The sequence below is a fragment of the Streptomyces pinistramenti genome (assembly GCF_020564935.1).
GTDB lineage: Bacteria > Actinomycetota > Actinomycetes > Streptomycetales > Streptomycetaceae > Streptomyces > Streptomyces pinistramenti.
The window spans coordinates 115,343-172,219 of record NZ_JAJCXB010000003.1 but is presented as its reverse complement, the minus strand read 5'-3'; the positions used below and the strand labels follow the sequence as shown (position 1 = coordinate 172,219).

Annotated in this window: 51 protein-coding genes (2 of these 51 only partly in view); 29 read left to right on the top strand and 22 right to left on the bottom strand. The window is 72.2% G+C overall.

Features of this window, described 5'->3' with window-relative positions; genetic code table 11:
• Positions 1–99: the beginning of an HIT family protein gene (locus LIU39_RS03715; RefSeq protein WP_227044500.1), read on the bottom strand. It extends 366 nt beyond the left edge of the window; only the first 99 of its 465 coding nucleotides appear in the window; the start codon lies at positions 97–99; the stop codon falls past the left edge of the window.
• A 229-nt stretch (positions 100–328) separates the two neighbouring features.
• Here LIU39_RS03715 and LIU39_RS03710 point away from each other — a divergent pair, with 229 nt between their 5' ends.
• The 8 genes from LIU39_RS03710 (at position 329) to LIU39_RS03675 (ending at position 8,165) form a co-directional block, all read left to right on the top strand.
• Positions 329–1,639 carry an MFS transporter gene (locus LIU39_RS03710; RefSeq protein ID WP_227044498.1) on the top strand — a complete coding sequence of 437 codons (1,311 nt, stop codon included), beginning with the start codon at positions 329–331 and terminating at the stop codon, positions 1,637–1,639.
• Between the two features lie 37 nt (positions 1,640–1,676).
• Positions 1,677–2,687 carry a diiron oxygenase gene (locus LIU39_RS03705; protein ID WP_227044497.1) on the top strand — a complete coding sequence of 337 codons (1,011 nt, stop codon included), beginning with the start codon at positions 1,677–1,679 and terminating at the stop codon, positions 2,685–2,687.
• Between the two features lie 35 nt (positions 2,688–2,722).
• Positions 2,723–3,250, top strand: coding sequence for a dCTP deaminase (gene dcd, locus LIU39_RS03700; RefSeq protein WP_227044494.1), 528 nt, complete (start codon positions 2,723–2,725; stop codon positions 3,248–3,250).
• Positions 3,247–3,771, top strand: a complete 525-nt coding sequence (locus tag LIU39_RS03695) for a dCTP deaminase (RefSeq protein ID WP_227044491.1) — start codon at positions 3,247–3,249, stop codon at positions 3,769–3,771. The genes dcd and LIU39_RS03695 overlap by 4 nt, the downstream gene beginning before the upstream one ends.
• The gene (locus LIU39_RS03690) at positions 3,768–4,874 is read left to right on the top strand and encodes a glycosyltransferase family 4 protein (RefSeq protein ID WP_227044489.1); all 1,107 of its coding nucleotides are present in this window, start codon (positions 3,768–3,770) and stop codon (positions 4,872–4,874) included. The genes LIU39_RS03695 and LIU39_RS03690 overlap by 4 nt, the downstream gene beginning before the upstream one ends.
• Positions 4,875–4,975: 101 nt before the next feature.
• Positions 4,976–5,782, top strand: coding sequence for an HAD family hydrolase (locus tag LIU39_RS03685; protein ID WP_227044487.1), 807 nt, complete (start codon positions 4,976–4,978; stop codon positions 5,780–5,782).
• 49 nt (positions 5,783–5,831) lie between these two features.
• Positions 5,832–7,304, top strand: a complete 1,473-nt coding sequence (locus tag LIU39_RS03680) for a glycoside hydrolase family 3 N-terminal domain-containing protein (RefSeq protein WP_227044484.1) — start codon at positions 5,832–5,834, stop codon at positions 7,302–7,304.
• A 327-nt stretch (positions 7,305–7,631) separates the two neighbouring features.
• Positions 7,632–8,165 carry a GNAT family N-acetyltransferase gene (locus LIU39_RS03675; RefSeq protein WP_227044482.1) on the top strand — a complete coding sequence of 178 codons (534 nt, stop codon included), beginning with the start codon at positions 7,632–7,634 and terminating at the stop codon, positions 8,163–8,165.
• A gap of 14 nt (positions 8,166–8,179) precedes the next feature.
• On the opposite strand, the gene LIU39_RS03670 is transcribed toward LIU39_RS03675, so the two are convergent.
• The 10 genes from LIU39_RS03670 to LIU39_RS03625 form a co-directional block, all read right to left on the bottom strand.
• The gene (locus LIU39_RS03670) at positions 8,180–8,872 is read right to left on the bottom strand and encodes a substrate-binding domain-containing protein (protein WP_227044480.1); all 693 of its coding nucleotides are present in this window, start codon (positions 8,870–8,872) and stop codon (positions 8,180–8,182) included.
• 44 nt (positions 8,873–8,916) lie between these two features.
• Positions 8,917–9,552 (bottom strand): 3-oxo-tetronate 4-phosphate decarboxylase, encoded by a 636-nt coding sequence (gene otnC, locus LIU39_RS03665; RefSeq protein WP_227044478.1) that lies wholly within the window; start codon positions 9,550–9,552, stop codon positions 8,917–8,919.
• Positions 9,549–10,850, bottom strand: coding sequence for a 3-oxo-tetronate kinase (otnK, locus tag LIU39_RS03660; RefSeq protein ID WP_227044476.1), 1,302 nt, complete (start codon positions 10,848–10,850; stop codon positions 9,549–9,551). The genes otnC and otnK overlap by 4 nt, the downstream gene beginning before the upstream one ends.
• Complete coding sequence (locus LIU39_RS03655) at positions 10,847–11,524, bottom strand: aspartate/glutamate racemase family protein (protein WP_227044474.1); 678 nt, start codon at positions 11,522–11,524, stop codon at positions 10,847–10,849. Before LIU39_RS03655 ends, otnK begins: the two co-directional genes overlap by 4 nt.
• The gene (locus LIU39_RS03650) at positions 11,521–12,357 is read right to left on the bottom strand and encodes a hydroxypyruvate isomerase family protein (RefSeq protein WP_227044472.1); all 837 of its coding nucleotides are present in this window, start codon (positions 12,355–12,357) and stop codon (positions 11,521–11,523) included. Before LIU39_RS03650 ends, LIU39_RS03655 begins: the two co-directional genes overlap by 4 nt.
• Positions 12,354–13,748, bottom strand: a complete 1,395-nt coding sequence (locus LIU39_RS03645; RefSeq protein ID WP_227044469.1) for a GntT/GntP/DsdX family permease — start codon at positions 13,746–13,748, stop codon at positions 12,354–12,356. The genes LIU39_RS03650 and LIU39_RS03645 overlap by 4 nt, the downstream gene beginning before the upstream one ends.
• Before the next feature lie 96 nt (positions 13,749–13,844).
• Positions 13,845–16,709, bottom strand: a complete 2,865-nt coding sequence (locus LIU39_RS03640; protein WP_227044467.1) for an FAD-binding and (Fe-S)-binding domain-containing protein — start codon at positions 16,707–16,709, stop codon at positions 13,845–13,847.
• Entirely contained in the window at positions 16,706–17,734 is a 1,029-nt protein-coding gene (locus LIU39_RS03635; RefSeq protein ID WP_227044464.1) for a zinc-binding dehydrogenase, read from the bottom strand. Before LIU39_RS03635 ends, LIU39_RS03640 begins: the two co-directional genes overlap by 4 nt.
• 310 nt (positions 17,735–18,044) lie before the next feature.
• Positions 18,045–18,755 (bottom strand): FadR/GntR family transcriptional regulator, encoded by a 711-nt coding sequence (locus LIU39_RS03630; RefSeq protein ID WP_227044463.1) that lies wholly within the window; start codon positions 18,753–18,755, stop codon positions 18,045–18,047.
• Positions 18,756–18,861: 106 nt separating this feature from the next.
• Positions 18,862–20,238: an alkaline phosphatase gene (locus tag LIU39_RS03625; RefSeq protein ID WP_227044779.1), complete on the bottom strand. Its 1,377-nt coding sequence runs from the start codon at positions 20,236–20,238 to the stop codon at positions 18,862–18,864.
• A 212-nt stretch (positions 20,239–20,450) separates the two neighbouring features.
• On the opposite strand from LIU39_RS03625, the gene LIU39_RS03620 reads away from it, so the two are divergent.
• Both LIU39_RS03620 and LIU39_RS03615 read left to right on the top strand, forming a co-directional pair.
• A complete protein-coding gene (locus LIU39_RS03620) occupies positions 20,451–23,204 on the top strand; it encodes an AfsR/SARP family transcriptional regulator (protein WP_227044461.1) in 2,754 nt (917 codons plus the stop codon).
• A 148-nt stretch (positions 23,205–23,352) separates the two neighbouring features.
• Positions 23,353–24,012 (top strand): DUF4232 domain-containing protein, encoded by a 660-nt coding sequence (locus tag LIU39_RS03615; RefSeq protein ID WP_227044458.1) that lies wholly within the window; start codon positions 23,353–23,355, stop codon positions 24,010–24,012.
• Between the two features lie 199 nt (positions 24,013–24,211).
• Here LIU39_RS03615 and LIU39_RS03610 read toward each other — a convergent pair whose 3' ends face one another.
• The 3 genes from LIU39_RS03610 to LIU39_RS03600 form a co-directional block, all read right to left on the bottom strand.
• Complete coding sequence (locus tag LIU39_RS03610) at positions 24,212–24,442, bottom strand: DUF6296 family protein (protein WP_227044456.1); 231 nt, start codon at positions 24,440–24,442, stop codon at positions 24,212–24,214.
• A 124-nt stretch (positions 24,443–24,566) separates the two neighbouring features.
• Entirely contained in the window at positions 24,567–25,994 is a 1,428-nt protein-coding gene (locus tag LIU39_RS03605) for a hypothetical protein (RefSeq protein ID WP_227044453.1), read from the bottom strand.
• 116 nt (positions 25,995–26,110) lie between these two features.
• Positions 26,111–26,716, bottom strand: coding sequence for a TetR/AcrR family transcriptional regulator (locus LIU39_RS03600; protein ID WP_227044451.1), 606 nt, complete (start codon positions 26,714–26,716; stop codon positions 26,111–26,113).
• Between the two features lie 114 nt (positions 26,717–26,830).
• Between LIU39_RS03600 and LIU39_RS03595 the strand changes: the two genes are divergently transcribed.
• From LIU39_RS03595 to LIU39_RS03585, 3 genes are all read left to right on the top strand, one after another.
• Positions 26,831–28,021: a cytochrome P450 gene (locus LIU39_RS03595; protein ID WP_227044448.1), complete on the top strand. Its 1,191-nt coding sequence runs from the start codon at positions 26,831–26,833 to the stop codon at positions 28,019–28,021.
• 7 nt (positions 28,022–28,028) lie between these two features.
• Positions 28,029–28,247, top strand: coding sequence for a ferredoxin (locus LIU39_RS03590; RefSeq protein ID WP_227044446.1), 219 nt, complete (start codon positions 28,029–28,031; stop codon positions 28,245–28,247).
• Positions 28,248–28,608: 361 nt separating this feature from the next.
• Positions 28,609–30,063 carry a prealbumin-like fold domain-containing protein gene (locus LIU39_RS03585; RefSeq protein ID WP_227044445.1) on the top strand — a complete coding sequence of 485 codons (1,455 nt, stop codon included), beginning with the start codon at positions 28,609–28,611 and terminating at the stop codon, positions 30,061–30,063.
• 94 nt (positions 30,064–30,157) lie between these two features.
• On the opposite strand, the gene LIU39_RS03580 is transcribed toward LIU39_RS03585, so the two are convergent.
• From LIU39_RS03580 to LIU39_RS03570, 3 genes are all read right to left on the bottom strand, one after another.
• Positions 30,158–30,730, bottom strand: coding sequence for a TetR/AcrR family transcriptional regulator (locus tag LIU39_RS03580; protein ID WP_227044443.1), 573 nt, complete (start codon positions 30,728–30,730; stop codon positions 30,158–30,160).
• 101 nt (positions 30,731–30,831) lie between these two features.
• Positions 30,832–32,232 carry an amidase gene (locus tag LIU39_RS03575; RefSeq protein ID WP_227044441.1) on the bottom strand — a complete coding sequence of 467 codons (1,401 nt, stop codon included), beginning with the start codon at positions 32,230–32,232 and terminating at the stop codon, positions 30,832–30,834.
• Positions 32,219–32,428 (bottom strand): hypothetical protein, encoded by a 210-nt coding sequence (locus tag LIU39_RS03570; RefSeq protein WP_227044439.1) that lies wholly within the window; start codon positions 32,426–32,428, stop codon positions 32,219–32,221. The genes LIU39_RS03575 and LIU39_RS03570 overlap by 14 nt, the downstream gene beginning before the upstream one ends.
• A 147-nt stretch (positions 32,429–32,575) precedes the next feature.
• Here LIU39_RS03570 and LIU39_RS03565 point away from each other — a divergent pair, with 147 nt between their 5' ends.
• The 3 genes from LIU39_RS03565 to LIU39_RS03555 all read left to right on the top strand — a co-directional run bounded on the left by LIU39_RS03565 (position 32,576) and on the right by LIU39_RS03555 (position 35,977).
• Positions 32,576–33,514: an MBL fold metallo-hydrolase gene (locus tag LIU39_RS03565; RefSeq protein ID WP_227044437.1), complete on the top strand. Its 939-nt coding sequence runs from the start codon at positions 32,576–32,578 to the stop codon at positions 33,512–33,514.
• 475 nt (positions 33,515–33,989) lie between these two features.
• Positions 33,990–34,253: a hypothetical protein gene (locus LIU39_RS03560; protein ID WP_227044435.1), complete on the top strand. Its 264-nt coding sequence runs from the start codon at positions 33,990–33,992 to the stop codon at positions 34,251–34,253.
• 935 nt (positions 34,254–35,188) lie between these two features.
• Positions 35,189–35,977, top strand: a complete 789-nt coding sequence (locus LIU39_RS03555) for an SAM-dependent methyltransferase (protein WP_227044777.1) — start codon at positions 35,189–35,191, stop codon at positions 35,975–35,977.
• 22 nt (positions 35,978–35,999) lie between these two features.
• Here LIU39_RS03555 and LIU39_RS03550 read toward each other — a convergent pair whose 3' ends face one another.
• Together LIU39_RS03550 and LIU39_RS03545 are read right to left on the bottom strand one after the other, a co-directional pair.
• A complete protein-coding gene (locus LIU39_RS03550) occupies positions 36,000–36,938 on the bottom strand; it encodes a helix-turn-helix domain-containing protein (protein ID WP_227044433.1) in 939 nt (312 codons plus the stop codon).
• Between the two features lie 85 nt (positions 36,939–37,023).
• On the bottom strand, positions 37,024–37,260 hold the full coding sequence (locus LIU39_RS03545; protein WP_227044774.1) for a DUF397 domain-containing protein: 237 nt from the start codon (positions 37,258–37,260) through the stop codon (positions 37,024–37,026).
• Between the two features lie 502 nt (positions 37,261–37,762).
• Between LIU39_RS03545 and LIU39_RS03540 the strand changes: the two genes are divergently transcribed.
• The gene (locus LIU39_RS03540; protein ID WP_227044431.1) at positions 37,763–37,972 is read left to right on the top strand and encodes a hypothetical protein; all 210 of its coding nucleotides are present in this window, start codon (positions 37,763–37,765) and stop codon (positions 37,970–37,972) included.
• Entirely contained in the window at positions 37,959–39,356 is a 1,398-nt protein-coding gene (locus tag LIU39_RS03535) for an amidase (protein WP_227044429.1), read from the top strand. Before LIU39_RS03540 ends, LIU39_RS03535 begins: the two co-directional genes overlap by 14 nt.
• 66 nt (positions 39,357–39,422) lie before the next feature.
• On the opposite strand, the gene LIU39_RS03530 is transcribed toward LIU39_RS03535, so the two are convergent.
• Together LIU39_RS03530 and LIU39_RS03525 are read right to left on the bottom strand one after the other, a co-directional pair.
• On the bottom strand, positions 39,423–41,315 hold the full coding sequence (locus tag LIU39_RS03530) for a sensor histidine kinase (RefSeq protein ID WP_227044427.1): 1,893 nt from the start codon (positions 41,313–41,315) through the stop codon (positions 39,423–39,425).
• The gene (locus LIU39_RS03525) at positions 41,305–42,081 is read right to left on the bottom strand and encodes a response regulator transcription factor (RefSeq protein ID WP_227044426.1); all 777 of its coding nucleotides are present in this window, start codon (positions 42,079–42,081) and stop codon (positions 41,305–41,307) included. Before LIU39_RS03525 ends, LIU39_RS03530 begins: the two co-directional genes overlap by 11 nt.
• Positions 42,082–42,192: 111 nt before the next feature.
• On the opposite strand from LIU39_RS03525, the gene LIU39_RS03520 reads away from it, so the two are divergent.
• The 5 genes from LIU39_RS03520 to LIU39_RS03500 all read left to right on the top strand — a co-directional run bounded on the left by LIU39_RS03520 (position 42,193) and on the right by LIU39_RS03500 (position 46,609).
• On the top strand, positions 42,193–42,831 hold the full coding sequence (locus LIU39_RS03520) for a hypothetical protein (RefSeq protein WP_227044423.1): 639 nt from the start codon (positions 42,193–42,195) through the stop codon (positions 42,829–42,831).
• Entirely contained in the window at positions 42,818–43,948 is a 1,131-nt protein-coding gene (locus tag LIU39_RS03515) for an efflux RND transporter periplasmic adaptor subunit (protein ID WP_227044421.1), read from the top strand. The genes LIU39_RS03520 and LIU39_RS03515 overlap by 14 nt, the downstream gene beginning before the upstream one ends.
• Before the next feature lie 2 nt (positions 43,949–43,950).
• Complete coding sequence (locus LIU39_RS03510) at positions 43,951–44,706, top strand: ABC transporter ATP-binding protein (RefSeq protein WP_227044773.1); 756 nt, start codon at positions 43,951–43,953, stop codon at positions 44,704–44,706.
• Positions 44,703–45,947 (top strand): ABC transporter permease, encoded by a 1,245-nt coding sequence (locus tag LIU39_RS03505; protein ID WP_227044419.1) that lies wholly within the window; start codon positions 44,703–44,705, stop codon positions 45,945–45,947. Before LIU39_RS03510 ends, LIU39_RS03505 begins: the two co-directional genes overlap by 4 nt.
• Positions 45,948–46,393: 446 nt before the next feature.
• Positions 46,394–46,609, top strand: coding sequence for a hypothetical protein (locus LIU39_RS03500; protein ID WP_227044417.1), 216 nt, complete (start codon positions 46,394–46,396; stop codon positions 46,607–46,609).
• Between the two features lie 3 nt (positions 46,610–46,612).
• On the opposite strand, the gene LIU39_RS03495 is transcribed toward LIU39_RS03500, so the two are convergent.
• Positions 46,613–48,436, bottom strand: a complete 1,824-nt coding sequence (locus LIU39_RS03495) for a sulfatase family protein (RefSeq protein ID WP_227044415.1) — start codon at positions 48,434–48,436, stop codon at positions 46,613–46,615.
• A gap of 101 nt (positions 48,437–48,537) precedes the next feature.
• On the opposite strand from LIU39_RS03495, the gene LIU39_RS03490 reads away from it, so the two are divergent.
• From LIU39_RS03490 to LIU39_RS03465, 6 genes are all read left to right on the top strand, one after another.
• Positions 48,538–49,497 (top strand): formylglycine-generating enzyme family protein, encoded by a 960-nt coding sequence (locus LIU39_RS03490; RefSeq protein ID WP_372463799.1) that lies wholly within the window; start codon positions 48,538–48,540, stop codon positions 49,495–49,497.
• A 72-nt stretch (positions 49,498–49,569) separates the two neighbouring features.
• On the top strand, positions 49,570–50,136 hold the full coding sequence (locus LIU39_RS03485; RefSeq protein WP_227044412.1) for a PadR family transcriptional regulator: 567 nt from the start codon (positions 49,570–49,572) through the stop codon (positions 50,134–50,136).
• A gap of 110 nt (positions 50,137–50,246) precedes the next feature.
• Positions 50,247–51,827: a sulfatase family protein gene (locus LIU39_RS03480; protein WP_227044408.1), complete on the top strand. Its 1,581-nt coding sequence runs from the start codon at positions 50,247–50,249 to the stop codon at positions 51,825–51,827.
• Between the two features lie 182 nt (positions 51,828–52,009).
• Complete coding sequence (locus tag LIU39_RS03475; protein ID WP_227044406.1) at positions 52,010–53,245, top strand: MFS transporter; 1,236 nt, start codon at positions 52,010–52,012, stop codon at positions 53,243–53,245.
• Between the two features lie 46 nt (positions 53,246–53,291).
• A complete protein-coding gene (locus tag LIU39_RS03470) occupies positions 53,292–54,791 on the top strand; it encodes a sulfatase family protein (protein WP_227044405.1) in 1,500 nt (499 codons plus the stop codon).
• Positions 54,788–56,877, top strand: partial view of a beta-glucosidase H gene (locus tag LIU39_RS03465; protein WP_227044404.1) — the 5' portion only. The gene runs 373 nt beyond the window's last position; 2,090 of the gene's 2,463 nt are visible here — the first part of the coding sequence; it begins with the start codon at positions 54,788–54,790; its stop codon lies off the right edge, out of view. The genes LIU39_RS03470 and LIU39_RS03465 overlap by 4 nt, the downstream gene beginning before the upstream one ends.

Below are 56,877 nucleotides of genomic sequence, written 5' to 3'. Positions count from 1 at the left end.
CCGGCCGGCGAGGATGTCGCAGAACACACAGGTCACGGCGGTGTCTGCGATCCGGGGGGCGCCGGCCTGGCGGTGGTCGTCGGCGGCGGATCCGGTCATCGGGACTCCTTCGGATGGCGAGGGCGCCGGCAGCTCAACGGGCTTGTTGCTCCGGCGATATGACGTCGCGTCACATTGACTGCGGTGCGCACGGTTTCTACGAGACCGCCTGTCCCTCGCGTCATACGGGTTCACTCCCACCCCAACGGAAGTCCCTTGACACAACGGCGCGGCATCGCGGAACCTACCGTCAGTTAGTAACGTTTACTAACTGGCGGGGGTGCAGCAGATGGCCAGTGGACCTTCCCTGCGCACGACGGAAGGCCTTCACCCGGAGCAACGGCACCGGGAGGCGAAGCGGGCGAGGATCGCCACACTCGGCGTCTTCGGGCTCTGCGGGGTCGCACGTTCGCTCTGGAGCGCCTCCCTGCCGGGGGTCGACGAACGTCTCCAGCTCAGTGCCCACCAACTGGGCCTGGTGCTGCTGGTGGTCGGCATCGGCTCGATCGTCGCGATGCCCGCGGCCGGGCGCCTGTCCGACCGCTGGACCAGCCGGCGCCTGCTGCGCATCAGCGGACCACTCGCGGCCCTGACCGTCGTCGGTCCGGCGCTCGCCCCCGGATTCGGGCTGCTGCTGGTGACCGCGTTCCTGCTCGGCGCCGGTCTCGGCGTCCTGGACGTGGCCATGAACGCGCAGGCCATCGAGGTCGAACAGCGCTTCGGTCGGCCGATCCTGTCCTCCTTCCACGGATTGTGGAGCCTGGGCGGCGTGGCCGGCAGTGGCGTGATCGCCCTCGGCCTGCACCTGCACGGCAGCGGTCAGGCCCTGGTGGCCTGCGGCGCGCTGGTGGTCGCGGCGCTGTCCCTGCTGCCCGGCCGGGCGCTGCTGCGACCGGAGCGTACGGCCGCCGAGCAGCCGGCCGGGGGCCCGTCGGCAGCTGCCGAGGCCGAGCGGACGGCCGAGGCGGCCGAGCCCGCGCCGCTGCGCGCCGGCCTGATCCTGCTGCTCGGGCTCACCGCCATGGCCGCCTTTCTCAGCGAGGGGGCCGGCTACGACTGGGCGGCCCTGCACGCCCGTCAGGAGCTGGGGGCCGACGCGGCCACCGCCCCGCTGGCGTACACGGCCTTCGCCGCCGCGCTCACCGTCACCCGGCTGACCAGCGACGGGCTCCGCCGTCGCCTCGGTCCCGTGCGCGGCATCGCGTGGGCGGGAGCCATCTCCGTACTCGGCTACGCGCTGGTACTGCTGGCGCCCCACCTGTCCACCGGCCGACTGGGCTTCGCGTTCGTCGGCTGGGCGGTCGCGGGCGCGGGCCTGGCCACCGTGGTACCCGCGGTCTTCAGCAGCCTCGCCGCCAACGAGGGCTCGGTCGGCCGCGGCCTGGCCTGGGTCTCGACCCTCGCCTACGGCGGCAACCTCGCCGGACCTGCCGTCATCGGCCTGATCGCCGGGGCCACATCGCTCGGCTCCGCGATGCTGCTGCCGATGGCGATGGCCCTCACCGTCGCCCTGCTGGGACCGATCGCCCTTCGCGCGACCCTCGCGCCCCCGCCTTCCCGTCGCCCCCAGCCCGTCAACCCCACGCTTCCCACCCGCTGACAGACCGATACGTCCGCGTCCGAACGAGAGGCAACCGATGACCACGCACGCCCCGTTTACCGACACCCCGGACACCACTCCCGAGACCCTCGACTCCGAGCTGTTGGCCCAGCCGAGCGTCGGGCGCAGCACCCTGCGCCGGCTGGCCGACGCCTGGCCGCGCCGGGCGACGATCCGTACCGACATGGCTGCGGTCGCCGACCCGGGCGGCTACGACCCCGAACTGCTCGACTACCCGCTCGAACTGCTCCCGTTCGCCGAACACCCGCACTTTCTGGCCGCGTCCGATGAACAGCGTCGGCAGGTGAACACGATGGCGTGGATCTCGTACAACGAACGGGTCATCGCCGCCGAGGAGTTCGTCGCCAACCCGACCTTCACGAAGCTCGCCCACGGAGTGTTCCCCGGAGTCGACCGCTACGAGGTCAAGGAGGTCGTGCAGCAGTCCCACGTGGACGAGGTCTGGCACACCTATATGCACATGGTCGCCATGCAGCGCACCCGGGAGGCCCGTCGGCTCGCCGCCGAGCCCGACTACGGTCAGCCGGTCACCAACCGGCGCCTGTACGCGCTGACGGACGAGCACAGTGAGCGGTGGCAGAAGGACCTGCTCTACCTGCTGTGGACGGCGGTCGGCGAGATCAGCATCAACGGTTTCCTCGACCTGCTCGCCCGCGGCAAGGGGATCCAGCCCATGCACACCCTGATCGCCCGGCTCCACGCGCGCGACGAGGCCGCGCACGGGCCGGTGCTGGCGGAGCTGATGCGCGAGATCTTCCCGAAGCTCAACGCGGAACAGCGCGACTTCCTGGTCCGGATGATGCCCGACGCGATCACCGCGTTCGGCGCGGAGGACTGGGAACTGTGGCCGAGACTCCTGGAGTTCAGCGGGATCCGGCACGCCGAGGAGATCATCGAGGACGCCCGCAGGCTGCCCGGCAACGAGCTGATGATGAACGACTTCTCCACCGTGCACCGGCTGGTGAGGGAGTTGGAGATCGAGCACCGGGTCGACTACGACTTCGACGCGGCCCGAGCGCAGGGCTGAGCTGCGACCGCACCGACGAACACGGGGACGCACCCATGATTCTGACAGGACCGGAGATCACCGAGGCGGTGGCCGACGGCCGGATCGGCATCTCGCCGTTCAGTGCCGACCAGGTGAACCCGAACAGCTACAACGTCCGCCTGGGCGAGACGCTGCTCTGCTACACCGACCAGACCATCGACGCCTACCGGGCCAACCCGACCCGTTCCCTCCTGATTCCACGGGAGGGCTTCGTCCTCCAGCCCGGTCAGCTCTACCTGGGCCACACCGTGGAGCAGGTCGGCTCGGACAGTTACGTACCGCTGCTCTTCGGCCGCTCCTCGGTCGGCCGGCTCGGCCTCTTCGTGGAGATCACCGCACCGATCGGCGACATCGGCTTCCACGGGCAGTGGACACTGATGCTGTCGCCGGTCCGGCCGCTGCGGGTCTACGCCGAGATGAAGATCGGCCAGATCATGTTCTTCGCCGCTCTGGGCGAGGTCGAGCTCTACGAGGGCAAGTACCAGATGGCGGCAGGTCCGCAGGAGTCCCGGTACTGGCGCGACCGGGTGGGGGCGCCGTGATCCTGACCCGCGAGGCCATCACCGCCGCCGTCGCCTGCGGGGACATCGTGATCGAGCCCTTCGACCCGGCGCGGGTCTCCCCCAACGCCTACGACTGGTGCCTCGGCGACCGGATCCGCCGGTGCGTGGGGGAACTGGACGCCGCCCGGCCCACCGCGTACGAGGAGCTGACCATCCCCGCGTCGGGGATGCTGCTGGAACCGGGCGAGCTGTACCTGGGGGTCACCCGGGAACGGACCGGCTCCGAACGCTACGCCCAGCTCATCAACGGCGATCACACCGTCGGCGCGCTCGGTATCTGGGTGCATGTCTCCGCGCCGCTGGGCCACCAGGGACACGCCATCGCCTGGACGCTGGAGATCCAGGTCGTCCGGCCGGTCCGGGTCTACCCCGGCATGACCTTCGGGAAGATCGTCTTCCTGAGCGCCCTCGGCTCAAGCCTGAGTTACCAGCGCCAGGGGCGTAAATACACCCGTACCCAGGGGATCGACATCTCCCGGCTGTACCAGGAACTTTCATGACGACGATCACCGGACTCGACCTCCCCCTCGGCAGCCCTGGCGGCAGCGTCGAGCTGCTCTGGGACCTCTACCTCGGACCCGAACCACTCGTCCCCGCCGACACCTTCATGCTCACTGCGGATCCCCGGAAACCGGGCCCGGTCCTACCCCGCGACCCCGGACACGGACCGGAGCTGCTCGACGTGCCCGGCAAGCAGCTGAGCGGGCCGGCGTTCTGGACGTACGTGGACGATCTGACCGCGGCCATCCGCGAGCGGTTCGGCGGCGGCGACCACGAGGTGGTGCACCTCCAGCACCTCGCGTTCGGCGCCACCCCCGCCCTGCTGCGCGCCTTCCCCGAGCTGCCCCAGCTCGCCCTGGTGCACGGCACCGACCTGCTGTTCGCCGTCGACCACCCCACCCAGCGGGCGGTGCTGCGGGACGCGGCGGCGACCGCCGGCCGGATCGTCGTCCCGACCGGGGCGATGGCCGACCGGCTGCGTACCCTGACCCCCGTCGAGTCGAACCGCATCACCCGGATCCCCTGGGGCATCCCCGATCACCTCCTGACCGAGCCGCCGAAGCGCGTGCCACGGGAGACCGGACAGTTCCGGGTGCTCTACGCGGGGCGGCTCACCAGTGAGAAGGCGGCCGCGGAGCTGCTGGCACGGCTGGCCGCGATCGAGGGCGTGAGCCTCAGCGTGGCCGCGCCACCGGCCGAGTTCCGCGCACTGGCCCGGACCGCCGACCTGTCCGCGGTCCGCTACCTCGGCTGGCTCGACCGGACGCACCTGTGGCAGAGCTTCGCCGAGCACGATCTGCTGGTCGTCCCCTCCAGCCGGCTGGAGGCCTTCGGCCTGGTCGCCGTCGAGGCGCAGGCCTGCGGCCTCCCGGTGCTCTACCAGCCGGTCCCCGGGCTGGCCGAGGTGCTGAAGGGTTCGGCACAGGCCGCCGAGGGCGACGGCTCGGCACGCGCCTTCGCGTCCTGTGTGGCCCAGTTGGCCCGTACGCCCGAAGCCCTCGACGAGGTGCGAGCGGCCGGCTACCGCAACGCGGCCCGCTTCCCGCTCTCCCGAACGGCCCGCGAACTGCGGGAACTGTCCGATGAACTCCGCGCCGGCTGAGCCCGAACGCCGCCCGCGTCCGGCCACGCTGTCCCTGGACCCCGACAACCTCATCGCCTGACCATCACCTGACCATCGCTGACAGGAGAGAACACACCGCCATGAGCTCTGCTTCACCCCTGCTGGTCGCCACCGACCTCGACGGCACCATCGTCCGCAGCGACCGGACCATCTCGGCCCGTACGGTCGCCGCCTTCGAACGGATCGAGAAGGCCGGCGCGCAGTTCGTCCTCGTCACGGGACGGCCACCGCGGCTGATGGGCCCGATCGCCGAGGCATTCGGCCACCGCGGCACGGCGATCTGCTCCAACGGAGCCCTGAGCTACGACATGCACACGGAGGAGGTCGTCGCCGAACACGGCATCGCGGTGCCGACGTTGACCGAGGTGGCCGCCCTGCTGCGGGCGGCCGTCCCCGGTATCGGCCTCGCGGTGGAGTACGCCAAGGAGTTGGCCGGCGACGCCCGGTACGAGGCGGGCGACTGGGACTCCGACACCACGGTCCTCCGCCCCGACGACGCCGTCCTGTTCGGCCGGCCCGCGCCGAAGCTGGTCGGCCGGCACCCCGAGCTCACCGCCGACGAGCTGGTGGAGCTCGCGCACCCCGCGGTGGGTCATCTGGTCACCGTCTACCACTCCAACGGCGAGCGACTGGTGGAGGCGGTGGCGCAGGGCGTCAGCAAGGCCCTCGCGCTCGCGGAGCTGGCCGCCCGGCACGGGGTGGCGGCCTCGGAGACGGTGGCCTTCGGCGACATGCCCAACGACCTTCCCATGATGGCCTGGGCCGGCACCTCGTACGGCATGTCCAACGCCCACCCCGCGGTGCTGGCCGCCGTCGACCACGTCATCGGCGGTCACGACGAAGACGGTGTTGCCGCGGTCGTCGAAGAGCTCTTCCCACAGGACTGACCAGCCCTCCTCCACCGCACCGACCGCTTCGACAAGGGACACGACAGCCATGAGTGAACTCGACCGTCTGGTCAACACCTGCCTGCTCCCGGGGGTCACCGCCGGCACCGCGCCCGACTGGGCGCACACCGGTCTGGACGCAGGTCTGCCGGGCTTCGTACTGTTCCCCGGCGCGCCGGACGGCGACGCCGCGGCCGGCAGCACCGACGCGGTCCTGCACAGCGCCCGCGCCCTGCGCGCGACCGCCCCCGACGCCCTGATCGGCGTCGACGAGGAGGGCGGCGACGTCACCCGGCTGGAGTCCGACCACGGCAGCTCCTACCCGGGCAACCTGGCGCTGGGCGTCGCGGACGACCTCGGCACCACCGCGCGGGTCGCCGCCGCGCTGGCGGCCGACCTGCGCGCGGCCGGGGTCAACCTCAGCCTCGCGCCCTCCGTCGACGTCAACAGTGACCCGGACAACCCCGTCATCGGGGTCCGCTCCTTCGGCCAGGACCCCCGGCTGGTGGGCGCCCACAGCGCGGCCTTCATCGGAGCCGTCCAGGCAGCGGGGGTGGCGGCCTGCGCCAAGCACTTCCCCGGGCACGGCGCGACGGTGGTCGACTCGCACCACGCCCTGGCCGTCGTCGACTGCGACCTGGCCACCTTCCGCAGCCGCGAGCTGCCCCCGTTCGTCTCTGCCATCGAGGCCGGGGTCCGCTCGGTGATGGCCGCCAACGTCCTGTTCCCCGCCCTGGACGCGGAGCACCCGGCCAACCTGAGCCGCGCCCTGCTGCACGGCCTCCTGCGGGAGGAACTCGGCTACGAGGGCGTGGTGATCGGCACGGCCATCGCCATCGCCGGTCCGCTGCCCGCGGCCGAACTGGGCCGCACAGCCGTCGACTCGCTCCGGGCCGGGGCCGATCTGCTGCTGCTCGGGCCGGGCGAGGGCGAGCGCGTCTGGCACGACGTACGGGACGCCGTGGTGGCGGCGGTACGGGCGGGCGAGCTCGATGCCGAACTCCTGGAGGCGGCGGCCCAGCGGGTGGCGGACCTGCGCCGCTGGGCCGCCCCTGCGGACCGTTCGGCCGGCCTGGAGGCGGCACGGCGTGCGGTCAGGGCCGAGGGCACGGTCGCACTGCCTGGCCCGGCCACCGTGGTCGAGCTGGTCGCCGCGGGCAACGTCGTGGCGGGCGACGCCCACTGGGAGCTGGCCGGCCCGCTCGCCGAACTCGGCCTGCTCGCCCGGACGATCCGTACCTCCGCGGCCGAGGCATCCGCCAAGGCGATCCTGGCGGCGGCGGATGGCACGCCGCTGGTCCTGGCGGTCCGGGACGCGCACCGCGCCGAGGAGGCCGCGGCGCTGGTCGCCGAGTTGCTGGCGGGGCGCCCCGACGCCGTCCTGATCGCGGTCGGGATGCCCGAGGACACCGCCCTGACGACCGGCGCCAGCATCCGTACCTACGGTGCGGGCGCGGTGAACACCCGGGCCGCGGCGGAACTGCTGGCCGGGCGGGGCTCAGCGCAGGCGGTTCGCGACTGAGCGTAAACGAAGAACTGCGGCGTCCTCGGCGAGATCCTGCCCGGCGTCCCGGACGGGGGTGCGGCTAAGGACTTGCAGGGAATCAACACCTTGGTTCCCTGCAAGCCCTTGGCGCGCTCGGGCAGGGACGGGCGAGCTGAGGCAACGGCCGGGGCTGCGCCCGGGGTTCGGCCGGGCATCGGCTCCGGGGGCCGTGGTCATCCGGCGGGCTCGGAGGGGGCACGTGGTCCCGTGCCGGTCAGGCGGAGAACTCCTCGGCCGCGGGCCGGCCCGGGAGATGTGGGGAGATCGAGTTTCGGGAGGGGACGTTGAGAGGATCATGGCGGGATGACTGAGGGCCTCTCTTCCGCGGCGCCGGCGGTGGTGCGGCTCGCGGAATACACGAAGACCGGGCAGCGCGAGATCCTCGGCGACGGTGCCGATCCCTTCGGTGTCGCGGACACCGGGCTGACGTGGCTGCCCAAGGACGTTCATTTCGGTGTCAGGCAGCGGGGCCGTCTCGTCGCGCACGCCGGTCTGGTGCGGCTGCCGATGGCGATCGGCGGGGCCTGCGCCGAAGTGGTGGGGGTCGGCGGGGTGGCGGTCGCTCCTGAGCTGCGAGGGCGCGGGCTGGCGCGGCTGGCCGTCGCTGCGGCCCTGGACCATGCGCGGACGATGGGGCCGCGGCACGGGCTTCTCTTCTGCCGGCCGACGCTCGTCCCGCTCTACCGGCGGCTCGGCTGGCGGGCGCTGGAGCAGGAGGTCCGCGTCGAACAGCCCGACGGGCCCGTGATCATGCCGCTGTGGACGTTGTGGACGCCGCTGCACGACGGTGCGCGGTGGCCTGCCGGAGAGATCCGTGTGCTGTCGCTGCCCATGTGAGTGAAGGTCCGTCGTCACCGTGTTTCCGGCAGTGCTTCGAGACCCGCCCGGCGGTAACTCGCCTGGGCCCGGGGTGAGATGAGGAAGTGGAGGAGGGCGGACGCGGCGGGTGCGGTCGGGCCGGTGGCGAGGGCGGCGGTGAACTCGGTGTCGTGCCGGGCCGGTTCGGGCAGTGGGCCCACCACGTCGGTCCCGGGCACGAACGCCAGCTCGCTGAGCTGCTGGACGGCGAGGTCGGCCCGCCCGTCGAGGAGCGCACGGGCGGTGAAACCCTTCTCGATCACCGTCGCCCGCGCGTTCACCTCGTCGGCGATACCGAGGTCCTGGAGCAGTCGGGCGAAGTGGATGCCGCTGGCGCCGGTGCGCGAATAGGCCACGGAACGGGCGCTGACGAGGGCCGTGGTGAGGTCGTCGAGGGTTGCCAGGGGCGGACGGGCGGCGCCGCCGGCGACGGCGACCCCCACGCCCGTCCTGGCGAGGGGGGTGAGGGAGCCGGGCGCGACCTTGCCCGCTCGGGCGAGCGCGTTCAGGGCGGAGGTGACGCCGATGACGACGTCGGGCCGGGCGCCTGCGGCGATGCGGCGTTCGATGACCGTGGTCGGGTCGAAGTCCGGGGCGACGGCGACGCCTTGCTCGGCGGTGAAGACGGGCAGGAGGTCTTCGACGGCTGCCTGGACGGCCAGGGCGCTGAAGAGGGTGAGGGGCATCGCGGGGTTCCGTTCCCTGGGCGTGTGGTGTGCGGGGCGGGTGGTCAGTGCGGTGTGCGGAGTGCGGTGCGCTGGGCGGGGGTCAGGGGGCGGGTGCGCATGCCGCGCAGCAGCAGGAAGAGCTTTGCGGTCTCCTCCAGTTCCTCGATGGCGTCGAGCGCTTCACCGAGGCTCGCAGCGGCCACGACCGGGCCGTGGTTGCGCAGGAGAAGGGCGCTGTGGTCGCGCGCCAGGTGTTCCGCGGCGCTTTCCAGGGCGCGGTCGCCGGGGGCGTGGAAATCGAGGAGCGGGAGGGAGCCGACGCGCATCGCGTAATAGGCGGTGAGCGGCGGGAGGACGTCGTCCTGGTCGGTGTCGGCCAGGCAGGACACCGCGACGGAGTGGGTGGAATGGGTGTGGACGACGGCGTTGGCCCCGCTGCGGGCGCGGAGCATCGCCGCGTGCAGGAACGCCTCCTTCGACGGCCGGGGCCCGTCGACGGGGCGGCCGTGCAGGTCGATGACGGAGAGGTCGTGCGCCTCGACGGTGCCCAGGCTGCTCCCGGTCGGTGTCACCAGGAGGTGTGCGCCGCTGCGTACGGAGAGGTTGCCGGTGCTGCCGTGCGTCAGGCCGCGCGCGAACAGGGATCGGGCGGCGCGGATGATCTGCTGCCTGAGTGCGGCGTCGTCGGGCGGATTCATTCCGGGTCTCCTGTCGGGTCTCCTGTCGGTGCAGGGGTTGCGCGGAGGAAGAGGTCGGGTTCGCCGAAGTTTCCTGATTTGAGGAGCAGGGCGAACGGCTCGTGGGTGCGGGGATGACTCCCGGGGCCGTAAATCCAGGGCACGCCGGTGGCGGCCTCCGGGCCGATCTCGCCACCGGTGATGCCCAGCGCCGTGACGATGGCCCCGGACGTTTCGCCGCCGGCCGCGACGATGCGGCGCACGCCGCGCTCGACGAGGCCCACCGCGATGCGCCCCAGTGCGTCCTCCAGGAGGGCGGCGGATTCCTGGACGCCGAGTGCGTCCTGGACCGCTCGCAGCTCTTCGGGGGGCAGGGAGGAGTGGAACAGGGGGGCGGGTGCGGACGGTTGGGTGTCGTACCAGGCGAGGGCGGTGCGGGCGAGGGCGGCCGGATCGTGGTCGGCCAGGGCGTCCAGACGGTACGTGGGACGTCCGGCCGACCGGTGTGCGGCGATCTGCTCCAGGGTGCGGGCCGAGCAGCTGCCGGTGAGCACGGCGGCCGGTGCGTCACCCACCGGGTCCGTGTCGTCGACGGCCGGGCGGGAGCCGGTGGCACCGGCCAGGGAGTCGGCCACGGCCGCGGCGATGCCGCCCGCGAGGCCGGCCGCGCCCGCCACGAGCGGATGGTCAGCGACGGCTCGGCCGATCTCGTTGAGGTCGTCCGTGTCGATGGCGTCGACCAGGAGATATCCCCGGCCGCGCCGGGCCGCGCGGCGGCGGATCTCGTCTGCGCCGCGGCGGACGGCCGGGTGCGGGACGAGTGCGACGGGGCGCGTGGTCTGCCGCTGGAGGACCCGTACGAGCCGGGAGTCGGTCATGGGGGTCAGCGGGTGGTGCCGCATGGGGGTTTCGGACAGCGGCTGCTCGCCGACGAAGAGGGTGCCCAGGTACTGGGTGCGGCCGTGCTCCGGTGAACTGGGCGTCAGCAGGACGGTGGGGGCGTCCAGTTGGCCGGCCAGGGCGTCGAGCACCGGGCCGATGTTCCCGTCCGGTGTGGAGTCGAAGGTGGAGCAGAACTTGAAGTAGATCTGGCCGGCACCCTGCGCGGTGAGCCAGGTGAGGGCCCCGAGCGAGTCGTTGACGGCCTGGGCGCGTGGTGTGGTGCGACTCTTGAGCGCGACGATGAGGACGTCGTGCGGGGCGGCGGCGCGGTCGGCCGCCGGTGTACCGAAGGCGATCAGGCAGCGCAGTCCGGCGCGGCGGAAGGCGACGGCGACGTCGGTCGCGCCGGTGAAGTCGTCGGCGATCACTCCGATCATGAGGCGTCCCGCCGTTCGATCAAGGCCCGCAGGTGGCGGGCGGCCGCGTCGGGTCCGGAGATGACGGGGAGGCCGAGGGCCGCGGACAGCCGGGTGGCCGCGGGGGCGAGCGAGAACTGCGCGAGCAGCACGGCGTCGACGGTGCCGCTGTGCGCACGGCAGGCGCCCTCCAGGGACGCGGCCAGCGCGTCGGCGTCGGCGGCCCGCGTCGCGTCCAGTGCGCCGTCCGCGACGACGGTGCGGATGTCCGTTGCGCTGCCGTGGAGTTGGCGTGCGCGGTGCAGCCGGGATGCGGCGTCGGACAGTGCGGCGGCGAAGGACGCGACGAGCAGGATCCGTGCGTGGCCGCCGCCGAGCGCCTCGGTGAACGCGGCGTCGTCGGGGGCCAGTACGGGGACGCCTGCGGCGTCGGCGGTGCGGGCGACCGCGCCGTACAGCGAGCAGGTCAGCAGGACGCCGTCGGCCTTCTCGTGCAGCGCGTGGTCGATCAGGCGGCGCATGCGGGCTTCGAGGCGGGGGGTGGTTCCGCCGGCGGCTGCGGCTTCGGTGAGCAGCCGGTCGTCGAGGAGGTGCCAGGCCGCGGCGCGGGGGAAGCCGCGTGTCAGGCCGGTCTCCGCAGGGGCGATGGCGGCGGGTGTCGCGCTGATCAGCGCGATGAGCGGACGGGGTGTCATGGTGCCTTCCGTTGCGCGGTGGTGCGGGGTCGGTCCTCGTGGCGGCGGCGCCAGTGCAGGCCGTCGAGGGTGGTGGTGGCGGGCCGGTACTCGCATCCGATCCAGCCGTCGTAGCCCAGCCTGCGCAGTTGGCCGAAGAGGAAGTCCCAGGCCAGTTCGCCGGTGCCGGGTTCGGTGCGGGTGGGCGGGTCGGCGACCTGGATGTGGCCGATCAGCGGCAGCAGTGCGGTCAGGCGGGTGGTGACGTCGCCCTGTCCGACCTGGCAGTGGTAGATGTCGAAGAGCAGCTCGATGTGGTCGGCGCCGATGGTGCGGATCACGTCGGCGGCCTGCTCCTGGGAGGTGAGGAGGAAGCCGGGTGCGTCGCGCTGGTTGATGGTCTCCAGGACCAGGCGCAGGCCCGAGCCCTTGCAGCGGTCGGCGGCCCAGGCGATGTTCTCGACGTACTGGGCGAAGGCGGTGTCGCGGTCGGTGCCGTCCGGGCGGATCCCGGCCATCACGTGGATCACCGGGCTGCCCAGGATGTCGGCGTATTCCCATGCACGGTCGAAGCCGGCACGGAACGTGTCGCGCAGCTGCGGGATGCAGGCCGAACCGTTGCGCTCCGGTGAACTCGCACTCCCCCCTGGTGAGTTGATGAGGACGGCCCGCAGACCGGCGTCGTCCAGCAGTCGGCGCACCTTCGCGGCGGGGAGTACGTAGGGTGCGGCGATCTCGACGGCGCGGAATCCGGCCTCGGCGGCCGCGTCGAACCGCGCCTCGAAGGGCACTTCGGTGAACAGCCATTTCAGGTTGGCGGCGAAGCGGATGGTGCCGGGGGCGGGTGGTGTCACGGGATGACCTCTCCCAGGGTCAGGACCAACGCGAGGCCCAGGACGGACACGGTCGTCTCGATGACGGTGAAGCTGCGGAACATCTGTCCCAGCGACATGCCGAAGCTCTCCTTGACGTACCAGGAGCCGGCGTTGTTGACGTGCGGGAAGACGATCGAGCCCGCGCCCAGCGCGAGGACGACGAGGGCCGGACTGATCTGCGGGGTGGTGTGGACGATGGGGGCGACGATGCCCGCCGCGGTGATCACGGCGACGGTGGCCGAGCCCACGGCAATGCGGATGGCGGCGGCGATGAACCAGGCCAGCAGCAGGGGCGGGAAGCCGAAGGACTCGGTACTGCGGGCGATGGCCTCGCCGATGCCGGAGTCGACGAGGATCTGCTTGAGGCCGCCGCCGGCTCCGATGATGAGCAGGATGGGGGCGATGGCGAGGATGCTGGAGTCGATGAAGCCCTTGATCTGCGGGCCGGTGTGGCCGCGGCCGTAGCCGAGCGTGCCGAGCGCGAAGACGATCGCGATGAGCAGGGCGATCACGGGTTCGCCGGTGAACTCGATCCAGGTGTGCAGGGTGCCGCTGCCGCCCGCGAGGTCCTCGGCGGCCTTGGCGAGCATGAGCAGCAGCGGCAGCAGGACGGAGAAGACGGTGAGGAACACCGACGCCGGTTTGCGGCTCCCGTGGTGCACGGTGAACTGCTCCACGAGGGCCTGCGGCGGCACCGGGAAGACGCGGCGGGCCAGCGGCCCGGCGAGCAGCGGCCCGGAGACGACGATGGTGACCAGGGCGAGGGGGAGGCCGTGGATGAGGGTGTCGCCGACGGAGGCTCCGACGGCGCCGGCCGCCGCCAGTGGTCCGGGGTGGGGCGGCACGAGGGAGTGGAGTGAGGCGACGGTGCCCAGCGCGGGGACGCCGACGAGCATGTAGGGCGACACCTTGCGGCCGCGTTCGTCGCGGCCTTCCTCGTCGAGCATCGTCTCCTGGACCCTGCGGGCCAGGCTGAACAGCAGCGGCAGCAGGACGGCCAGGGCGACTTCGAAGAACAGCGGCAGGCCGACGATGAAGGCGAGCACGCTCACCAGCCAGGGGATGCTGCGGATGCCGCGTCCTCGGGTCAGCCGCTCGGCGAGGGCGTGCGTGCCGCCCGATTCGGCGAGCACGGTGCCCAGGACGGTGCCGAGGACCATGACGATGCCGACGTCGCCCAGGACGCCGCCGACCCCCTCGCCGAAGGACGTGATCAGCTTTTCGGGCTTCATCTCCGCGACGAGGCCGATGGCTATCGAGCCGAGGCTGAGCGCGAGGAACGGATGGGCCTTCAGGGGGCACGTGATCAGGATGATCACGGCGATGATGCCGGCAGCGGCGGTGATCAGCAGCCCGGTATCTGACGTCATGAGGATCAACCTCTGTTTTCGGGCAGGCCGGAACCAGTGCACCGGCTCATGGGTACGGAACGGCGCGACGCGTGGTGTGCGTGCCGTCGGCGGGCCTCAGCCCGTGGTGGTCGCCCGGTCGGCGAGGAGCTGGGCCAGATGCACGCTCGGCAGTCCGGCGAGGTGGCCGATCTGGGTGCGGCAGGAGAAGCCGTCCGCGAGGACGACGGTGTCCGGTGACCGTTCGCGCAGGGCGGGGAGCAGCGCGTTCTCCGCGACGGCCAGGGACATCTCGTAATGGCCGCGTTCCATGCCGAAGTTGCCTGCGAGGCCGCAGCAGCCGGCCAGGACCTTCAGCCGCGCGCCGCCCTTGGTGAGCAGCTTCTCGTCGGCGTCGAAGCCCAGGACGGAGTGGTGGTGGCAGTGCGGCTGGACGATCGCCTCCAGGCCGGTCAGGTCCGGCGGCTGCCACGCGTCGGGGGTGGCGTCCTTGCTGCCGAGCTGTTCGGCCAGGGTCCGTGCGGCGTCCGCGACCTGCCGGGCGCGCGGGTCGTCCGGCAGGAGGGCGAGGAGGTCGGAGCGGAGGACCGCGGTGCAGGACGGTTCGAGCCCGACGACCGGAATGCCCGCTGCGGCGTACGGGCCGAGGATGTCCAGCAGCCCTCGAAGGCGTTTGCGGGCGCCGTCGAGCTGGCCGGTGGTGATCCAGGTGAGGCCGCAGCAGGCCCGCCGCTCGGGGACGATCACGCGATAGCCGGCATCGGACAGGACCCGCGCCGCGGCCTGCGCCACCTCGGGGTTCATGCCGTTGGTGAAGGAGTCCGCCCACAGCACCACCGGGTCGCGGCGGCCGGGTGTGCCGTCGGTGTCCTGCCGTGGGGGCGCGGGCCTGCGGCGCCAGGCACGGTCGAAGGTCTGCGGGGCGAAGCGGGGTGCTTCGCGCCGCGGGTCCAGTCCGGCGCAGCGGAGCAGGAGTCCGCGCAGAGGGCGGCGGGCGAGGAGGGTGTTGGCGATCCACGGTCCGGTCCGCGGCACACGGTTGAGGAGCGTGAGCCAGCGGGGCAGCCGCCCGACGGTGTAGTGGCTGAGCGGCCGCGGTCTGCCCCGGTAGGTGCGGTGCAGGACCTCGGACTTGTACTGGGCCATGTCGACGCCGGCCGGGCAGTCGCTCGCGCACGCCTTGCACGACAGGCACAGGTCCAGCGACTCGTGCACGTCGGGCGACGACCAGTCCTTGATCAGCGAGCCGTTGGTCAGCTCCTGGAGTACCCGGGCGCGGCCGCGGGTGGAGTCCTTCTCGTCCTTGGTGGCCTGGTAGGAGGGGCACATGAAGCCGCCTGCCGGGCTGTTGTCGGCGCGGCATTTGCCGATACCGACGCACCGGTGGACGGCCGTGGTGAAGTCCCCGTCGTCGTCGGCGAACCCGAACCCGCCGACGGCCGGGAGCGGCCTGGCGCGGGGCCTTCGCAGGTCGGCGTCGAGGGGCGCGGGCCGTACCAGGATGCCGGGGTTGAGCAGGTTCTCCGGGTCGAAGAGGTCCTTGACCGCGGAGAAGAGGCCGAGGGTGCGCGCGGAGTACAGGAGGGGGAGCAGTTCGCTGCGGGCCCGCCCGTCGCCGTGCTCGCCCGAGCAGGAGCCGCCGTGCCGCACGACCAGGCGGGCCGCGTCGAACAGGAACGCGCGGAAGCGGGAGGCGTCGGTGTCCAGCGGCAGGTCGATGCGGACGTGGATGCAGCCGTCGCCGAAGTGGCCGTAGGGCAGGCCGACCACGCCGTAGGAGTCCATGAGTGCGTCGAACTCACGCAGATAGGCGCCCAGTTGCGCGGGCGGGACGGCGGCGTCCTCCCAGCCGGGCCACGCCTGGCGGCCCTGCGGGGTGCGCCCGGCGAGCCCGGCGCCGTCGGCCCGGATCCGCCACATCGCCGTGGCCCCGGGCCCGGCGGGCATGGTCGTTGCGTCGACGGCGGCGGCGTCACGGACCAGGGCCTCGGCGGACGCCCGCGCCTCCCGGGCGCTCTCCCCGCCGATCTCGATCATCAGCCATCCGGCGCCGCGCGGCAGTTGGGGCACGGCCGCGGCGCCCCGGTGCCTTCGCACGACATCGACCAGGCGGGCGTCGAGCCCTTCGACGGCCAGCGGCGCGTGGGTGAGCAGCGCGGGCACGGCGTCGGCGGCAGCGGCCATGTCCGGGTATCCGAGCACCACCAGCATCCGGGCGGGGCTGACCGGGACGAGCCCGACCGTGGCGTCCAGCGTCACACCCAGCGTGCCCTCGGTGCCGGCCAGCGCCCTGGCCAGGCTGCGGCCGTGCTCGGGCAGCAGATGTTCCAGCGCGTAGCCGGAGACCTGACGCGGGAAGGTGCCCAACTCGGTCCGGATCACGTCCAGATGGCCGTCGACGAGCCGGTCGAGGCCCGGCACCTGGCCCGGCCCGGCACCGGCGTCGAAGCGGCGGCCGCGGCCGTCGACCACGGTCAGTGCCCGGACGTTGTCGGCGGTCCTGCCGTACGCGACGGCGTGCGGGCCGCAGGCGTTGTTGCCGATCATGCCGCCGAGCGTCGCCCGGGACTGGGTGGACGGGTCGGGGCCGAAGCGCAGGCCGGACGGCGCGGCCGCGCGCTGGAGGTCGGACAGCAGGACGCCGGGTTCCACGAGCGCGGTGCGGCTGCCGCTGTCGATCTCGACGATGCGGTTCAGGTGGCGGGCGAAGTCGATGACGATGCCGGTGCCGATGGCGTTGCCCGCCACCGAGGTGCCGCCGCCGCGGCCGGTGACCGGAACTCCGGTGGCCCGGCTGACTTCGAGGGTGGCGAGGACATCGTCGGTGTCCCGGGGTTCGACGACGACCTGCGGCACCACGCGGTAGTTGGACGCGTCGGTGGCGTACTCGGCCCGGCGGCGCACTCCGTCGGAGACCGTGCCGCGGACCGCGCGGCGCAGCCGGGCGACGGCATCGGCCGCCGCGTCGTCCGGGGCGCTCACTCGGCGTCCCGGCCGGTCCCGGCCACGGGCATGCGCACGCAGACCTTGGCGGCGCCGTGGCCGTGCGCCCAGGCCGCGGCGAACGCGTCCGGCGCCAGGTCGAGCGGATACATCGCCTCCAGGCAGTGGTCCACCTCGATCGCGCCCCGCGCGATGGCGTCGATGGCCGCACGGAAGGACAGCAGCCCCGGCTCCAGCTGCGTGCCGTTGACCCACTCCATGCTGAGCGACTTGCGGAAGGAACGCTCCACGGGGAAGGGGGCGTTGCCCCGCAGCTCGGGGAAGCCGAAGAAGCCGATGGTGCCCCGGATCCGTGCGGCTTCGACGGCCGCGGCGCGCGTGAAGTCGTATCCGGCCGCCTCGATCACCAGGTCCGCACCGGCACCGCCGGTCATCTCCAGGGCGACGTCGACGACCGAGGCCGCGGGTTCGTGGACCGTGCGGGCGGCCCCCAGGCGCGCGGCGGTTGCCAGGCGCCGCTCATCCAGGTCGGAGACGCACACCTCGATGCCGCGCTTGACCAGGTGCTGCACGTAGAAGAGCCCGGCGGAACCGGCGCCGATCACCACGGCGTTGCGGGGCCTGCGCTCATCGGGCAGTTCGGGCGGCAGGAACTTCTTCATCCCGAAGACGGTGGTGCCCAGTTGCTGGGCGAGGAGCATGCGGCGCGGATCGGCGCCGTCGGGCAGGGCGATCACCTGGGCGGCGTCGACCGCCTGATATTCGGCGAAGCAGCGGCCGCGCCGGCCGTGCGGAACGGTCAGGACCTGCGTACCGGCCGTGAACTGTGGCGAGCGGCTCGCCACGACGCGGCCGATGCCCTCGTGGCCGGGATATCCGGGCTCGCCGAGGAAGTCCGGGTCGTGGAAGCCGTCGAACACGACGTGGACGTCGGAGCCGCAGATCGACGCGTAGTGCATCTCCACGAGCACCTGACCCTCGCCCGGCACCGGCACCGGGAAGTCCCCCACCTCGACGACACCCGGCACGGCCAGACTCGCCGCCCGCATCAGATCACCGCTCATGCCCATGGCCTCCTCCTCGATCCGTCCGCTGCACGGCGTCGGCCGGTCCGGCCCCTCGGCAAGGACAGCTCATCACGACGGAAACGTGACGTGAGACACGTGCGCCGACAGCCCGACCATCGTGCGACCCAACTGGTAAACCTGTCAACCAGTGCAGGGTAGACGTTCCCGAGGTGGGGATGCGGAGAGGGCCGGGGTACGCGAACTCGTGCGCCCGCAGGCTGAGTGGGATATGCCGACGCCTCGTCGGCGGGGCTGCGCGACGGGGCGGATCGAGAAGCGGATCGAGGGGCGGCGGGCGGACCGCCGCTCAGTTCTCCTGGTCGAGTGCGGCCAGCAGGCGGCGGCTCGCGCCCTCCATGTGGCGGGCCATGGCCTCGCGGGCCGCGTCGGCGTCCCCGCGCTCGATCGCCTCGAAGACCGGCACGTGGTCCTCGTACGCGACCCGCCGGCTGCGCGTGCCGCCGGTCCGGTTGATCCAGCCGCGCTGCACCATCGCGCGCATCCCCTTGAGCATGTCGCGCAGCACCATGTTGCCGCAGCTGTCGGCGATGGCCTCGTGGAAGGCCATGTCCGCTTCGGGGTACTCCTCGTCCGTGCAGTCCCGCATGCGGGTGAGCGACGCCCGCAGCGCGTCGATCCGGGACGCGTCCCGTGCCGTCGCGGCGAGGCCCGCCACCAGCACCTCCAGCTCGGCCCGCGCCTGGAGCAGATCTCTCGACCCGCGCTCGCCCAGCACCAGACCGAGTTCGAACAGGCGGTAGAGAACGTCCGATTCCGGTCCTCTGAAGTACGTGCCGCTGCCCTGCCTGACCTCCAACAGGCCCAGGAAACCGAGCGACTTGATCGCCTCGCGCACGGTGGGGCGGTTCACCCCGAGCATTTCGGTCAGCTGGCGCTCGGACGGGATCCGCTCGCCGGGCCGCACCTCTCCCGACATGAGGAAGTCGATGAGCCGACGGGAGACCTCCGAGGCCAGCGGCTCACGCGGCTCCGTCTTGATCCGGGACAGTTCACTCACGGCTTTGCTCTCTGCTCGGGGTGTCGCAGGCCATTCTAAGGGCGAGCGGAGAACCGGGGCCGGGGGTCAGCTGTTCCCCGGCCCCGGCCCCCGGCCTGCTGTGCTCTCAGCGGAGGGTGAGGGCGGTGCGGAGGGTGGTGAACAGGTCGGTCTGGTTGGTGACACCGAGGACGCAGTCCGACAGGGGGCCCTGGGCGGCGATGCGAACCTGGGTGCCGGTGTGCTCCTGGGACTGACCGGGGGTGTTCGTCGAGTAGTTGACCTTCAGTCGGCCGCCCTCGTCGGTGACCAGAGTGGCGGACAGGCCGGGCGGGGTGGCTTCGAGCGGCACTATCTGGCTGCTGTGGCCGTGGTCGGCGGTGGTGACGACCAGGGTGTCGGGGTGCTTGGCCGCGTAGTCGCGGGCGACCTTGACGGCCCGGTCGAAGGCCGCGGTCTCGCCGATCTGTCCGCAGGGGTCGGCGGCGTGGTCCTGCTTGTCGATCGAGGCGCCCTCGACCTGGAGGAAGAAGCCCTTGCCCGGCTTCTTGCCGTGCCCGGTGCGCTGCTTGGCTTCCAGCAGCTCGATGGCCTTGCGGGTCTGGCGCTCCAGGCTCGGCGTGCGGGCGGGCCGGTCCGGGTTGCCGGTGACGCAGCGCTGGGGCGCGGTGCCGCCGACCGCTGCGGGCTTGCCGGTCCACTCCACCGGGACGGTCTCCGGCGCGAAGAGGCCGAGCACCGGCTTGCCGCCCTTGACGACCCGCAGGCTCTGGTCGTCGGTGACGACCTGGTAACCGAGCTTCCGGGCCTGCTGGGTGACGGTCCGCCCCTTGTACGGGCCTTCGGTGACGGTCTGCTCGAAGCGGTTTCTGCCGCCGCCCAGCAGGACGTCCACCTTGTGGTTGACGCTCTGCTCGGCGATGGATCCGGGGCCGCCGTTGCCGACGGTGTCGGCCGGGCACTTCTTCATGTCGGCGGGGCCCTGGCAGCTGCGGTCGCTGACGTGCGAGGCCAGCACCGCGGGGGTGGCGTCGGTGAGTTCGGCGGTGGTGACCGAGCCGGTGGCCAGGCCGTTGCGCTGGGCCAGCTCCAGGATCGTCGGCACTGCCTTGTCGGTGTCCGGGGTCTTGGAGATGCGGCCGTTGACGGTCTTGTGGCCGGTGGCCCAGCCGGTGCCGCTGGCGGCGGAGTCGGTGACGTAGTCCGGCTTGCCGTGCTTGTCGACCGCGTACGTCGTGTACGCGCCGGTTCTGGGGAAGCGGTCCATGTTGAGGCGGCCGTCGGCACCGACCGTGTAGTCGCGGGCGAGGGTGATCTCGGAGTCGCCCATGCCGTCGCCGATGAGCAGGATGACGTTCTTCGCCTTCTTGCCGTGGGCCGACAGGGTGGCCGGTGCATCGGCTGCGCCCGTTTCCGACGCGGCGGCCATGGCCGGGACCGCCGTGGCGGCGACGAGGAGCGCGGCGGTGCCCCAGGCCCAGCGGTGACGGTGCGGACGCGACATGGTCATCTGTGTTCCCTCTCCTGACACCGGCCGGCTGCCGGTTAGGCTCACAGCCCAACAGGGCGGCGAGGACCCCGGGTGGCGCGCGCATGTCGTGCAGGCAACGGGCGGGCAGCGGGAAAGGGCGGGACGGCTGGATGCCCCTGCTGCTGGAGGGTCTGGTGAGCCGCGCCTCCGGTAATCTGATTCTTTCCCGCAGGAGGTTTTCATCAGTGGAGTTCCAGCTGCTCGGAGCGGTTTCCGTCGCCACCGATGTCGGCGAACTGCCGCTCGGTCCCGCCAAGCGGCGCAGCCTGCTGGCCGCCCTGCTGCTGCGGCCCAACCACCCCGTTCCTGTGGACCAGCTCACGGCCGCGCTGTGGGACCACGAGCCGCCGCCGCAGGCGCGCAGCGTCATCCAGGGCCATGTGTCGCGGCTGCGGAGCCTGTTCGCCCGTGCCGGAGCCGAGATGTTCGGCGTCGAGCTGGTCACCCAGGGCTCGGCGTACGTGCTGCGGATGCCGGAGACGCTGCTGGATGCCCACCGCTTCGAAGAGCTGGTGACGCTGGCGCGTGGCCAGCGGGTGCCGGCCGACGCGGTGGCGATATTCCAGGAGGCGCTGTCGCTGTGGCAGGGGCCCGCGCTGACCGGTGCGTATCCGAGCCAGCCGCTGCAGGCCGCCGCGCACGCGCTGGAGGAACTCCGGCTGACCAGCGTGGAGCTGCTGGCCGGCGGCTACACGCGGATGGGCGAGCACGCACGGGCCGCGGCCGTGCTGCGCGCGGAGGCGGACGTCCATCCGCTGCGCGAGTCACTGTCCGCCGGGCTCATGCGGGCGCTCCAGCGTGCGGGGCGCCGCTCGGAGGCGCTCGACCGGTTCCACCGCACCCGGCGGCTGCTCGCCGACGAGCTGGGGGTCGACCCGGGGCGCGAGCTGGCGGACGCGTATGCGGTGGTGCTGCGCGGCGAGGACGAGGACGTGGCGCAGGCCCCGGCGCCTGCGCCCGTCCCCGCCGCGGTCCCCGCGCCCGCGCCCGGTACTGCACAGGGACCGCCAAGGGGCCTGTACCCGGGCACCGTTGACCTGCTTCCCCGTATGCCGCGCGGCTTCCACGGGCGGGCGGGCGAGCTGACCGCGCTGTCCCGGGCCGCCGCGGGCGAAGCGCCCGTCTGCCTGGTCACCGGGCCTGCCGGCGTGGGCAAGACGGCGCTCGTGGTGCACTGGGCGCACCACAACCGCGACCGGTTTCCCGGCGGTCTGCTCTACGCCGACCTGCGCGGCTTCAGCGATACGGGCGAGCCGGCCCTCATCGAGGTGCTGCGCGAGTTCCTGCTGGCGCTGGGGGTCGCGCCGCGCCGCATACCGGAGTCGGCCGGCAGTGCGTCCGCGCTGTTCCGGTCCCTTGCCGCCGACCGTCAGCTCCTCGTCGTACTCGACAACGCCCGCGGCTCCGAGCAGGTCAGGGACATCCTCCCGGGCGGCGCCCGATGCGTCACGGTGGTCACCAGCCGCTACCGGCTGCGCGGCCTGATCGCCTCCGACGCCGCCCGTCCGGTGCCCGTCGACGTCCTCGAACCGGAGGACGGCACGGCCCTGCTCGCCGCGGTGCTCGGCAAGGAACGGGTGCTCGCGGAGACGGTGGCCGCCCGGCGGATCGCCGAGCTGTGCGGCGGGCTCCCCCTCGCGATCCGGGTGGCCGCCGCCCGGCTCGCGGACCAGCCGGACCGCTCCCTGAGTGCGATGAGCGCCGAACTGTCCGACGAATCCCGCCGCCTGGGCCTCCTCGACGTGGAGGACACCGGCGTACGGGCCGCGCTGCGCCTCACCGTGCGCCGGCTGCCCGCCGACGCCGCGCAGCACTTCGCATACCTCGGCCGGCATCCCGGCGCGCACGTCGACCGGTATACGGCGGCGGCCCTGGCGGGCACCGACCCGGCCGCGGCCGAGGCCGCGCTCGACCGGCTCACCGCGGCGCACCTCGTCATCCGTGCCGCGCCGGACCGCTGGACACTGCACGATCTCGTACGGCTCTACGCGCGCGGCCTGGACACGGACCCCGGCACTCTGGTGCGGGGCCTCGACCACGGTGTGGCCACCGCCCTGGCCGCGGCCGACGCGGCCGAGCCGGGCGACGAGTCGTGTTTCGCGCCGCCCGCCGACTTCCACCCGCCGCGCGCGGTACGGCAGTTCGCGGACCGCGAGCAGGCCATGGCCTGGTACGCGGCCGAACGTGACGACCTGGCGTCGGCGGCGGCCGCCGCGCACGCCGCCGGACTGCACGGCAGGACCTGGCGGCTCGTCCTGGCGCAGTGGCCGCAGATCGTGTGGCGGGTGCGCGACGGCTGGATCCCGCTGCTGGAGACGGCACTTGAGGCGGCGCGGGCCGACGCCGACCTGCGCGCGCAGTCGCGGATCCTCGCCCTGCTCGGATGGGTGCTGACCGAAGAGGGCCGGCTCCAGGAGGCGGCGGTCCACCTGGAGGCCGCCCCGGCGCTCGCCGCCCGGTCCCGCGATCCGCGCGGCGAGGCGACCGCGCTGGTCAACCTGTCGCTCGCGCAGGCGGCGCTCGGCGGCCCGCAGGAGGCGGCGGAGGGCTGCACGCAGGCGGCACGGCTGGCCCGCGCCGCCGGTGACCGGCACACCGAGCGGCTGGCCCTCTACCACCTGACGAGGCATCAACTGGACGCTGATGAGTGGCAGTCGGCCCTGGACACGTCCGTCGCCGCGCAGGCACTCGACGACCCGTCGGACCCCTCGCCGGCGTCCCGGGTGCTGCTGCTCACGGCGGCCGGTGAGGCGCTGCTGGGGATGGGCGAGGAGGCCGAAGGCGTCCGGCGGCTCGACGCAGCGGCACGCGAGGCGGAGGCGTGCGGATACCACGACGGCGCGGTACGGGCGTTGGGCGCGCTGCTGCAGGTGTCGGCGGACGCGGGGCTCAAGGCGCGGTACGACACCGCGGTGGTGCGGCTCATGGAGCGGACCTGAGCCACCGGCCGAGGCGTGCGCTTGCACCGCAGGATCAGGGCGTCAGTGGGACGTAAGTGAGACGTCAGTGGAACGCCAGCGGGCCCGGCCAACCTGGTGTTCATCGCGGGAAACCTCCTGCGGCCGCCTACCGCTCGGGGGAACCCTCATGCGTACCACGCGCATCCGCACCACCGTCCTGGCCGCCGCCACCGCCGCCCTGGCCCTGAGCCTGACCGCCTGCGGCGGCTCGGACGGCGCCGACGGCACGAAGAGCGACGCGAGCCGGAGCAGCAGCGCGGGCGGGGCGAAGACGGCGGGCGACGGCGCAGAGGTGAACTCCTCCCACACGTCCGGCGACCAGGGCACGTCAGGCTCCGGCCGGACCACCGCCACCAAGGCCCGGCAGTGCCACGGGGACGAGATCTCGTACGACGTGCTGCACCGCTTCCCCAAGCAGCAGGGCGAGCACCTGCTGATCACCGCGCGGAACGCCGACACCAGGCCCTGCTGGGTCACGTCGTACCCGTCCGTCCTGCTCGGGGACGCCTCGAAGGCCCTGGGCCACTCGTCCAAGGACGCACCGGGCAGCGGCAAGCGGATCACGATCCGGCCCGGCGGCAAGGTCTACTCCGCCGTGAACCTCTTCGCCTACAGCGCCGGCGCCCACACGTCGACGAAGCTCTCCATAGCCCTGCGTGACCAGACCGGCGACACCGGCCCGGCCGTCGAGCACGACGCGTTCGACGGCAAGGGCGCGGCCTCGAAGTTCAGCTGGTCCGAGGCCGATGTCACGCACTGGAACGCCGCCAAGCCGTACGACTTCTGACCGGACACCGGGGGCGGCACGGCCCCTGCGGCAACGCACACACGGGGAGGGAGGCGCTGGTGCCTCCCTCCCCCGGGCCGTCCGCATCTCCCGCGCGCCGTGTCCGCCGGTCAGGACCCGGAAACGGGCGGGGCTGGCCACCTGCCGGCCCGTACCGCCCCACCTGCCGACCTCCCGAGCGCGGCGGCCGGGCCGGGGTTCAGGGCTTGAGGGGGCGGACGAGGAGGGGGACGCCGATGTCCTGGTGGCCGCCGCTGGCGAGCATGCGGACCTCGCCGCGCTCGCTGATCTCCGCGCGCACGATCCCGGTCTCGTCCTCGTAGATCGGGTACCCGCCCGCTCCCGCACCCGCGGTACGCCGGACGATCACCACGTCGTCCGCGACGGCGGACGACTGAAACACCAGCTCATAGCCTTCCGGGTAATCCATGGGGGGCTCCGCAAGGGTCGGCAGCGACGATCGCTGTGTCTCCCATCGTCCCTCACCCCGGGCCGCCCCGCCCGAGGAGCCGGGCGGGCGGCGGCGCTCGCGGTCCGTGAGGCCACCGGCCCCGCTACGGAGCCGCCGCCCCGCCCCCGGTCTCCCGCGCCAGCAGTTCCCTGGCCGCCCGGGTCTGCGGATGGCCGGGGCCGAAGGCCCGCTCGCAGGCGCGGGCCGCCTCGCGCGCCAGCCGCCCGGCGTCGTCCGAAGTGAGTTTCTCCGGCTTGCCGTTGCCCATGGTCGAGTCCAGGAAGCGCACCACGGGCGCCGGAAAGATCCCGACGCCCCGGGTGCGGGCGTCGCCCTCCTCGCGCAGCGAGCGGACCGCGGCCGCCGTCACCTCGGCGTGCGCGAGCCGCACCAGCGCGGCGTCGCGCGGATGGTCCCGGTCCAGCGCGTCGGCGTCCCGGAAGGCGAGGGCGTCGTGGACCAGCGACATGGCCTCGTGCCACAGGCGCTGCCTGCCCAGCGCCCTGGCCCGGCGCAGCTGGGCGAGCATCCGCGCCGGATGCGCGCCGCCCAGGACCCGCCAGCGCAGCCCGGCCGCCGAGTGCAGCAGCCGCTCGCTCTCGGCGTAGCGCCGCAGCCCGTACCGTGCGTCGGCCACCGCGTACAGCACGTCGGCGGCGCGCGCGAGCACCTCGCAGTCGACGGTGGACAGCTTGCCGGTGAACGGGCCCGCCACGTTCTCCCGGAACAGTTCGGCCAGGCTCGGCCCGGTGCGCCCGGCCAGGGTCAGCCCGCGGTCGCTCACCTCCTGCTCCGCCTGTGCCAGCACGGGCCGCAGCACGGCGTCCGCCTCGGCGAAGTCGCCGCAGCGTGAGTGCAGTTCGCCGAGCGCAAGGCCGTCCGCGATCCGCAGTCCCGGATCCCGCTCGTCGCCGGGGGCGCACTCCGCGATCCGCGCGGCGAACGGCAGCGCCTCCTCGTAGCGGCCGCACCGCTCGTACGCGTCCCGTATCCGGCGCCCGGCCGCGAGCGCCGCCGTGCGGTCGCCGCCGGAGCGCCACAGCAGCGCCCGCACGTGCGGCGCGAGCAGGTCGGGCACCGGGCCTTCGGCCACGCGGAGCAGGGCGCGGTCCAGCAGTGCGGCCGCGCAGGCGTCGAGCCGGGCGCGCGCCGCTTCGGACAGGCCCCGCGCCCGCTGCGCCGCAACGGCGGCATCCGGCCGTATGCACAGGACCGGCGGCGCGGCCTCCCCCGCGTCCCGGCCACCGTCCGCGACGGGCCCTGCGGCGGCGGCCGGCAGCGCGCGCACGGCTGATTCCAGCCGTTCTGCGGGAATCCCGGGCACCGGGACCGCGGCGAGCGCCTGCGGTGACAGGACGTGTACGGGGAGCGGCGCGGCGGCGAAGGCGGCCAGCAGGTCCTCCGGTGCGGGCGGGGCCTCGTCGCCCGGCTCGTCCGTGCCGTACCCATAGGTGATGTTCAGGTCGCGGCCGGCCTGCTGGATCCGGCCGTTGTCGTGCGCATCGGCCCGAAAGGACGCCCCGTCGCTCATCGTTCCCGCCCCGCCCCGTGAACCGCTACCGCTCGCTGAAGCACTCCCGCCCGGTGAAGCACTCCCGCCCGGCGCACCAGGGACGCCGGGCCCGCCCCCGCCCCCGTCACCCCCCGTCACCCCTCGTCGCCGCCCTGCGCCGGCAGGCCGTCCAGAAGCCGGCCCAGCATGCTCCGCACCAGCGTGCAGACCTCGTCCGGGTCCGCGCTGGCCAGGGGTTCCTTGGCGACGACCACCCGCATCAGGCCGATGCCCAGCAGCCAGGCCATCGCGAGGTCGGCGCGCAGCGCGGCGTCGTCGGCCCGGGAGAGCGTGGCCAGGGTGTCCGCGTACTCCTCGCCCAGGGCCTGCACCACGTCGGCGGCCTCGTCGTGGCTGCCGATGGAGCGCAGATAGACCGCGAGCGAGCGGTCGTGGGGATCCTTGCCGCTGTTGTCGAGGATGCCGCGCAGCGCGACATCGAAGAGCTGCTCGGGCGGCGTGTTCCGCAGCTGTTCCTGGCCGCTGTGTGCCATCACCTCGGTGAGCAGCGCGTTCTTCGAGCCGAAATAGCGGAACAGCAGGGCCTGGTTGACGCCGGCCCGGCCCGCGATGTCACGGACCGTCGCCGCCTCGTAGCCGCGCTCCGCGAACAGGTCGGCCGCCGCCTCCAGCAGCCGCTGCCGGGTGGCCCGTGCGTCCCTGCGGGGCTGACCTGCCGGACTCTCGGCGGACTTCGCCATGCACCACGCTCCTTACCGAAGGCCCGCCAGGATACGGCCATTTGTGTCATTGACCCACGGGGGACGGCGGCCTAACGTCATTTGTAAGCAGGTGCTTACACAAGGGAGGTCACCATGACCGCAGCCGACACAGCGCCCCTCACTTATCCCTTCAACACGGCCGACAATCTGGCCCTGTCCGACGCGTACGAGCGGGCCCGCGACACCCCCGGCCTGGTGCGGGTGCGCATGACGTACGGCGAACCGGCCTGGCTGGTCACCCGTTACGCCGAGGCCCGGCTCGTCCTCGGTGATCTGCGCTTCAGCCGTGCCGAGGCGGCCGAGCACGACGAACCGCGGCAGTCCGAAGGCCAGCGCAACAGCGGCATCCTGAGCATGGACCCGCCCGAGCACACCCGCCTGCGGTCCCTGGTCGCCAAGGCGTTCACGGTCCGTAACGTGGAGAAACTCCGGCCGCAGGTGCGCGAGTTGACGCACGGCCTGCTGGACGAGCTGGAGGCGGCCGGCCCGCCCGCCGACCTGGTGGACCGTTTCGCGCTGCCGATACCGGTCGCGGTGATCTGCCGGATGCTGGGCGTGCCCGTGGAGGACCGGCCGAAGTTCCGGATCTGGAGCGATGCCGCGCTGTCGACCAGCTCACTGACCGCGGAGGAGTTCGACCGCAATCGCGACGAACTGCGCGCCTACATGGCCAAGTTGATCGAAGCGCACCGCCGCGCGCCGCAGGACGACCTGATGACGGCCCTGATCGACGCGCGGGACGCCGACGACCGGCTGTCCGAACTGGAGCTGGTCGACCTGTGCGTGGGCATCCTGGTCGCCGGGCACGAGACCACCGCGACCCAGATCCCCAACTTCGTGCACACCCTGCTGGACCACCCCGGTGAACTCGCCCGGCTGCGCGCCGAGCCCGAGCTGATCACCACCGCCGTGGAGGAACTGCTGCGCTTCGTCCCGCTGGGCAGCGGCGCGGGCCAGCCCCGTTACGCCACCGAGGACATCGAGGTCGGCGGCACCCTCGTCCGGGCCGGCTCCCCCGTCCTGGTCGCCGTGGGAGCCGCCAACCGCGACGCGCTGCGCTTCAGTTCACCCGGCACCCTGGACCTCTCCAGGGCCCAGAACCAGCACCTCGGCTTCGGCCACGGCGTCCACCACTGCCTGGGCGCGCCCCTGGCCCGGCTGGAGCTCCAGGAGGCGCTCGGCGCCCTCATCAGCCGCTTCCCCCACCTGCATCTGGCCGGGGACATCACGTGGAAGACCGAGATGCTGGTGCGCGGGCCGCGCATCATGCCGGTGGGCTGGTGAGGCGCCGATGACCTGGCAGGTGGAAGTCGCCCCGGAACGCTGCATCGCGTCGGGCATGTGCGCGGGCATCGCACCCGACCTGTTCACACTCGACGGCACGCACTCCCAGCCGGTGCACGCCGAGATCCCGGCGGGCGACGAACGGGCCCTGGACGCCGCGGACATCTGTCCGGCCATGGCCATCACCATCCGCGAGAAAGGGGAGGAGATCGGGCCGCGCCCGTGAGCAGCGGACCACTCGGGGCGGGTGCGGAGAACGATCACCGCGCCCGTCCGATCACTCAACTCCCCTTTCTCCCCGATATCTTGACGCTCAGTAACTTCCCACGCCCCGTCCGCCAGGCCCGCAGACACCCCGTCCTACCCCTTCCCGCCGCGCCGGGATGGGCTTGATTGCGCACACTTCCTTTGACATGCCCTGAACGTCGTACTTTTCTGTGGCAGTCTGCGAGACAGCCGGGCGGGGCAGCCGGGGCGCGCTCCATATCCCCGCACCGCCCGCGCTGTGCGACCGCGGGTGGGAGGGGCTTGAGCCCGTACCGGGCGGCCCACGTGACGAGGGGCAGGGATCCATGCATACGGCTCGAATGAAGAGACTTTCGGCCATCGGTGCGGTGGCCGCGGCGATAGGAGTCGCCGGCACCACCGTGCTGCCGGCCGGCGCGGCATTCGCCACGGACCGTGAGGGACACAAGGGCAGGGCCGTCGGCTGGCACCTGCGGACCGGCAAGCACACGGCCATGTGGACCGGCACGCACGTCCTGGACAACGGCAGTCACGCGCTCTGTCTGGACCTCGCGTGGTACGGCCCGGACGGCACCGACAACGGCTACGAGAAGACGGGCGCGCCGAAGCAGCTCAGCGAGAACACCAAGGCCCAACTGGCGGCGCTGGCAGCCAAGTACGGCAAGCTGCCCGACACGGTCGAAGGCCGCAACCAGTCGGCCGCCGCCGCCCTGGTGACGTGGGCGCTGGCCGCGCACGACGGCATCGACGAGAACGGGTACAACGGCGAGAAGCTGCCCTGGGCCACCTGGCTGGACAAGGGGATGCCGAAGGGCGCCGTCGCCGGCTTCGGCGCGGACGCGAAGGTCGACACAGCGCCCGTCGTCGCCGCGTTCAACCGTCTGCGGACCGAGATCCGCAAGGTCGACGCCGCCCCGTACACCGTGAGCGTCGCGGGCTCGGGGAAGACGTACCCGTACGAGCGGACCCCGGAGGAGAAGTCCCTCACGGTCAAGGTGGCACGGGACGGCAAGCCGGCCGCCGGTATCCCCGTGAACACCACGGAGCTGACCAACATCGCCAAGCCGCAGGCACCGGGCGCGGTGGGCAGCACCGACACCAAGGGCGAGACGACGTTCCGCTTCACGCCGGACAAGCCGGGCACCAAGGCGGGGGCGGCGTTCGAGGCCAAGGTCTCGGTCAACTCCCCCACCTTCTGGCACACCGACCACACCGTGCACGGCAAGCCCATGCAGCGCCTGATCTACTTCGAGGCCCAGCAGAAGTCACTCCCCGCCGCCGGCGAGATCGCCTTCCAGCCCGCCGCCATCGTGATCGCCGTCAAGAAGGACCGCGGCACCGGCGAAGCCGTCTCCTCGCCGGCGACGTACGAGATCCACGCCGACGACAACGGCGCGCCCGGCAAGTCGATCACCACCGTCACCACCGGCAAGGACGGCAAATCCCAGCCCGTCGACCTGCCCGCCGGCACGTACTGGATCGTCGAGACCAAGGCGCCCGAGGGCTACCAGCTCGACAAGGAGCCCCGGCGCATCGAGGCCAAGTCCGGTGAGCAGCAGGTGATCACGGTGTGGGACAACTCCGTGCCCACACCGTCGCCGACGACGCCGGCCACTCCCGAGCAGCCGCGGCCCGAGAAGCCGGCCCCCGCGGCCGTCGTCCCCAGCGGCGGCCATCTGGCCAGCACCGGTGCCGGCTCCACCCCCTACCTCGCCGCGGGCGCCGCAGCCCTGGTCGTGGCAGGCGGCGGAGCGCTGGCCCTGACCCGGCGCCGCAGGTCCGCGAACCGCTCGTAGCCGGACCGTCCCGCACGGCGGCCACGGACGGGCCGTCGTGCGGGCGCGGGGGGGGGCGCCGCTTCGCCCGCACGACGTCACACGACTGCGGGCATCACGGCAGCGGCATCAGCCGATAGAAGACCGTGGCGACCAGCTCGCGGGCGTACTGCGCGTCGAGGAGCCCGGGGCGGAAGAGGACGCGGTACATCATCGGAGCCACGACGTGGTCCATCACGGTCTCGCCCGCCGGCACGTGTTCGCCGCGCCGGACGGCCCGTTCGATGATCGTCTCGACCTGCTCGGCGGCGTATGCGGAGCACTGCCCGGCATTGCTGCCGTCCGGGTCGCCGGCGAGCGCGTCGCGGATGTAGGAGCGGCCCGGCGGTGACGACATCTCCTCCAGGAAATCGGCGGCCCAGTGCTCCAGGTCCGCGCGCAGGCTCCCGAGGTCGGCCGGCAGCGCTTCGGGCCGCAGCCGCTCCACCGCGACGTCCGACAGCAACTCCTGGAGGCTGCCCCAGCGGCGGTAGATCGTCGACGGGGTGACGCCGGCCCGCCCCGCGATCTGGGGGACGGTGAGGTCGGCGCTGCCGTGTTCCGTCTGGAGATCGCGCACCGCCGTGTGCACCGCCTGCTGCACACGGGCACTGCGCCCGCCGGGGCGGGCCGCTGGTCTGGGACTCATCCCACCACCTTAACGCAAAGTCATTGCGCACCGAGGCGATACCGCCCCTTCCCCCGGCCTCCCGGAGCGGGCCCACGCAGTGACCTTCAGCCTCTGCCGCCTCATCCGGCGGCGACCGGGGCGAGGCCCACCGCGTCACCACGGGTCGCCTCGAAGGCGCGGCCCGCACCGAGGATCGTGGCCTCCCCCAGCGGCCTGCCGATGAGCTGCATGCCGATGGGCAGCCCCGCGCCGTCCAGGCCGACGGGCAGGGACAGCGAGGGCAGTCCCGTGAGGTTCGCCGGAGCGGACAGCCTGACGTAGCTGTCGGTCACGCTCTCGGTGGATCCGTCCGCCCACCGCACCGTCTCCTGATCACTGCGGGCTGCCACGCAGGGCACCGTCGGCGCCGCGAGGACGTCCACCCTGTCGAACAGCTCCGCCCAGGCGCTGCGCATCAGCGTGCGGGAGCGCTGCGCGCGCAGATAGTCGCCCGCGGACACGAGCGTGCCCGCCTCCAGCAGGACGCGGACGTCCGCCGTGTACAGCTCGGGGGAGGTGCGCAGCGTCCGCTCGTGGTAGGCCGTGGCCTCGGGCACCATGAGGCCCCACGCGGTGGCCTGGATGTACTCGGTCATCGGAATGCCGACGTCCACCAACTCGGCCCCGAGCCACGCCAGATGCTCGATGGCCCCGCGTACCGTCTTCTCCACCTCGGGCTCGACGCGGTCGAAGTAGTAGTTCGCGGGCACGCCGACCCGCAGCCCGGTCAAGTCCTCGTCGAATCCCCGCGGATCACGGCGTGCCCGCTCGAACTTCCTTGCCCCATCGCCTGGTTGCTGTCCCGTCAGCACATCCAGCACCAGCGCGGCGTCCTCCACCGTGCGCGTGATCGGTCCGGCGTGGTCCAGGGACCAGGACAGCGGCGTCACACCCTTCAGGGGGACGAGCCCGTAGGTGGGCTTGAGCCCCACCACGCCGTTGAGCGCCGCCGGAACCCGGATGGACCCGCCGGTGTCCGTGCCCAGCGCGAAGGCTGCCTCACCCGCCGCGACCGCGACCGCCGAACCGCCGCTCGACCCGCCGGCCACCCGGTCGTGGGCCCACGCGTTACGGGTCTGCGGCGTCGTCAGCCCGTAGGCGAACTCATGGGTGTGGGTCTTGCCGATGAGCACCGCTCCGGCGGCCTTCAGACGCGCCGCGACCGTACTGTCGGCGCTCGCCGTGTGGTCCGCGCGGACCCGGGAGCTGGCCGTGGTCGGCAGCCCGGCGACGTCGATGAGGTCCTTGAGGCCCATGGGGATGCCGTGCAGCGGGCCGAGGTGCCGGCCGGCCGCGATGTCCCGGCCCGCCCGCGCGGCCGCCTCGCGCGCGGCCTGCGCACGGACCGTCACGTACGCCCCCAACTGCCCTTCCACGGCCTCGATCCGCTCCAGGTAGGAGTCGGTCAGTTCGGTGGGCGAGAGGCCCCCGGCGCCGATCGCCTTCGCCGCGCCGGCGAGCGTCAACTCATACGGCTGCATCGGCCGGTTCCTCCCCTGCGAAGTACGTCGCGGCGGGTGCGGTCTCCGCGAAGTCGAGGGCGCGCAGGGCGCCGATGACGCCCTGGACGTGGTTCGCCGTGGCGGCCACCGGGTCGAGCCGCTCCGCCGCGAGCGGCAGGCCGGCCCTCAGGGCCCATGGGGATACCTCCTGCGGGAGGAGATCAGCGGTGGTCATCGGTGTGTCCCTTCGCAGCATGGAGCGAGCAGCACCCGCCCCGCAAAAGCTTGTTATTTGCGTTAACGGCACCGTACGACATACCGTCCACTAAAGCAAAGAACGCGCTTTAGACCGGCCCTGCCCCACCTCCCCCTAGGAGCCCCGTTGCCCGCCTCCTCCAACGCCCCGGATTCCGCGCCCACTTGGGCCATCGGCGACCTGCTCGTCCACCGCATCGACGAGGTGACGCTCCCCCCGCAGACCGGCCCCTGGCTGCTGCCCGACGCCACCCCGGACGCCGTACGCCGCGCCCCCTGGCTCCGGCCGGACTTCGCCGGGCCCGACGGGGTCCTGCACCTGGCCAGCCACAGCTTCGCCATCGAGGCGGACGGCCTGCGCATCCTCGTCGACACCGGAATCGGCAACGGCAAGACCCGGGCCAATCCGGCCTGGCACCACTTGGACACCGACTACCTCGGGCGGCTCACCGCAGCGGGCTTCCCGCCCGAGCGCGTCGACCTGGTCGTCCTGACCCACCTGCACACCGACCACGTCGGCTGGAACACCCGCGCCGACGGCGGGGCCTGGGTGCCGACCTTCCCGAACGCCAGATACCTGGCCGCCCGCGCCGAATGGGATCACTGGGCGCACGCCGACCTGGACGAGCCCCGCACCCAGATGTTCCGCGACTCGGTCCACCCGGTCCGCGAGGCCGGCCTGCTCGACCTGATCGACGTACCGGACACCGGCGCCGAAGTGGCCCCCGGGATCAGCCTGTTGCCCACCCCCGGCCACACCCCGGGACAGGTGGCCGTACGGCTCCGCAGCCGCGGCCGGTCAGCCGTCATCACCGGCGACTGCGTCCACCACCCCGTACAGCTCCGCCACCCCGGCATCACCAGCTGCGTCGACACCGACCCCGCCCAGGCCGTCCGCAGCCGCCGCACCCTCCTCGACGCACTCGCCGGAACCGACACCCTGCTCCTGGGCAGCCACTTCCCCGCCCCGACCGCCGGCCTGGTCGTCCCCGAGGGAACCACCTACCGCCTCACACCGGTACCCGGCAGGAAGGCGACGCCACCGAGGCCGGAGCCGACCGCCTGAGCCGCCTGCACACACCGCCCGGGGACAACGACGCCGGCCCCGGGAAAGCCGGAGCCCCGGCGTCCGCCTCCGGCACGGAGCCTCCCGGTGCACTTGCACGGGCACCGGACAGCCGGGGCACCCATCTACTCCTTTTGGATGACCGGAAAGAGTGTCCGCTCCCCGGCCCCCTGAAACGTTGCCATGCCCAATCCCCGTCCAGGCTTTCACTGTTGAACGAATTCGATCGAAAGCGAATGCATTCACACCTTTGACGCCCCCTTGAGGCGATGAGCAGACTCCGCAGCCGCACGAGATCATTCCGCTTTCACCGAGATCACGGCGATGGCGCACGCGAGGCACGGCTGACTACGTTGCGGCGCAGGACAACAGGAAGGGCTCCGAGGGGTTGATCGCCCGCCTCGAAGCCCTTGAGAGGTGTCACGCAGAGAGGCACCTCTTACGCGTCCGCCCATCGACCGTGAAGGGTTTCGAGATGACCGAACGCGCAAACCGGAAGTGGTTCAGCCAACTTCCGGAGTTTCCCGACCGTAGCATTCCGCCCTTTTCCTGCGCACAAACAGCCACGGTGCGCGCTTTCGCCTGCACCGTGCGCTGGAGCTCCGTCCTGGCCACCACGCTGGTGGCCGCGGCTGCCTGGCGGGGCCTCACGCTACCGGCGAAGGCCCTCATCGCCCTGATGCCCGCGCTCTGGTGGGACCAGACCCGGGTCATGTACCTGCGGATCCGGCGGCCTTGACCCCTGCCGCTGCCGGCGCATCGCGGTGCGCCGGCAACGACCGGCGGTCGTCAAAGGGCCCGGCAAGCGCACGGCCTGCTTTCAGCCATTGTGGAACCACGTGCAACAAGCTTTCTTGATCGCACAGGAATTCCTCTCCTCCCCCGGAGCGCCTGGTACCCACCGCACGGCGTGCGGCCCTGCCGCCCGCACACTCGGCCCCTCAACCGACCTCCGCCCCGCCTCCGTGACGCACCTCGCGCTCGGTACAGGCTCCCCCGGACCGCCCCGGAAGCGGCGTCGTCCCCGTACGCCACACACCTGCCCCGCGCTGCATCTCGCACCAACCGACGGGGCATTTACTCCCGCTACGCCACCGCCCGACGCAGAAGCGCGCCGGCCGGACGGCATCGGGCCCGCGCCTTCCCGGAACCTGGCATCGGTGCTGCAGGAGGCCATGCGGACCACCTCGTCAACCGCCACCGCGAAGCGCCCGCCCGTCCGCCGCACCACTGTCGGAACGCAAACCCGCCCCGCCGTCGGCCCCAACTCCCCCTGCCCTGTCGCCAGGCCGACATCCTGCCCCTGCACCGTCGCATCGCGCCGCCGATGAACCGGACGCCGGAACCCAACGGCATCGGCGGCACGGAAACCGGAAGCGTCGCCGCGACCGCGATACGGCTTCCGATGCACGCCTTCGCAGATTCTCACCGGCATATGCGCGCACCGTGATCCGCACCATAATTCGGCATCCAGGACTGCACGACCGCGTACGCCGGGACACACGCCTCTGCTGCAAAGCGGCCGATTCCCCCCGCGTCGTACCCCCCACACGGCCAACGAACTAGTCCGTGCGGGGGGTTACTTCTAGCATGGATGGCTTAGGCGACCAGTCCTGCGCGTCTCACGGAGAGCCCCGTGAGACGGACGCACGGCGCGGGGAGAACCACATTTCCATCGATGTCAGTACACCCAGCGTTGCAAGAATGTACGACTATCTTATCGGCGGTACGGATAATTTCTCCTGCGACCGCACAGCCTGTGCGGAACTCCTGCGCATCGCGCCGAGCACCAGGGAACTCGCCCTCATCAACCGGGCGTTCCTCATTCGCGCCGTGCGCTATCTCGCTGCGGAATGCGGAATCCGCCAGTTCATCGACCACGGATCAGGACTGCCGACCCGTCCCAACGTCCATCAGGTCGCTCAGGACGTCGCCCCGGAAGCCCGGGTGGTCTACCTCGACAACGACCCCATGGTTCTCGCTCACGGGCGGATGATGCTCCAGGAAAACCTCGCGACGACGGCCGTGGTGGACGCGGACCTGCGACACACGGACGAGATTTTCGCGAATTCCGAGGTGCGCCGACTCATCCGATGCGACGAACCGGTTGCCGCCCTGTTCGTGTCCGTACTGCACTGCATCCCGGACCACGATGATCCCTGGCGGCTCATGCGCAACGTCGCGGGCCGCTTACCGTCCGGCAGTTACCTGGTGATCGCCCAACTCGCCAGCGGCAATGCGGCGTTGCGGCGCGAGGTGACGGAATTCATGCAGCGGACGACCGGCGGGCGGTGGGGGCGGGTCCGCTCCTTCGCCGAGGTCGACCGTTACTTCGAGAATCTGGAGCCGGCGGAATCCGCCGCTCCCGTCGAAGTCTCGCAGTGGTGCCCGGACACCGACCTCTCCCCACGGCAGGCCACCCAGGAATGGATCGAATACGGCGGTGTGGCACGCGTCGGATAGTCCGTCGGCCGGGGCCGCTCGGCTAGTCGTTCTCGGCAAGCTTGTCGATGTAGTTCTGGAGGATGTTCAGGGTCGCCTTCTTGTCGGCGGCCAAATCCCACAGGTAGAGCAGATCGACCTTGTGCTCCTCGACTTCCTGGGGATTGCTGACGTAGGTGCCGCCCTCCAGATAGGCCATGTCGCTCCCCTTGCCCTGCGGGAACTTCAGCAGCGTGATGGAGGAAATGGGAGCGGCGGCGTGCTCGGCGGCGGTGAACGGGAGGACGCGGATGTGGATGCGCTCTCTGTTCTCCGCGTAGTTGAAGAGGTGGCGGAGCTGTTCGCGCATCACGGCCCGGCCACCGGTGGGCTTGTTGAGGATGCTCTCGTCCAACAGGGCGTAGTAGTCGGGGGCGTCGGCCTGGTCGAGCAGCCTCTGCCGCCGAAGACGCACGCTCAGCCTGCGGTTGATCCGCGTTTCGCTCTTCTCGTCGGGGTCCTCGCCGGCCGACTTCCGGTACGGCGCCCTCATGACGGCGCGCGCGTACTTCGAGGTCTGGAGCAGGCCGGGGACAAAGAAGCCCTCGTAGGTGCGGATTTCCCGCGCCGCCGCTTCCATGCTGATCAGCCGCCCCAGCCAGCCCGGCACGACGTCGCGGAATCCCGCCCACCATTCCTTGACCAGGGACTGCCGCGTCAGGTCGCGCAGCGTCTCCAATTCGCGTGCGTCCGTGCGGCCGTAGAACGTCGCGAGCGCGATGACGATCTCTTCTTTGAAGGGGGTCTTGGCGTCCTCGTAGCGGCTCAGGGTGGACGCGGAGCCGATCACGCCGGCGTCGACGACGTCCTTGAGCCGGAGGCCGGCCACCTCGCGCAGCTGCCGCAGGTGGGTGCCGAGCACCCTGCCTGCGGCGACCGGCGGTTCGGCCTGCTCCTCAACACCGCCGTTGTTCGGGACAACACTAAGGACGCGGTCGATCACTCTGACTCCTCCACACCGGCGAAACTCCCGCCAGCATCCCAGCATGAGGAATCGGACAGCCGCCACGAACTCTGCCCAACGGTTTTCAGACAGTCATGCGGTCGAACTCGCCCTTCCGCGCGCCGTCAAGGAAGGCCGCCATTTCCGAACGTGTGAACACCAAAGCGGGACCGCCCGGGAAGCGGGAATTCCGGAAGGCCACTTCGCCGCCATCCAGGCGTGCAATTTCCACGCAGTTGCCCGACGGGTCGCTGGCCTTGGCCTTCACCCAGCCCGCACGCTCGATCGAGTCCGCGGCCACACCATTTCCGTAATGCACCATATTCTCCCACTCGTTGACTCTGACCAGCGTCGATACCCCTGACGCCGGGCATACGCACTCAGCAATCCCGGCGAACTCGTCGGCCACGTGCACGCGGCCGTGAAATTGCACGGGATCCCGGGGTGGCGCCGATCTTAGCCGCCGGGGCCGGGAACCCGCCGTCCCTCGAAAGAGCGTTCCTTCGGCGCGAATATAGGAGGTAATACATTCGAATGATCCCCCCGCAATTCCCGGGTCCTGCGCGCGCCACTTTGGCTGAAGTGGATTCGGTAGCGCGGGGTGGCCGGCAGCGGCGCGCACCGTGTCCGGCCGATTGCGTTCGGAGCGAACGGGGCTGCCCGGCACGGGAGTCGGGGTCCGCACGGCCCCGTGCAGCTCCCCGCGACTCTTCCGCCGCACCGCGCGGATCGACGGCCTACCCTTCGCAAAGACAATTGTGTTGCGTTTGCTGTCGAGGGTGCCGCCTGGCGCCGCCCGCCGGCACCGAAAATGAAGGGCGTACATGCGTACCGTCGATTCCTCGCCGGGGGAGGCCGCCGAACCGGCGCCACCCACCGGGTCCGATCCACAGGACGGGCATCAGGCCGCCGTGGCCGCGGTGGCCCAGCACATCAACACCGTCATCAGCCCTCTTCGCGAGCTGGATCTGGCGGAGACCTGGCCGGACGGCGGCCACGGCACCGGGCGGGGAGCAGCCGATGCGTCCCTATGAGCTGACCCTCGCCGAGGCGTCCGAGGCGGTCGGGAAAGGGGAGTTGACGGCGCGGGAGATGGCCGAGTCCGTTCTCGGCCGGATCGCGGTGGTGGATCCGGTACTGCACCCGTACGTCACGGTGACGGGCGAGCGGGCGCTGCGTTCGGCCGCGGAGGCGGACCAGGAGATCGCGGCCGGCCGGTACCGGGGCCCGCTGCACGGCATGACCGTGGCGCTGAAGGACCTCATCGACGTGGCCGGACTGCCGACCGAGGCCGGTTCGCGGGTGCGGGCCGGTCATGTCGCCGCGCAGGACAGCACCGTCGCGGCGCGCCTGTCGCAGGCGGGCACGGTTCTCCTCGGCAAGGTCCAGACCCACGAGTTCGCCTTCGGGGTGACCACCCCGCAGACCGCCAACGCCTGGGACCACGGCCGCATCGCGGGCGGATCGAGCGGGGGCTCGGCGGTCGCGGTGGCCACCGGAGCGGCCACCTTCGCGCTGGGCACGGACACCGGGGGGTCGGTCCGTATGCCCGCGTCGCTGAACGGCGTGGTCGGGTTCAAGCCGTCGTACGGCCTGGTCTCCCGGAGCGGTGTGGTCCCGTTCGGGTGGTCCATGGACCACGTGGGTCCGCTCACCCGCACGGTGCGGGACGCGGAACTGGTGCTGCCTGCGCTCACCGGATACGACCCCGAGGACCCGGCCAGTATCCGGCCGGTCCCCCGCCCACGCCCGGCGCACCCGGAGGACGGGCTGGCGGGAGTGCGGGTCGGTGTGCCGGTCAACTACTACTTCGAGCGTATCGACCCCGAGGTGGAGGCCGCCGTGCGCGGCGCCCTGGCGCAACTGGCCGGGCTCGGTGCCGAACTCGTCGAGGTCGAGATCCCGATGGCGCGGTACATCCTGCCCACCGGATGGGGCCTGCTGGCTCCCGAGGCGGCGGCGTACCACGAGGAGACGCTGCGGACGGTTCCCGAGCTGTACGGGCCGGAGGTCCGGCTGCTCCTGGAGGGCAGCGGGTCCATCTCCGCGGGCGACTACCTGCGGGCCCAGCGGTCGCGCACGCTCATGCGGCAGGCGTGGGCCCGCCTGTTCGACGAGGTCGACGTGATCGCCGCGCCCACCGTGCCGTTGACGGCGCTGCCGGCCGGCCAGGAGAGCGTCCGGTGGCCGGACGGCACGGTGGAATCGGTCCTCGACGCCTACTCGCGGCTGACCGCCCCCGCCAACGTCACCGGCGTGCCGTCGCTGACCCTCCCGGTCGGCCGCGATCACGCCGGTCTGCCCATCGGCATGCAGCTGATGGGCCGCTACCTGGACGATGCCGGCGTGCTGCGCGTCGGGCACAGCTACGAAGCGGCGCACTCTCCAGGTCGTGAACTGGCCGCCGTGGCTGCCTGATCGGCGCCCGGCGGGCCGGTGCGGCGGCGGCCCGGACGGCACCATGGTCCGTCCGGGCCGTCGCCGTCAGCCGTCGTCGCCCGGCTGCGGGGGCAGCGGAAGGGTGAGCCGGAAGACGGAGCCCGCGCCCGGTGCGCTGCGTGCCGTGACGGTGCCGCCGTGCGTCTCCGCGAGTTTGCGCACGATCGACAGGCCGAGGCCGCTGCCGCCGGTCTGTCGGCTGCGGGACTTCTCGGCGCGCCAGAAACGGTCGAAGACGTGCGGGAGTTCGTCCGGCGCGATGCCCGCACCCGTGTCGGCCACGTCGATCCGTACGGTTCCGTCCGCCGCCCGGGAGTGCAGGGTCACCGTGCCGCCGCGGGGGGTGTGCCGGATCGCGTTGGAGACCAGGTTGCCGGTCATCTGCCGCAGCCGGACCGGGTCCGCGTCGATGAGCGTTTCGTCGTCGGCGGTGACGGTGAGCGTCACGCCGCTCGCGTCCGCGTCGGCGCGGTGCGCGTTCGCGGTCTGCGCCAGCACGTCCGCGACCTGCACCGGCACCTTCGACAGCCGCAGCTCGCCCGCGTCGGCCGCCGCCAGATCGCGCAGGTCGTCGATGATGTGCTGGAGCAGCAGCGCCTCTTCGAGTACGGAGGCCAGCAGGTCCGCGTCGTTGTCGACGACGCCGTCCTCGGCCGCCTCCAGCCAGCCCCGGATGTTGCTCAGCGGCGTGCGCAGCTCGTGCGCCACGTCGCTGACCATCGCCTTGCGCAGCCGTTCAAGCTCCGCGCGCCGTCCGGCCATCGAGTTGAAGGCGACCGACAGCCGGCCGATCTCGTCGCCGCCGGTCACCCGCACCTGGGCGGACGCGTCGCCCTCCGCAAGCCGCTGCACCGCGGCGGTCAGCGCGCGCAGCGGACGCACCAGCCGGATGCCGGCCAGGACGGTGACGGCGACGGTCACCAGCAGCACCAGCGCCGCGCCCCCGGCGATCCGCGCCTTGTTGGCCGGGGACAGGGCGAAGAAGGTGGTCGCGGCGCGGCCCGGACTGGAGACGTAGAGCTGCGCGGCGGGCGCGACGTACGGGGCGAGTTGTTCCGCGCGGCTGGTGGCGACGCACGAGGAGACCTGGGTCCTGCCGGTCTCGCGCCCCGCGACCACCGGCCTGCCGCGGCCGTCGAGCGACAGGGTCACGGCGGGCGCGCCGCGGTGGGCGAGGCAGGTGTTGACGAGGGTGCTGAGCGCGGACAGCGCCTTCTTCTCGGTGGGGGTGGGGTCGTCGAGGGCCGTGATTGCGCACCGGACCGTGGTGCTCGCGCCGGGCGGAAGCACCAGCCGGGACCGCCCGCTCGGCTCCCTTTCGATGCGGACGTCCTCCTGACCGACCTCCCGCAGGCACGCCTGGACCCGCGAGGCGACGATGTCGAGTCTGTCGCGTTCGCCCCGGGGCAGCAGGAACGGCCCTGCCGCACGCGGGTCGATCCGGTCGCTCGCCGAGCGGGGCAGCAGGTCGGGGTTGACGGAGAGCGGGTCGATGACGGCGGTGGGCTTGGCGGGCGGCCGGAACGGTACGCCGGGTTCCGGGTCGGAGTCGGCGACCGGCTGCGGGTGGCCCCGGCTGGTCAGCACGATGCGGTGGCCCGTCCTGCGGGCGAGCGCGGCCACCGTGCCGGTGACGTCCGACCAGTCCGGGTGCCGGGCCGCGTAGCCGAGCAGCGCGTCGTACGCCTTGGCGTCGTCGGCCAGCGCCTGGCCCTGTTCCTGGCGGATCGCGACGGCCGTCATCTGGACGACGACGTACGCGGTGGCGGCGACCGAGCAGACGGACACGACCACGGACACCGCCAGCAGCCGCAGCAGCAGACTGCGGCGCAGCGGCACCTCACGGCGCAGCGGTTTCGGCGTGAAGCGCCAACGGGGCGCGGCGCGGCGGGACTTGGAAGCTTCATCGCCGTCGGGCCGGCTCGTGTCAGGGCCCATGGCGGGCGTCCCTCCGGCCGGTGGCGGGCCCGGGGTCCGCCCGGTCGGCGGGCGGCTCCTCGTCGACGAGTTTGTAGCCGACGCCGTACACCGTCACCAGCCGGCGGGCGCTGCGCGGGTCCTGCTCGATCTTCTTGCGGAGGTTCATCACGTGCACGTCCACGGTCCGCGCGGTGATGTAGCGGTCGAAGCCGTGCAGCCGCTCCAGGATCTGCGCGCGGCTGAAGACCTGTCCCGGACGCGATGCCAGCACCTCAAGCAGCCTGAACTCGCCCGGTGTGCAGTGGATGCGGCGGTCGTGGGCCCACACCTCGTGGCGTCCGGGGTCGACGGTCAGCGGCCCGACCCGCAGTACGGGGTCCGGCACGGCCGCGTCCGCGCCCCCGCCCGCGCGGCCGCCGCGCCGCAGCAGGGACCGGGCGCGGGCCATCAGTTCGCGCGGGCTGAACGGTTTGGACATGTAGTCGTCCGCGCCCAGGTCCAGGCCGAGCAGCAGGTCGTCCTCGGTGGAACGGGCGGTCAGCATCAGCACCGGCAGGGCGGCGAGGCCCGCCTCGGCGCGCACGATCCGGCACACGTCGAGGCCGTCGATGAACGGCATCATCACGTCGAGGATCAGCAGGTCCGGTGGACGGCGGCGCAGCTCCGCGAGCGCCGTCGCGCCGTCGTGCACCACGACCACGTCGTGGCCCTCGTGTTCCAGATAGCGGCGGACCAGCTCCGCCTGTTTCCCGTCGTCCTCGGCGACGACCACGCGTGCACACATGCAGTGAGTCTAGGAACGCCGTGCGCCGCCCGGGGCGGCCGGGCACGACCCCTATGAGCACGCCATGAGTTCCTGACAGCTTCCTGACAAGTCGTCGTGATGCTGGGCGGCATGCGGAACACGAAACCTCTGAGCCCCGCGGTCCGTACGGCCGCGTTCTCCGTCTGCGCGCTTCTCGCGGCGACCGTGCTCACCGCCTGTGGCGCGGGCGACGGTGGCGATGCCAAGGCCGGCAAGGACGGTGTCTCGACCCTGGAGACCGGAAGCCCGGCATCGGACGGCAAGCCCGGTGCGTCGGAGTCGTCGAAGACCGACTCCCGGCGGCCCCAGTTGCGCATGGACTCCTCGGACGAGGAGAGGGACAGGCTCGGCGACGCCTACAACGCCTGCCTCCAGGCCCACGGCGTCCCCATGAACACCAAGCGGGCCGGAATGGCGGGCGCCAAGCAGGCGGCGCCGATGCAGAGCATGGAGATCGCCAAGAAGTACAAGCCGGCCTACGACGCGTGTCTGGTGAAGCTGCCCCTCCAGCCTCCTGAGCTGGACTCGAACGTCAACCCGCACTACACGGACCAATACCGCGTCTTCGTGAAGTGCCTCAAGGCCAAGGGCGCGCACATCCACATGACCCAGGACGAGCACGGCGTCGCGAACGGCTACACGTACGACGACGACAACGGCATGCCCGAAGCCGAGGAGTTCAAGGCCAGCAAGGTGTGCCAGAAGGAGTCCTTCAGTGTCAAGCACTGACAGTGCACCGGCGCCCGGCCGCAGCCGGGGCAGGCGGGTCGCGGTGGCGGCGGTGGCCGTGGCGGTACTCGCCGGGGGCGCCGCCGGTGCGGTGGCGCTGTCCGCGCACGGCCGTGACCAGCAGCCCAAGAAGGCCGGCGCCCCCTCCGCGGGGACGACCAAAGTCGTGCGGATGGACCTCGCCGACAGCCGGACCCTGCCCGGCGCCCTCGGCTTCGGCGGGCAGCGGACCGTCAAGGGCACCGGAAAGGGAGCGGTGACCCGGCTGCCGAAGACGGGCGCCCCGGTGTCCCGCGGCAAGCCGCTGTACTGGGTCGACGACCAACCCGTCATGGTGTTCTTCGGCGACACCCCGTTCTTCCGCACCCTCAGCACCGCGGGGACCGGCGGGCGGGACGTGACCGTACTCGCCGAGAACCTCCGGGCGCTCGGCTACGACACCGGCCCGACGCCGCGGGCGACCGCCTCCAGCGGAGACACGGAGCCCGGCACCGAACTGACCCCCGCGCTGCTCGCCGCGCTCAAGCGCTGGCAGCACGACACCAAGCAGCAGGAGACCGGGAAGCTCGTCCCCGGGCACATCGTCGTGCTGCCCGGCCCCTACCGGGTCAGCGGCATCAAGGCGCAGCTCGGGGATCCGGCGGCGTCGGAGGTGCTGACCGTCACGTCCGTCCGCAAGTCGATCCGGGTGAAGGTGGACGCGCAGGACTCCGGTCCGATCCACAAGGGCGACTCCGTCACCCTCACCCTGCCCAACACCAAGACCGCGCCGGGCAAGGTCACTTCGGTGGGGCAGACCGTGCAGGGCGGAACCGATGACGACGCCTCGGGCACGGCATCCGAAGCCACGCTCCAGGTCACGGTCGAGCCGAAGGACAGCGCCGCGGTGAAGGACCTCAGCTCGGCGTCCGTGCAGGTCACCTTCACGACGGAGAAGCGCGAGCAGGTGCTCGCCGTCCCGGTCGGCTCGCTGCTCGCACTGCGCGAGGGCGGCTACGCGCTCCAGCGGCCCGGTGGCCAACTTGCCGCCGTCAAGACCGGGTTGTTCGCGAAGGGCATGGTCGAGGTCTCGGGTGCGGGCGTCAAGGAAGGCGACCGGGTGGTGACCACGTCGTGACCCTGCCGCACACCGCACCGGCCGCCGACGGCGCGCCGGCCGCCGCCCCGCTCCCCCGCCGGACCGGCCCGCCCGTCCTCACCGTCAAGAACGCGACGAAGGCGTACCACGGCGGCGTCAAGGCGCTCGACGACGTCTCGCTCACCATCGCCGACGGTGACCTGCTCGCCATCGTCGGCCCTTCCGGGTCCGGCAAATCGACGCTGCTGAACATCATGGGCACCCTCGACCTGCCGACCAGCGGCTCGGTCGAGATCGGCGGCGAGGACCCGGCCCGGCTGTCCGACCGCCGCCTGTCGGCGCTGCGCGGACGCTGGCTCGGCTTCGTCTTCCAGCAGTTCCACCTCACCGACGGCCTGAGCGCCGCGGAGAACGTCGCCACCGGGCTGCTGTACGCGGGGGTGCCCCGGCGGCAGCGCAGGCCGCTGGCGGTCGCCGCGCTGGAGAGGGTCGGGCTCGGCCACCGCGTCGGGCACCTGCCGCACCAGCTCTCGGGCGGCGAGCGGCAGCGTGTGGCCATCGCCCGCGCCCTGGTCAACGGGCCCGCGCTGGTCCTCGCCGACGAGCCGACCGGCGCCCTCGACACGGCCAACAGCCAGGCCGTCCTCGACCTGCTCGTCCGGCTGAACGCCGAGGGCACCACCATCGCGGTCATCACCCACGAACGGGACCTCGCGGCCCGGCTCCCGCGCCGGGTCGAGATCCGCGACGGCCGCATCGTCGCCGACACCGCAGCGCACACCGGGGGCCCGCAGTGAAACGCACCGACACCGTCCCCGGCCCGAGCGGCCCGGACGCCGACCCCAGCCGCCCGGTCCGGCTCGCCCCCTCCGACGTGCTGCGCCTGGGCCTGCTCGGGATCCGCACCCGCCGGATGCGCGCCGCGCTCTCCGCGCTCGGCATCTCCATCGGCATCGCCACCCTGATCCTGGTGACCAGCATCCCGGCCTCCAGCCAGCGCCACCTCGACCAGCAGCTGTCCGCGCTGGGCACGAACACGCTGCGCGCCGAACCCGTGCCCAACCGGAAACCGCCCGTCCTCCTGCCCGAGGAGGCACCGGACATGGTCCGGCGGATCGGCCCCGTCACCCATGCGAGCGCCGTCGCCAACACCCATGCCCTGGTGCGCCGTTCGGACCGCACCGACCCCAACGACGGCCTCGGCCTGACCGTGCTCGCGGCCCGGACCGACCTGCTGTCCGCGGTGAACGGCACGGTCAGCTCCGGTACGTTCCTGAACGCGACGACCGACACCTTCCCCACCGTCGTCCTCGGCTACGAAGCCGCGGCCCGGCTCGGCATCCCCCGCCTGACCCCCGGCCAGGAACCACCCCAAGTCCTCATCAGCGACACCTACTTCACCGTCGTCGGCGTCCTCGGCCCGATGCGCCTCGCCCCCGACCTGGAACGCTCCGTCCTGGTCGGCTGGGGCGCCGCCAAGAAGGTCCTGCACTTCGACGGGCATCCGACGGTCGTCTACACGACGGCACGCGAGGACTCCATCGAAGACGTCGCCTCGGTACTCGCGGCCACCGTCTACCCGCAGACCCCCGGCCTGGTCCAGGTCAGCCGCCCCTCCGACGCCCTGGCCGCGAAACGCGCCACCGCATCGACGTTCTCGGCCCTCTTCCTCGGCCTCGCGGGCGTCGCCCTGCTGGTCGGCGGCGTCGGCGTCGCCAACACGATGTACATCTCCGTACTGGAACGCCGCCGCGAAATCGGCCTCCGCCGCGCCCTGGGCGCCCACCGCGGCCAGATCCGCGGCCAGTTCCTCACCGAGTCGGTGGCCCTGTCCCTCCTGGGCGGCATCCTGGGCACAGCCGTAGGCGTCCTGGCCTCCCTCGCCTACGCGGTCTATCAGGGCTGGCCACCGGTCATCCCCCTGTCAGCGGTCGGCGCCGGCACGGCCGGAGCGGTCGCGATCGGGGTGGCGGCGGGCGTGTACCCGTCGATGCGGGCTGCCCGTCTGGCGCCTACCGAGGCGTTGGCTACGGGGTGAGGGGGCGGGGCGCCTGGCAAGCCGGCGCCCCGCCGCGTCCGCACCCCGGGCAACACCATCGGGATTCCCGGATGCCACTGAGCGACGCTGTCACCGTCCGGTTGAATGGATCGTGTGCACGAAACACCGCATTCACCGAGAACGACCTGCGCGCGCTGGCCGGTCCGCGTTCCTTCGAGCGAGGACGGGGATACCTGGACGCGGTGACCGCCGTGGAAGTGGGCGACGACCGGATCACCGCCGCGGTCCACGGGACCAGTGCATACGCGGGGAGCGCTCCGTTTCCACCGCCGCCTCGTCCGCCTCGTCCGGATCACCCCCACGCCGGTGGGGGTGATCCGAAGAAACAGCGGACCGCAGACCGGGGGCCGCCGTTGCCCCCACCGCCGTGGGGGTGTTCCGCCACGGGCAACGCGCTGGCCCGAAGGGAAGAGGTGCGCCTGGCCGTGTCCGTCAGCGGCTCCGACAACCTCCTCGTCATGGTCCGGCTGCGCGGCCTGCACGCCGTCGCCCCCTTCGAGGCGCACCTCGCGGAACGCTTCCCGCACCTGAAGGTCAGCGACCGCACCGATTTCCTCCACTCCCGCAAACGCATGGGCCGACTCCTCGACACCACCGGCCGAGCCGTCGGACACGTCCCCTTCTCCCTGCCGCAGGTCTGACCCCTACGACTGGACCGCGTTCGCCATCGAGGTCAAGGAGGTCCCGAGTTCAGGCGCCGACGCGGCGGCGAGTTCGGCGGCGATGGCCTGGAGCAGGTCGCGGGGGACGAGGCCGACCGCGAACGCGGCGATCTGGAGCAGGGACAGCTCCCCGGCCATGCGGGCGAACGGGCCGTCCAGGAGTGCCGTGAAGTGCGCACGCAGGATGCGTTCGCCCTCGGTGTGGGCGAGCAGGTCGCGCAGCGGGGTGTGGACGCTGAGCGGGCCGGTGGGGAAGTCCTCCGGGCGGGGCGGGGGTGCGGTGGACGCCTCCACCTGAGGGCGCTGCGTCCGGGCGAGCAGATGCGCTTCGGTGACCGGGCCGGACTCCGGCAGTCCGAGCCGCACGTACTGCTCCCGCGGGGCGTCCGAGGTCCTCAGCAGGTCGGTCAGCAGCGTCGCCATGCACAGCTCCAACGCGTCGTCGACGAGCGGGTGTTGCTGCTCGGGGTCGGTTTCCAGGTCGTAGAGCAAGGTTCCGAAGGCGTACGGGTTGGACATGGCGTGGCCCGGCACCTTCACCAGCGGCACCTCCTTGGTGAAGGAGAACGGCGGGACCAGCTCGGCGCTCTTGAGTTCGGCGGGGGCGAAGCGGCCGCGCATGTGGGTGGGCATGAGGGTGTGCTCGTGCAGGGGCTGGTTGGTCCGCTCCGCGCTCGCGCGCATGTAGACGTGGCGGCCGTCGGTGACGCTGACGTGGCCGCCGAAGGCGCCGAACAGGCCCGCCTCGCGTACGGGGGTGTCGTCGGCGACAGTCCGCTGAAGCGGGTGTCCCTGCATGTCGGGGGTGGGGGCGAGGCCGAAGTGCTCCAGGAGCGTGGGCGCCAGGTCGATGGTCTGCACGAGGGCGGTGCGGCGCTCGCCCCGGACGCGGCTGCGCGGATCCCAGACGAACAGTGGGGTGTGGATGGTCTCGTCGTACCAGGGCTGGACGTTCTTTCCCCACCAGCCGTGCTCGCCGAGCAACAGGCCGTGGTCGGTGCAGACGATCAGCAACGTGTCGTCCCAGAGGGCGAGTTCGTCCATGGTGTCGAGGACCCGGCCCAGGGAGGCGTCGCACATGGACAGCAGGGCCGCGTACTCGCAGCGGGCGTGGTCGACCTGTTCGTCGCTCTCGCTGACCTGTTTGTAGTCGGGCCAGTCGAAGTGCGGGCCGTCGTAGGCGTGCGCGTAGTGCTGCTTGTGGCGGGCGTAGCTGAAGAACGGCTCGTGCGGGTCGAACGTCTCGATCTGCAGGAACCAGCCGTCCTCGGCGTGGTTCGTGTGCAGGAACTCCAGGCCCGCGTCGAAGGTGCGGGTCTGCGGGTGGTCGGCCTCGTCGTTGAGGTACTGGCGGTTGATCCAGTCCTGTCGCCAGCCCTCGCCGCAGCGCACGCGGAGGGCGTCGGGGATGTCAGGGTCGGCGACGTGGCCCTTCCAGGCGTCGCCCTCCTGGCCGCGGAAGAACTCGAAGGTGCGGTAGCGGCCGTGATAGGTGGCGCCGCCGTCCTCCCAGTAGTGCTGATGATCCGTCACCAGGTGGGCGTGGATGCCGTGTTCGCCGAGGATCTGGGGCATCGAGTCGTCGAAGGGTTCGAGCGGGCCCCAGCTGCGGTGCAGGAAGTTATGGCGACCGGTGTGCAGTTCGCGGCGGGCCGGCATGCACGGCATGGAGCCCGCGTAGCAGGTGTGGAAGGTGGCCGTGCGCTCGGCGAGGCGCGTGAAGTTCGGGGCGTGGATTTCCTGTGCCCCGTAGGGCGGCAGGAAGCGCCGGTTGAGCGTGTCGAACATGACCATGATCGCCTTCATGAGCCACTTCCTTGCCGCGCCTCTGGATGATTATGTTCGAATGAACATAGGTGGGGTGATCGATGGAGACAACCCCGATGACCGGGAGGATCAGAGCCGAGATGAGCGATTCCCGCGGCCCCGCGCGCTGCTGCATGCCGACCGGCGGAGGACCGGCGGCCGTTTCCGCGGCCGTACCCCTGACCGTGGCGCCGGGCAGGGTGCGCGACGGGCGGGGCATGGTGTCGCTGCCGGGCGGCGAGTTCCTGATGGGCACGGACGACGCCGAGGGCTTCGCCGGGGACGGCGAGGGGCCGGTGCGGGCGGTGCGGCTCGACCCGTTCCGCATCGACGTGTGCGCGGTGACCAACGAGCAGTACGCGGCGTTCGCCGAGGCCACCGGGTACCGCACTGACGCCGAGCGCATCGGCTGGTCGTACGTGTTCGCCGGCTTCCTGCCGGCGACCCTGCGGCGCGGGGCGCCCCGGCCGGAGCGAACCCCCTGGTGGTGCGGGGTGCAGGGCGCGGGCTGGGACCGGCCGGAAGGGCCCGGCAGCACGCTGGAGGGGCGCGGCGCCCACCCGGTCGTGCACGTGTCCTGGAACGACGCCGCCGCGTACGCCGCGTGGGCGGGCAAGCGGCTGCCGACCGAGGCCGAGTGGGAGTACGCCGCCCGCGGAGGGCTCGACCGGCGGCGTTACCCCTGGGGCGACGAGCTCGACCCCGACGGCGGCTACCGCTGCAACCTCTGGCGAGGCACCTTCCCCACCAAGAACACCGCCGCCGACGGGTACCCCGGCACGGCCCCCGTCGACGCCTTCGAGCCCAATGGCTTCGGCCTGTACAACACCTCCGGCAACGTCTGGGAGTGGTGCGCCGACTGGTGGACCACGGATCATGGATCCGCCCGGCCGCTGATCAACCCCCAAGGCCCGCGCGGCGGTTCGGACAAGGTGATCCGCGGCGGCTCGCACATGTGCCACGTCTCGTACTGCAACCGCTACCGCGTCGCGGCCCGGACCGCCAACAGCCCGGACAGCTCCAGCGGGCACGCGGGTTTCCGCTGTGTTGCACCCGCGTGAAGACTCTTGACACCGTCCGGGCGGCGGGTGAATCTGAGCCTAGCTAGGTTCTTGAGAACATAAGAGGTTCGGATGCAGCTCGACTACGTGATCCTCGGTGCGCTGGCGCTTCGCCGCCTGTCCGGCTACGACCTGCGTCGCTGGATGGAAGGTCCGGGCCGCTACATCGGCTACGGCGTCAAGCTGCCCCAGATCTACCGCCGGCTCGGCACCCTGGTGGAGCGCGGCTGGGTGGACTTCGACGTCGACCCGCGCGAGGGCCGCCCGGACGCCAAGGTCTACCGGCTCACCGAGGCGGGCGAGGAGGCGCTGCGCGCGTGGGCGCGCTCCCCGTACGAGCCGTCGCCGCGCCCCATGGACCCGGAGTTCAAGCTGCGCTTCCTCTTCGCCGGGCAGCTCGACCCCGAGATCGCCCTGGACATCGTCCGCACCGAGCTGGCGTACCGGCTCAAGCACGACGCGCTCAGCGCCGCCGTGCCCGCCCCCGTCGCGTACGAGCCGCAGATCGACGGTCTCGACGCGGGCTGGGCCCGCGAGGTGCACACCATGGCCCACGAGCACGGTTACGCGTTCGCGGCCTCCTACATCGCCTGGCTCCAGCTGACCGAGGCCCGCTTGGAGGCGCGGCTCGGCCGCTGACCCTGCCACGCCCGGAGAACCCCACACCCCATACCGCTTCCGCAGCACGTGGCGAGCCGCACCGCCACGTGGCGGTCCCCCCTTGCCCGATCCCCGACCGGGAGCCGCACATGCGCATCATCTACGTCGACGTGGACACCCTCCGCGCCGACCACACCACCCCGTACGGATATCACCGGCCCACCACCCCCAACCTGCAGAAGCTCGCCGACAGGTCCGTCACCTTCGACCGCTACTACTGCTCCGACTCGCCGTGCCTGCCGTCCCGCACCGCGCTGACCAGCGGTCAGTTCGGCATCACGAACGGGGTGATCGGGCACTTCGGCCCGGCCGCACAGTTCCGGCTGGACGCCGGGCACGGCCCCGAGCCCGACCGGCCGCTGCTCGGCCAACGGCTCGGCTTCGGCGGGTACTACACCGCCGCCGTGTCGGTCTTCGCCGAACGCCACCGCGCGTACTTCTTCCACGCCAACTTCCGCGAGTCCATCCGCGCCACCGACCGGATGGGCGACGAGGAGGCGCCCGACGTCAACCGCGCCGCGATCGACTGGCTGCGCCGGCACGCCGACGACGACAACTGGTATCTGCATCTGACCTATTGGGATCCGCACACCAACTACACGCAGCCCGCCGAGTGGTCCGAGAAGATGGCCGCCTCGGGCCCCGTGCAGTCCTGGCCCGACGAGGAGACGATCGCCGCGCACGCCGAGGTGTACGGCCCGCGCAGCGCCCTCGACCTGCACTACTCGATCCGCGGCGCGGGTACCTCGCCCGTCCCGCACAACATGCCCGACGCGATCCGCTCCCGCGCCGACTTCGAGCACCTGATCAACGGCTTCGACGGCGCCATCGCCTACTGGGACCACCACTTCGGCCACCTCATGGCCGTACTGGACGAGTTGGGCATCGCCGACGACACCGCGGTGATCGTCAGCGCTGACCACGGGGAGTCCTTCGGCGAGCTGGGCTCGTACGCCGAACACGGGCACGCCAGTGAGCCCGTCCAGCGCATCCCGCTGATCGTGCACTGGCCGGGCCTCACCGACCGGCTGCCCGAACAGGCCCGCCGCAACGACGCCCTCCTCTACAACATCGACCTCGCCCCCACCCTGTGCGAGCTGCTCGGCCTGGACGTCCCGGCCGGCTGGCAGGGAGAGTCGTTCGCCCCCGCGATCCGCGGCGAGCACATCGACTCGCGCGAGTACCTCGTCCTCGGCCACGGCGCCCACACCTACCAGCGTGCCGTCCGCACCCGCGACCACCTCTACCTGCGCACCTACCATCCCGGCAGCTTCCGTACCGAGTGGGAGCAGCTCTTCGACGTCACCAAGGACCCCTACCTGACACGGGACTTGATGGAAGACGAGCCCGGCCTCGCTGCCCGGATGCGGTCGCATCTCGCCGAGTGGTGGCACGAGTACGCGGGCCGCCCCGGCGCCCTGCCCGACCCCATGCAGGCCACCCTGCAGACCGGACCCACGTACTACAACGACCCCGCCCGCTACGCCGCGCACCTGCGCGCCACCGGCCGCGCCCACCTCGCCGACGACTTGGAGCAGCGCCTCGCCACGCTGAACGTCCCCGTGTCCTGGCACGCCCCCGACCGGCCCCGCACCGCCGAGCTCCTCGAACGCTGGGTCCACCTGCTGCAGACCCGCGACCAGCACACTCCCACCCAGCAGGGCGGCTGAGTCTCCCCACCCGCGCACGCACCCCGCGCCCCCGCACCGGCGAAGGAGCCGTGATGCCGACCGATGCCGTACCACCAGTGCCGCCCGTACCCGTGCGATCCGTCCCGCCGCTCACGAAGGCGCCACCGCCCGGCGCCCCTCGCCGATGGCGTCAACTCGCCCTCCTGGGTGGGCTGCTGAATGTGGACAACAGCGAGTCCAGTGTCCTGTCCGTCCTCTTCCCCGCGCTGCGCGCCGCCCTCGGCCTTCCGCTCGCCGCGCTCGGCCAGCTGGTCGCCGCGAGCAAGCTGGTCCACGCCGTCGCCGGGCCCCTCTGGGTCGCGCTGGCCCGCCGATGGCCGCGCAAGAACGTCCTCGCCGTCTGCTGCGGCTTCTGGGGCGTGTGGACCGCGGCCATGGGCCTGGCCCAGAACTTCGTCCAGCTCATCGTCCTGGCCACCATCGCCTCCGCCGGGATCGCGGGCGGCGGACCGCTCGTCAACGGCCTGGTGGCCGACCTCTTCGACGACGCCGACCGCGGCCGCGCGTCCGGTGTGCTGTACGGCATCGCCGCGCTGGGCCTCGGCATCACGGGCCCGCTGCTCGGCCTGCTCGCGGACGTCGAGAACGGCTGGCGGTACGGATTCTTCGCCTCCGGCACCGTCCAGGTGGTCTTCGGCGTGCTGATCCTCGCCTTCCTCCACGACCCGGGCATCGGCGCCACGGACGGCGCCGGCTCCGGACCGGCCGCCGTGGCCCTGCTGACCCGGGCGCAACTCCGCAGCCTGCTGCGCAACCGCACCCTGATGCTGATCTGCGTACAGCGCCTGACCACCGGGCAGTTCATCCTGATCAGCTTCGGGGTCACCTTCCTGGTGGACGAGCGCGGCTTCAGCAATGCCACCGCCTCCCTGGTGACACCAGCCGCCACCGTCACCTACCTGCTCGGCACGTTCCTCGGCGGCTTCGTCGGCGACCGGGTCCACCGGCGGTACCCGCGCACCGGCCGGATCGCGGCCATGCAGACGGCGATCGTCACCTATGCCGTGGTCGCCTACGCCGCCACCCAGATCGACTGGAGCCCGCTGTGGGCGTACATGGTGGTGTTCAGCCTGGTGGGCGCCGCGCAGAGCGTCAATCCCGGCATCAACCGGCCGGTGGTGATGTCGGTGGTGCTGCCGGAACTGCGCAGCGCGGCCTTCGCGTTGATGCTCTCCGTCGAGGCCGCCGGGTGGGCCATCAGTTCTCTCCTGGTCGGCTATATCGGCGACGCGTTCGGCCTGCAGACGGCATTCCTGTGGCTGGCCGTCGTCCTCATGCTGGCCAACGGCGCCCTGGTCACGCTGCTCTACCAGCCCTACGTGCGCGACGCCGCGGCCGTCCGTTCGGAGCTGGCCCGCCGCGCCGCCGCCACCATCGGAGGAGCGAAGCAAGCATGACCACCGTCACCGGGATCATCCCGGCCCCGCACACGGAGAACGCCTCGTGAGTACCCGCGCCACTCGCCCCAACTTCCTGATCCTCATGCCGGACCAGCTGCGTGCGGACGCGCTCGGCGCCTTCGGCAACCCGCACGCGGGCACCCCGCACCTCGACGCGCTCGCCGCCCGCGGCACCCGCTTCAGCAACGCCTATGTCCAGCACCCGGTCTGCTCGCCCAGCCGCGCCTCGATCCTCACCGGCTGGTACCCGCACACCGCGGGCCACCGCACCCTCACCCACCTGCTCAAGGACCACGAGCCGAACCTCCTGCGCATCCTCAAGGACGCCGGGTACCACGTCACTTGGGCCGGCATGCGCGGCGACACCTTCGCGCCCGGCGTCACCGAGTCCAGCGTCGACGAGTACGGCTTCTCGACCTGGCCCACCCGGCTGTACGGCGGGGACTACCCCGACGGCGTCTGGTCCCGGCTGTTCTACCGGGGCCGGGTTCCCGACGACGGCCAGATCGACCCCGACGAGGCCGCGGTGCGCACCGCCGAACAGTGGCTGCGCGAGCCCCCGCGGGACCGGCCCTGGGTGCTGTTCGTGCCGCTGGTGGCGCCGCACTGCCCGTTCCAGGTGGAGGAGCCGTGGTTCTCCCGGTTCGACCGCGGCGCGGTGCCCGACCCGGCCCCGCCCGGCGACCCCTCCGGCGAACCGCGCTATCTGCGCGCCGTCCGCGAAGCCCACGGCCTGGACGAGGTCACCCCCGAACAGTGGCGCGAGGTCGTGGCCACGTACTACGGCATGGTGTCCCGCCTCGACGACCAAATCGGCCGCATCTCCAGGGCAGTTGAGCAGTCCGGAGCGGCGGACGACACCGTCACCCTCTTCTTCGCCGACCACGGCGAATACCTCGGCGACCACAGGGTGATCGAGAAGTGGCCGTCCGCGATGCACGACTGCATCACCCGCGACCCGCTGATCATCAGCGGTGCCGGGCTCGGCGAAGGCGGCCAGGAGTGCGACGCGATGGTGGAGATGGTCGACGTCCTGCCCACCGTGCTCGATCTCGCGGACGTGCCCGCACCCCACCGCCACTTCGGCCGCAGCCTCCTGCCACTGCTGCGCGACCCGGCGGCGCCGCACCGTGAACTCGCCTTCACCGAAGGCGGGTTCACCGTCGACGAGGAACCGCAGATGGAGCGCGCGAACTTCCCCTACGACCTGAAGTCGGCCCTCCAGCACCAGGATCCGACCCTGGCGGGCAAGGCCGTCGCCGTCCGGGACCAGGAGTGGACGTACGTGTGGCGGCTGTACGAGCAGCCCGAGCTGTACCACTGGGCGAAGGACCCGCACGAGCGCACCAACCTCGCGGGCCGCTCCGAACACGCCGATGTGGAACGGCGCCTGCACGACGCCGTGCTGCGCTGGCTGGTGGAGACCTCCGACGTCATCCCGGCCGACCCCGACCCGCGCCGGCCCGACGTGGCCCTGCCCGCCCCGGCCGCACCCGCCCGGTCCTGGACGATCCCCGCGCCCACGCAAGGGAACCCACGATGAACCACACCAACCGTCTGGCCGCCGTCGAAGCCGCCCTGGCCCGCCTCGACCTGGACACCAAGACGCGCCTGCTCGCCGGCCAGGACCTGTGGTCCCTGCCCGCCGTCCCGGAGATCGGCCTGGAGTCCGTGGTCATGTCGGACGGGCCCGTCGGCGTGCGCGGACCCGATTTCACCCCCGACGACCCGGCCCTCACCCTGCCCAGCCCCACCGCCCTTGCCGCCACCTGGAGCCCGGACCTGGCCCGCACGGCCGGCCGTGCCCTCGCCCAGGAGGCCCACCGCAAGGGCGTGCACGTCCTGCTCGCCCCCACCGTCAATCTGCACCGCTCCCCACTGGGCGGCCGCCACTTCGAGTCGTACGCGGAGGACCCACTGCTCACGGCCCGCATCGGCGCGGGATACGTCACGGGCCTCCAGGAAAGCGGCATCGCCGCCACCGTCAAGCACTTCGTCGCCAACGACGCCGAGACCGAACGCTTCACCGTCGACAACCAGGTCGGCCCCCGCGCCCTGCGCGAGCTCTACCTCGCCCCGTTCGAGGAGATCATCGCCACGGCCCGGCCCTGGGCACTGATGTCCGCCTACAACTCCGTCAACGGATCCACCATGACGGAGCACCGCCCGCTCCAGATCGGCGTCCTGCGTGAGGAGTGGGGCTACGACGGCGTCGTGGTCTCCGACTGGCTGGCCGCCCGGGACACCGTGCGGGCCATCGAGGGCGGACTCGACATCGCCATGCCGGGCCCGTTCACCGTCTTCGGCCCGGCGCTCGCCGCCGCCGTACGCGACGGCCGGGTAGCGGAGGCCACGGTGGACACCGCCGTACGACACGTCCTCCTGCTCGCCGCACGCCTCGGCCTGCTGAAGGGCGCCCCGCCCGTCGTGGGGCAGGCCGACCGCCCCGCGCCCGTGGACGGGGAAGCCGTGGCCCGCGAGATCGCCACCCGGTCCATCGTGATGCTGGAGAACCGCGACCGTACCCTGCCGCTGAACGCCTCCGGCACCCGCCGCATCGCGCTCGTCGGCCGGGCCGCCCGCGACGCCCGCATCCTCGGCGGCGGCTCCGCCACGGTCTTCCCCTCCCATGTGACCTCCCCGCTGGACGGACTGCGCGCCGCACTCCCGGACGACGTAGCACTCGACTACGCCGTGGGCGCCGACCCGAACAACGAACTCTCCATCGCCGCAGCACAGTTCACGCTCCGCGCCGTCCTGCGGGACGCGCGCGGATCAGTTCTCGGCGAGTGCCCGCTGCCGGTCGGCAACCTGCGCTGGACGGCTGACGCACTGCCCGACGGCGCCGACTTCGAGGCCCTGGACTCGGTCGAGATCACCGGCACCTTCACCCCACAGGACAGCGGTACCCACCACTTCGGTACGCGCGGCAACGGCGACTTCCGGCTCACCGTGGACGGCAGTGTCGTGTACGAAGGGGACGACGACCCGGAGGCCACGGAACCGACGGGCGCGGTCCTGATCGGCCGATGTGTGCCGCGCGGCACCGCGGACCTGGAAGGGGGCCGCCCGGTCACCATCAGTCTCCTCAACCACACACCCAAGGGCGCCATCGGCCCGCTGCACGGCGTCGCCTTCAGCCTCGCCCACCGGGCGCCGGAACGCGACGGCGACCAGCTCATCGAGGAAGCGGTCGCCGCCGCGTCCGCCGCCGACGTCGCGGTCGTCGTGGTCGCCACCACCGAACACGTCGAGAGCGAGGGGTTCGACCGCGTCACCCTGCGCCTGCCGGGGCGCCAGGACGAACTCGTCGCCCACGTCGCCGCCGCCAACCCGCGCACCGTCGTGATCGTCAACTCCGGTGCGCCCGTGGAGATGCCGTGGCGCGAGGACGTCGCCGCGGTACTGCTGAGCTGGTTCCCGGGACAGGAGGGCGGCGCGGCCCTGGCCGACGTGCTCCTCGGCCACGCCGAGCCGGGCGGCCGCCTGCCCACCACCTGGCCCGCCCGTCTCACCGACGCCCCCGTCACCCAGGTCACCCCCACCGGCGGCGTCCTGCGCTACGACGAGGGCGCCCTCATCGGCTACCGCGCCTGGCAGCGCCATGCCACCGCCCCCGCCTACCCCTT

Bases quoted from the DNA above. Each gene is read 5' to 3' on its own strand.
- LIU39_RS03645 (WP_227044469.1), bottom strand. From the start codon at position 13,748: ATGACGTCAGATACCGGGCTGCTGATCACCGCCGCTGCCGGCATCATC.
- LIU39_RS03615 (WP_227044458.1), top strand. From the start codon at position 23,353: ATGCGTACCACGCGCATCCGCACCACCGTCCTGGCCGCCGCCACCGCC.
- LIU39_RS03525 (WP_227044426.1), bottom strand. From the start codon at position 42,081: ATGTGTGCACGCGTGGTCGTCGCCGAGGACGACGGGAAACAGGCGGAG.
- LIU39_RS03570 (WP_227044439.1), bottom strand. From the start codon at position 32,428: ATGACCACCGCTGATCTCCTCCCGCAGGAGGTATCCCCATGGGCCCTG.
- LIU39_RS03605 (WP_227044453.1), bottom strand. From the start codon at position 25,994: ATGAGCGACGGGGCGTCCTTTCGGGCCGATGCGCACGACAACGGCCGG.
- LIU39_RS03480 (WP_227044408.1), top strand. From the start codon at position 50,247: ATGCGCATCATCTACGTCGACGTGGACACCCTCCGCGCCGACCACACC.
- LIU39_RS03600 (WP_227044451.1), bottom strand. From the start codon at position 26,716: ATGGCGAAGTCCGCCGAGAGTCCGGCAGGTCAGCCCCGCAGGGACGCA.
- LIU39_RS03595 (WP_227044448.1), top strand. From the start codon at position 26,831: ATGACCGCAGCCGACACAGCGCCCCTCACTTATCCCTTCAACACGGCC.
- LIU39_RS03675 (WP_227044482.1), top strand. From the start codon at position 7,632: ATGACTGAGGGCCTCTCTTCCGCGGCGCCGGCGGTGGTGCGGCTCGCG.
- LIU39_RS03490 (WP_372463799.1), top strand. From the start codon at position 48,538: ATGAGCGATTCCCGCGGCCCCGCGCGCTGCTGCATGCCGACCGGCGGA.
- LIU39_RS03710 (WP_227044498.1), top strand. From the start codon at position 329: ATGGCCAGTGGACCTTCCCTGCGCACGACGGAAGGCCTTCACCCGGAG.
- LIU39_RS03670 (WP_227044480.1), bottom strand. From the start codon at position 8,872: ATGCCCCTCACCCTCTTCAGCGCCCTGGCCGTCCAGGCAGCCGTCGAA.
- LIU39_RS03585 (WP_227044445.1), top strand. From the start codon at position 28,609: ATGAAGAGACTTTCGGCCATCGGTGCGGTGGCCGCGGCGATAGGAGTC.
- otnC (WP_227044478.1), bottom strand. From the start codon at position 9,552: ATGAATCCGCCCGACGACGCCGCACTCAGGCAGCAGATCATCCGCGCC.
- otnK (WP_227044476.1), bottom strand. From the start codon at position 10,850: ATGATCGGAGTGATCGCCGACGACTTCACCGGCGCGACCGACGTCGCC.
- dcd (WP_227044494.1), top strand. From the start codon at position 2,723: ATGATTCTGACAGGACCGGAGATCACCGAGGCGGTGGCCGACGGCCGG.
- LIU39_RS03545 (WP_227044774.1), bottom strand. From the start codon at position 37,260: ATGGTGCATTACGGAAATGGTGTGGCCGCGGACTCGATCGAGCGTGCG.
- LIU39_RS03520 (WP_227044423.1), top strand. From the start codon at position 42,193: ATGCGGAACACGAAACCTCTGAGCCCCGCGGTCCGTACGGCCGCGTTC.
- LIU39_RS03655 (WP_227044474.1), bottom strand. From the start codon at position 11,524: ATGACACCCCGTCCGCTCATCGCGCTGATCAGCGCGACACCCGCCGCC.
- LIU39_RS03575 (WP_227044441.1), bottom strand. From the start codon at position 32,232: ATGCAGCCGTATGAGTTGACGCTCGCCGGCGCGGCGAAGGCGATCGGC.
- LIU39_RS03690 (WP_227044489.1), top strand. From the start codon at position 3,768: ATGACGACGATCACCGGACTCGACCTCCCCCTCGGCAGCCCTGGCGGC.
- LIU39_RS03485 (WP_227044412.1), top strand. From the start codon at position 49,570: ATGCAGCTCGACTACGTGATCCTCGGTGCGCTGGCGCTTCGCCGCCTG.
- LIU39_RS03540 (WP_227044431.1), top strand. From the start codon at position 37,763: ATGCGTACCGTCGATTCCTCGCCGGGGGAGGCCGCCGAACCGGCGCCA.
- LIU39_RS03530 (WP_227044427.1), bottom strand. From the start codon at position 41,315: ATGGGCCCTGACACGAGCCGGCCCGACGGCGATGAAGCTTCCAAGTCC.
- LIU39_RS03580 (WP_227044443.1), bottom strand. From the start codon at position 30,730: ATGAGTCCCAGACCAGCGGCCCGCCCCGGCGGGCGCAGTGCCCGTGTG.
- LIU39_RS03625 (WP_227044779.1), bottom strand. From the start codon at position 20,238: ATGTCGCGTCCGCACCGTCACCGCTGGGCCTGGGGCACCGCCGCGCTC.
- LIU39_RS03705 (WP_227044497.1), top strand. From the start codon at position 1,677: ATGACCACGCACGCCCCGTTTACCGACACCCCGGACACCACTCCCGAG.
- LIU39_RS03685 (WP_227044487.1), top strand. From the start codon at position 4,976: ATGAGCTCTGCTTCACCCCTGCTGGTCGCCACCGACCTCGACGGCACC.
- LIU39_RS03535 (WP_227044429.1), top strand. From the start codon at position 37,959: ATGCGTCCCTATGAGCTGACCCTCGCCGAGGCGTCCGAGGCGGTCGGG.
- LIU39_RS03590 (WP_227044446.1), top strand. From the start codon at position 28,029: ATGACCTGGCAGGTGGAAGTCGCCCCGGAACGCTGCATCGCGTCGGGC.
- LIU39_RS03680 (WP_227044484.1), top strand. From the start codon at position 5,832: ATGAGTGAACTCGACCGTCTGGTCAACACCTGCCTGCTCCCGGGGGTC.
- LIU39_RS03635 (WP_227044464.1), bottom strand. From the start codon at position 17,734: ATGAGCGGTGATCTGATGCGGGCGGCGAGTCTGGCCGTGCCGGGTGTC.
- LIU39_RS03495 (WP_227044415.1), bottom strand. From the start codon at position 48,436: ATGAAGGCGATCATGGTCATGTTCGACACGCTCAACCGGCGCTTCCTG.
- LIU39_RS03560 (WP_227044435.1), top strand. From the start codon at position 33,990: ATGACCGAACGCGCAAACCGGAAGTGGTTCAGCCAACTTCCGGAGTTT.
- LIU39_RS03610 (WP_227044456.1), bottom strand. From the start codon at position 24,442: ATGGATTACCCGGAAGGCTATGAGCTGGTGTTTCAGTCGTCCGCCGTC.